This window comes from Streptomyces gottesmaniae (genome assembly GCF_031845845.1).
Classification (GTDB): Bacteria; Actinomycetota; Actinomycetes; order Streptomycetales; family Streptomycetaceae; genus Streptomyces; species Streptomyces akebiae.
The window spans coordinates 1-47,187 of the sequence record NZ_JAVRFJ010000059.1; the positions used below are offsets into that span (position 1 = coordinate 1).

The 47,187-nt window shown below is 71.1% G+C and carries 45 protein-coding genes; 25 read left to right on the forward strand and 20 right to left on the reverse strand.

Going from position 1 to position 47,187, the window contains the following annotated elements:
* Both RM704_RS41495 and leuE read left to right on the forward strand, forming a co-directional pair.
* Positions 1–140 (forward strand): methylmalonyl-CoA mutase family protein (locus RM704_RS41495; protein WP_311593056.1); only part of this gene is annotated, 140 nt, incomplete at its 5' end.
* A 181-nt stretch (positions 141–321) separates the two neighbouring features.
* The gene (leuE, locus tag RM704_RS41500) at positions 322–975 is read left to right on the forward strand and encodes a leucine efflux protein LeuE (protein WP_033527072.1); all 654 of its coding nucleotides are present in this window, start codon (positions 322–324) and stop codon (positions 973–975) included.
* A gap of 112 nt (positions 976–1,087) precedes the next feature.
* Here leuE and RM704_RS41505 read toward each other — a convergent pair whose 3' ends face one another.
* From RM704_RS41505 to RM704_RS41515, 3 genes are read right to left on the reverse strand one after another with little or no spacing between them, the layout of a single operon-like run.
* Positions 1,088–2,296, reverse strand: a complete 1,209-nt coding sequence (locus tag RM704_RS41505; RefSeq protein WP_078937096.1) for an acyltransferase family protein — start codon at positions 2,294–2,296, stop codon at positions 1,088–1,090.
* Positions 2,297–2,300: 4 nt separating this feature from the next.
* Positions 2,301–3,635, reverse strand: a complete 1,335-nt coding sequence (locus RM704_RS41510; RefSeq protein ID WP_033527071.1) for an alpha-2,8-polysialyltransferase family protein — start codon at positions 3,633–3,635, stop codon at positions 2,301–2,303.
* Positions 3,632–4,609, reverse strand: a complete 978-nt coding sequence (locus tag RM704_RS41515; RefSeq protein WP_033527070.1) for a glycosyltransferase family 2 protein — start codon at positions 4,607–4,609, stop codon at positions 3,632–3,634. The genes RM704_RS41510 and RM704_RS41515 overlap by 4 nt, the downstream gene beginning before the upstream one ends.
* Before the next feature lie 198 nt (positions 4,610–4,807).
* Here RM704_RS41515 and RM704_RS41520 point away from each other — a divergent pair, with 198 nt between their 5' ends.
* From RM704_RS41520 to RM704_RS41585, 14 genes are all read left to right on the forward strand, one after another.
* Positions 4,808–6,172 (forward strand): DUF6716 putative glycosyltransferase, encoded by a 1,365-nt coding sequence (locus tag RM704_RS41520; RefSeq protein ID WP_033527069.1) that lies wholly within the window; start codon positions 4,808–4,810, stop codon positions 6,170–6,172.
* 44 nt (positions 6,173–6,216) lie between these two features.
* On the forward strand, positions 6,217–7,557 hold the full coding sequence (locus tag RM704_RS41525; protein ID WP_033527068.1) for an N-acylneuraminate cytidylyltransferase: 1,341 nt from the start codon (positions 6,217–6,219) through the stop codon (positions 7,555–7,557).
* Between the two features lie 15 nt (positions 7,558–7,572).
* Positions 7,573–8,511 (forward strand): N-acetylneuraminate synthase family protein, encoded by a 939-nt coding sequence (locus tag RM704_RS41530; protein ID WP_033527067.1) that lies wholly within the window; start codon positions 7,573–7,575, stop codon positions 8,509–8,511.
* Positions 8,512–8,561: 50 nt separating this feature from the next.
* A complete protein-coding gene (locus tag RM704_RS41535; RefSeq protein WP_033527066.1) occupies positions 8,562–9,668 on the forward strand; it encodes a hypothetical protein in 1,107 nt (368 codons plus the stop codon).
* Between the two features lie 468 nt (positions 9,669–10,136).
* Positions 10,137–11,390, forward strand: coding sequence for an amidohydrolase (locus RM704_RS41540; RefSeq protein WP_033527065.1), 1,254 nt, complete (start codon positions 10,137–10,139; stop codon positions 11,388–11,390).
* A 310-nt stretch (positions 11,391–11,700) separates the two neighbouring features.
* Entirely contained in the window at positions 11,701–12,759 is a 1,059-nt protein-coding gene (locus tag RM704_RS41545; protein ID WP_157856683.1) for a BMP family lipoprotein, read from the forward strand.
* Between the two features lie 345 nt (positions 12,760–13,104).
* Positions 13,105–14,157, forward strand: a complete 1,053-nt coding sequence (locus RM704_RS41550) for a BMP family lipoprotein (RefSeq protein ID WP_033527064.1) — start codon at positions 13,105–13,107, stop codon at positions 14,155–14,157.
* A gap of 285 nt (positions 14,158–14,442) precedes the next feature.
* Positions 14,443–16,053, forward strand: a complete 1,611-nt coding sequence (locus RM704_RS41555; RefSeq protein WP_033527063.1) for an ABC transporter ATP-binding protein — start codon at positions 14,443–14,445, stop codon at positions 16,051–16,053.
* A complete protein-coding gene (locus RM704_RS41560) occupies positions 16,053–17,177 on the forward strand; it encodes an ABC transporter permease (protein ID WP_033527062.1) in 1,125 nt (374 codons plus the stop codon). The genes RM704_RS41555 and RM704_RS41560 overlap by 1 nt, the downstream gene beginning before the upstream one ends.
* Positions 17,174–18,448, forward strand: a complete 1,275-nt coding sequence (locus tag RM704_RS41565; protein ID WP_033527061.1) for an ABC transporter permease — start codon at positions 17,174–17,176, stop codon at positions 18,446–18,448. The genes RM704_RS41560 and RM704_RS41565 overlap by 4 nt, the downstream gene beginning before the upstream one ends.
* Positions 18,445–18,846 (forward strand): cytidine deaminase, encoded by a 402-nt coding sequence (locus tag RM704_RS41570; RefSeq protein ID WP_033527060.1) that lies wholly within the window; start codon positions 18,445–18,447, stop codon positions 18,844–18,846. Before RM704_RS41565 ends, RM704_RS41570 begins: the two co-directional genes overlap by 4 nt.
* A 102-nt stretch (positions 18,847–18,948) precedes the next feature.
* Entirely contained in the window at positions 18,949–20,241 is a 1,293-nt protein-coding gene (locus tag RM704_RS41575) for a thymidine phosphorylase (protein WP_033527059.1), read from the forward strand.
* A 96-nt stretch (positions 20,242–20,337) separates the two neighbouring features.
* Positions 20,338–20,922 (forward strand): Uma2 family endonuclease, encoded by a 585-nt coding sequence (locus RM704_RS41580; RefSeq protein WP_033527058.1) that lies wholly within the window; start codon positions 20,338–20,340, stop codon positions 20,920–20,922.
* A 42-nt stretch (positions 20,923–20,964) separates the two neighbouring features.
* On the forward strand, positions 20,965–21,351 hold the full coding sequence (locus RM704_RS41585; RefSeq protein WP_078937095.1) for an STAS domain-containing protein: 387 nt from the start codon (positions 20,965–20,967) through the stop codon (positions 21,349–21,351).
* Here RM704_RS41585 and RM704_RS41590 read toward each other — a convergent pair.
* Together RM704_RS41590 and RM704_RS41595 are read right to left on the reverse strand one after the other, a co-directional pair.
* Entirely contained in the window at positions 21,244–22,248 is a 1,005-nt protein-coding gene (locus tag RM704_RS41590) for a sigma-70 family RNA polymerase sigma factor (protein WP_033527057.1), read from the reverse strand. The genes RM704_RS41585 and RM704_RS41590 overlap by 108 nt on opposite strands.
* A gap of 163 nt (positions 22,249–22,411) precedes the next feature.
* Positions 22,412–23,707 (reverse strand): MFS transporter, encoded by a 1,296-nt coding sequence (locus RM704_RS41595; protein ID WP_033527056.1) that lies wholly within the window; start codon positions 23,705–23,707, stop codon positions 22,412–22,414.
* A 63-nt stretch (positions 23,708–23,770) separates the two neighbouring features.
* Between RM704_RS41595 and RM704_RS41600 the strand changes: the two genes are divergently transcribed.
* On the forward strand, positions 23,771–24,742 hold the full coding sequence (locus RM704_RS41600) for a LysR family transcriptional regulator (RefSeq protein WP_438828987.1): 972 nt from the start codon (positions 23,771–23,773) through the stop codon (positions 24,740–24,742).
* Positions 24,743–24,825: 83 nt separating this feature from the next.
* On the opposite strand, the gene RM704_RS41605 is transcribed toward RM704_RS41600, so the two are convergent.
* Positions 24,826–25,596 (reverse strand): prolyl oligopeptidase family serine peptidase, encoded by a 771-nt coding sequence (locus tag RM704_RS41605; RefSeq protein WP_033527054.1) that lies wholly within the window; start codon positions 25,594–25,596, stop codon positions 24,826–24,828.
* Positions 25,597–25,709: 113 nt separating this feature from the next.
* On the opposite strand from RM704_RS41605, the gene RM704_RS41610 reads away from it, so the two are divergent.
* Positions 25,710–26,873: an adenosine deaminase gene (locus RM704_RS41610; RefSeq protein ID WP_033527053.1), complete on the forward strand. Its 1,164-nt coding sequence runs from the start codon at positions 25,710–25,712 to the stop codon at positions 26,871–26,873.
* 133 nt (positions 26,874–27,006) lie between these two features.
* Entirely contained in the window at positions 27,007–27,378 is a 372-nt protein-coding gene (locus tag RM704_RS41615; protein ID WP_033527052.1) for a hypothetical protein, read from the forward strand.
* A 61-nt stretch (positions 27,379–27,439) separates the two neighbouring features.
* Here RM704_RS41615 and RM704_RS41620 read toward each other — a convergent pair whose 3' ends face one another.
* The 5 genes from RM704_RS41620 to afsQ1 all read right to left on the reverse strand — a co-directional run bounded on the left by RM704_RS41620 (position 27,440) and on the right by afsQ1 (position 31,420).
* A complete protein-coding gene (locus RM704_RS41620; RefSeq protein WP_033527051.1) occupies positions 27,440–27,640 on the reverse strand; it encodes a PspC domain-containing protein in 201 nt (66 codons plus the stop codon).
* A gap of 124 nt (positions 27,641–27,764) precedes the next feature.
* Positions 27,765–28,319: a VanZ family protein gene (locus RM704_RS41625; protein ID WP_033527050.1), complete on the reverse strand. Its 555-nt coding sequence runs from the start codon at positions 28,317–28,319 to the stop codon at positions 27,765–27,767.
* A 148-nt stretch (positions 28,320–28,467) separates the two neighbouring features.
* A complete protein-coding gene (locus tag RM704_RS41630) occupies positions 28,468–29,106 on the reverse strand; it encodes a hypothetical protein (protein ID WP_078937093.1) in 639 nt (212 codons plus the stop codon).
* A gap of 50 nt (positions 29,107–29,156) precedes the next feature.
* On the reverse strand, positions 29,157–30,695 hold the full coding sequence (locus RM704_RS41635) for an ATP-binding protein (protein WP_033527049.1): 1,539 nt from the start codon (positions 30,693–30,695) through the stop codon (positions 29,157–29,159).
* Positions 30,696–30,742: 47 nt separating this feature from the next.
* Positions 30,743–31,420, reverse strand: a complete 678-nt coding sequence (gene afsQ1, locus RM704_RS41640; RefSeq protein WP_013001223.1) for a two-component system response regulator AfsQ1 — start codon at positions 31,418–31,420, stop codon at positions 30,743–30,745.
* 265 nt (positions 31,421–31,685) lie between these two features.
* Between afsQ1 and RM704_RS41645 the strand changes: the two genes are divergently transcribed.
* Entirely contained in the window at positions 31,686–32,453 is a 768-nt protein-coding gene (locus tag RM704_RS41645) for a SigE family RNA polymerase sigma factor (RefSeq protein WP_078937092.1), read from the forward strand.
* Between the two features lie 240 nt (positions 32,454–32,693).
* Here RM704_RS41645 and RM704_RS41650 read toward each other — a convergent pair whose 3' ends face one another.
* The gene (locus RM704_RS41650) at positions 32,694–33,323 is read right to left on the reverse strand and encodes a uridine kinase family protein (protein WP_033527048.1); all 630 of its coding nucleotides are present in this window, start codon (positions 33,321–33,323) and stop codon (positions 32,694–32,696) included.
* A gap of 147 nt (positions 33,324–33,470) precedes the next feature.
* On the opposite strand from RM704_RS41650, the gene RM704_RS41655 reads away from it, so the two are divergent.
* Positions 33,471–33,878 carry a hypothetical protein gene (locus RM704_RS41655; protein WP_033527047.1) on the forward strand — a complete coding sequence of 136 codons (408 nt, stop codon included), beginning with the start codon at positions 33,471–33,473 and terminating at the stop codon, positions 33,876–33,878.
* Positions 33,879–33,965: 87 nt separating this feature from the next.
* On the opposite strand, the gene RM704_RS41660 is transcribed toward RM704_RS41655, so the two are convergent.
* The 3 genes from RM704_RS41660 to deoC are packed head-to-tail and all read right to left on the reverse strand — an operon-like array spanning position 33,966 to position 37,241.
* Entirely contained in the window at positions 33,966–34,853 is an 888-nt protein-coding gene (locus tag RM704_RS41660) for an aldehyde dehydrogenase family protein (RefSeq protein ID WP_033527046.1), read from the reverse strand.
* Positions 34,846–36,282, reverse strand: coding sequence for an aldehyde dehydrogenase family protein (locus RM704_RS41665; RefSeq protein ID WP_033527045.1), 1,437 nt, complete (start codon positions 36,280–36,282; stop codon positions 34,846–34,848). The genes RM704_RS41660 and RM704_RS41665 overlap by 8 nt, the downstream gene beginning before the upstream one ends.
* A 5-nt stretch (positions 36,283–36,287) precedes the next feature.
* Positions 36,288–37,241, reverse strand: coding sequence for a deoxyribose-phosphate aldolase (deoC, locus tag RM704_RS41670; protein WP_033527074.1), 954 nt, complete (start codon positions 37,239–37,241; stop codon positions 36,288–36,290).
* A gap of 188 nt (positions 37,242–37,429) precedes the next feature.
* Between deoC and RM704_RS41675 the strand changes: the two genes are divergently transcribed.
* The gene (locus RM704_RS41675; protein WP_078937091.1) at positions 37,430–38,161 is read left to right on the forward strand and encodes a PH domain-containing protein; all 732 of its coding nucleotides are present in this window, start codon (positions 37,430–37,432) and stop codon (positions 38,159–38,161) included.
* Between the two features lie 178 nt (positions 38,162–38,339).
* Positions 38,340–40,139 (forward strand): amino acid adenylation domain-containing protein, encoded by a 1,800-nt coding sequence (locus tag RM704_RS41680; protein WP_033527044.1) that lies wholly within the window; start codon positions 38,340–38,342, stop codon positions 40,137–40,139.
* 90 nt (positions 40,140–40,229) lie between these two features.
* Here RM704_RS41680 and RM704_RS41685 read toward each other — a convergent pair whose 3' ends face one another.
* The 3 genes from RM704_RS41685 to RM704_RS41695 form a co-directional block, all read right to left on the reverse strand.
* A complete protein-coding gene (locus tag RM704_RS41685) occupies positions 40,230–41,861 on the reverse strand; it encodes a phospho-sugar mutase (RefSeq protein WP_033527043.1) in 1,632 nt (543 codons plus the stop codon).
* A 236-nt stretch (positions 41,862–42,097) separates the two neighbouring features.
* Positions 42,098–42,922: a purine-nucleoside phosphorylase gene (locus tag RM704_RS41690; protein ID WP_033527042.1), complete on the reverse strand. Its 825-nt coding sequence runs from the start codon at positions 42,920–42,922 to the stop codon at positions 42,098–42,100.
* A 130-nt stretch (positions 42,923–43,052) separates the two neighbouring features.
* Positions 43,053–43,490 (reverse strand): gamma-glutamylcyclotransferase family protein, encoded by a 438-nt coding sequence (locus tag RM704_RS41695; RefSeq protein WP_033527041.1) that lies wholly within the window; start codon positions 43,488–43,490, stop codon positions 43,053–43,055.
* Between the two features lie 194 nt (positions 43,491–43,684).
* On the opposite strand from RM704_RS41695, the gene RM704_RS41700 reads away from it, so the two are divergent.
* Positions 43,685–45,133, forward strand: a complete 1,449-nt coding sequence (locus RM704_RS41700) for an NAD(P)H-quinone dehydrogenase (protein ID WP_033527040.1) — start codon at positions 43,685–43,687, stop codon at positions 45,131–45,133.
* A gap of 106 nt (positions 45,134–45,239) precedes the next feature.
* Positions 45,240–46,247: a DeoR/GlpR family DNA-binding transcription regulator gene (locus tag RM704_RS41705; RefSeq protein WP_078937090.1), complete on the forward strand. Its 1,008-nt coding sequence runs from the start codon at positions 45,240–45,242 to the stop codon at positions 46,245–46,247.
* A 37-nt stretch (positions 46,248–46,284) separates the two neighbouring features.
* On the opposite strand, the gene RM704_RS41710 is transcribed toward RM704_RS41705, so the two are convergent.
* Together RM704_RS41710 and RM704_RS41715 are read right to left on the reverse strand one after the other, a co-directional pair.
* Positions 46,285–46,851 carry a TetR/AcrR family transcriptional regulator gene (locus tag RM704_RS41710; protein ID WP_033527038.1) on the reverse strand — a complete coding sequence of 189 codons (567 nt, stop codon included), beginning with the start codon at positions 46,849–46,851 and terminating at the stop codon, positions 46,285–46,287.
* A gap of 196 nt (positions 46,852–47,047) precedes the next feature.
* Positions 47,048–47,187: acyl-CoA carboxylase biotin carboxyl carrier protein subunit (locus tag RM704_RS41715; protein WP_311593061.1), on the reverse strand; the 140-nt coding region annotated here is incomplete at its 5' end.

Below are 47,187 nucleotides of genomic sequence, written 5' to 3' on the forward strand. Positions count from 1 at the left end.
CCCTGAAGAAGGCCGCCGAGGGCACGGACAACGTCCTCTACCCGATGCGCGAGGCGCTGAAGGCCCGCGCGACGGTCGGCGAGGTGTGCAACGCGCTGCGGGAGGTCTGGGGGACGTACATCCCCAGTGACGCCTTCTGACCGCTCGCGTTCGGCCCGCGACCGGCTTCCGCTCGACCTGTAGCCGCTTGCGCTCGGCCCGCAGCCGCGCTCGGCCGATCACGGTCGTCAGCGGGCCGCGCTCGTCCGTTTCCGGATGCCCTTTCGTCGCACTTCCGACAGGCATGTCGTGATGTCGGACCCCCGTGCGACACTCCTTTCCATGTTCGGTGTCATCGACCTCCCCACCTACCTGGCCGGCCTCGTCCTGATCGTGCTCCTGCCCGGGCCCAACTCCCTCTACGTACTGTCCGTGGCCGCCCGGCGCGGGATACGGACCGGGTATCGGGCCGCCGCCGGAGTGTGGGTCGGGGACACCGTGCTGATGACGTTGTCGGCGGCGGGGGTGGCCTCGCTGTTGCAGGCCAACGCCGTGCTGTTCGGGATCGTGAAGTACGCGGGCGCCGGCTATCTGTCATGGCTGGCCATCGGGATGCTGCGGGCCGCGTGGGGGATGTGGCGGAGCCGGCGCGAGCGGGTCGTGGAAGGGCCGGGCGAGGAGGCGGCGGAGGGGGAGCGGCCGTTCCGGCGGGCCTTGGTGATCAGTCTGCTGAACCCGAAGGCGATCCTGTTCTTCGTCGCCTTCTTCGTGCAGTTCGTGGACCCGGGGTACGCCTACCCGGCGCTCTCCTTCGTGGTCCTCGGCGCCTTCGCCCAGCTCGCCAGCTTCCTCTACCTGAGCGCGCTGATATTCAGCGGCACCAGACTGGCCGCCACCTTCCGCCGTCGCAGGCGGTTGTCGGCGGGGGCCACCTCGGCGGCGGGCGCGTTGTTCCTGGGGTTCGCGGTCAAGCTGTCGCTGGCGAGCGGCGCCTGAACGGCGTCTGACATCCGACGCCCCGAAGGCAAACGTGGCCCCGGTCGTCGTGACCCCGCGGCGAGACCGACCCCTGGCGGTGACGCCGCCTGCCCCGGCGCAGGCGGCGTCATCATGACCGCGATCGGTCGAGCACTCGGCGCAGCCGTGGCGTCAACGGCTTCTCCACGTACCGGTAGAGCAGCCAGGCCAGCAGCAGCATCGTCAGGATCGTCAGGGCGAAGGTCGCCGCCGACGGCAGACCGGTGCCACGGTGCAGGGCCTGGACCGCCACCCATCCCAGGTGCTCGTGGACCAGGTAGAACGGGTACGTGAGGGCGCCCGCCACCGTCAGCCAGGGCCAGTTGATCCGGTTGAGCCAGCCGAGGGCGATCGCCCCCACCATCACGAAACCCAGGGTGACGACGAGGATGATGCCGAACGAGGTGCGGTAGGAGAAGAACTCCGGGTTCGGGGCGTGCCACAGTCCTCGGACCGCGTAGTGCTGGCCGAGCAGCCAGCTCACCGCCACGATCCCCCACGCGTACGCGTCACGCCGGTCGCGGTGGACCAGGTAGAGACCGATCCCGCCGATGAAGAACGGCGCGTACTCCGGCATCAGCACGACGTCCAGCAGGGGCTCGTTCGCCGACTGCGCGATCACCGCCGCCAGGGTCCAGCACGCGCAGAACATGATCACGCGCTGGCGGGTCGCCCCGGGCAGGACGACACAGAGGGCGAACAGCGCGTAGAAGCGGACCTCCGCCCACAGCGTCCAGCAGACGCCCAGCACACGGTCCACCCCCAGCGGCTGCTGCATCATCGTCAGGTTCACGAGCACGTCGCTCGGTGACACCGCCTCGTACGCGACCGCGGGCAGTGCGAAGACCGCCGTCACCAGGATCACCGCCGCCCAGTACGCGGGCAGCAGCCGGGTGGCGCGGGAGACGAAGAAGGACCGCAAGGGGCGGCCCCAGCCGCTCATGCAGATCACGAAGCCGCTGATCACGAAGAAGACCTGCACGCCCAGGCAGCCGTAGGCGAACCATTCGTGCAGCGTGGGGAACTGCTGCCGGGGCGAGGTGCCCCACGCCTCGGCGATCTCGCCGTCCCGGCCGCCGTAGTGGTAGGCGGCGACCATCAGCGCGGCGAGCAGCCGCAGCCCGTCGAGCGCGCGCAGGCGTGGGGCGGGGGCCCGGGGGACGGGGCGGGGTGGGACGAGGACGGTCTCCGGCCCCGCTCCCTGTGGGGGATCTCCCGGCCGGATGCCCGGCAGGGCGACCCCCACGGGGGTCGCCTGTGCGGACGTGGTCGTGGGTGCTGTCTTCGCGGGTGAGTTCATCGGATCAGCCGAGTGTCGCCCTCTTGAGTGACCGTGCCCGCCGCGCGACTCTTCGCACGGTCGCGTTACGCGGAATGAACGCGAGCTGCACCGGGATACCTCCGGGCAACCCCAGTGAGGTCAACCGCCGCCGCTTGAAGTACCGCAGCGTGTGCGTGCTCAGGTGCCGCGTCAGATACGCCTCGGTCTCCGCCCGCAGTGACGGATAGATCTTCGACTGCATCGCGAACCCCACCGCCCGGACCAGGCCGTTGAGGTCGGACACCGCCGCGCCCGGCCGCTGCGAGGCGACCGCCGCCGCGTCGCCCAGCTCCGGCAGCAGCGCGTCCACGATCGTGACGGGCACCCGGTTGCTGTTCTCGTACGGCGCGAGCCGGTCCAGCAGCGTTCCCGTGCCGACGCGGGCGACGGGGAGGCCGTACAGCGAGGAGGCGGTGAGCAGGGCCGTCGAGAAGCAGCCGACGACCAGGGCCGGACGCATCCGCTGGTAGAGCACCTCGGCGAGGACCGGCGTGTCCAGCACGGTCAGGTCGGCGCCGAGCCGCTCCGCCTCCTTCTCCAGACCGCGCGACCAGCGGGCGGGGGCGCTGGGGTGCGGCTTGAACACGACGGTGGTGTGGCCGAGCGCGACCGCGCCCCTCAGCATCCGTACGTGGAGGTCTTCCTCCTCCTCGGCCGTGAGAATGCCGAGCGCGGAGAGGTACTGGCCGAGCAGCAGCGCCGGCTCCTCGGTCGCGGGCAACTCGTCGCCCGTGTCCACGAGTTCGGCCAGCACCTTCACAAAGGCGTCCGTCGGCACGATCTCCGCCTCGACCCCGAACTCGGTGAGCAGCAGGGGCTTGAGGTCCGGTACGAGGTCCAGGTGCAGCAGACGGTCGATACGGGTGCCGACCAGCGGATCGATCTTGTTGCGGGTGGGGCCGTAGCTCATCAGGCCGTCGGCGTACACGGTCACGGGCGCGCCGGTGAAGATCTGGGCGAAGCCGAGCGCCGGGTGGACCTGGATGGACTCCACGGCCAGCTCGACGTCGTCGTCGCCCAGGTTCCACAGCAGCCGCAGATGCCGCTCCCACAGCGGAACGTCGTCCAGGCGGGGGGACCAACCGCCGGGGTGGAAGGGGGAGATGGTCTCGTTCCAGGAGATCACCTCGTCGAAGCGGGAGCGCAGCCGCTCGAAGCCGGGCATCTCGTCCGGGCCGGGGGCCGTCTCCGGCGTCGCCGCGTTGTTGGAGACCAGCAGGATGCGCCGGGAGGCGGGGCGGAAGCACTCGGTGTCCAGGGCGGCGGCCAGTGTGGCCACGCCGTACAGCGTGGACGCCATGAAGATCTGCGTGGTCATGCGGCGACCCCCGTGGCGGCGGGACGGCGGCGCAGCCGACGCAGCCGGGTGGCGCGCTGGACGTCCATGGAATCGAGGGCATCGTCGAGGACGTCCTGCGGCATTCGGCGCAGCGCGACCGCGCTCATCGACTTGAGTTTCCGTGCCACCGCCGGCTCGAACCTTTCGATGGATCCCAAATGGTGGGAGATGATCGCGCAATAGGTGCGCACGGCCTTGGGGAGAAGTCTGTCCGCGTCCCGGTCCTGCGCGGTCTCCGCGATGACCTGGTCGAATGCGCGAATGAAATCGAGCTGCCGTACGTCACCGATCTGGGTCAGCGAAGAAGCCACACCACGCCGGTAGAAGACGCCCAGCAGCCCCACCGTGGCGAACGAATCGGCCTCCCGGTGGAGCTTCCAGATCCACGGCCGGTCCTCGGCCGTGCGCAGCCCGTGGGTGAAGTGCAGCACGCCCTTGTCGACCAGCCGGCGGTGGTAGATGCCCGCCCAGGCGTACGCGTAGTCGACGGAGGTCGAGCGGTCGGCGGGCAGGATCGCGTCGCGCGGGTTCATCACCACGCCCCGCCGCCCGTTGGGCACCCGGTGGATCGAGCGGGCCCGCGCCGTGCACTGGACATGGTCCGTGCGGACGAAGTCGCAGCCCAAGTCCTCGATGGCGCCGAGCAGTTGGTGGTAGTAGCCGGGGGCGAGCCAGTCGTCCCCGTCGAGGAACGTCAGGTACTCGCCACGGGCCTTGTCGATGCCCGTGTTGCGCGCGGTCGCCAGTCCTCCGTTCTTCTCGTGTCTGACGTACACCGCCCCCGGCAGCTCGCGCTCCGCGCGCGCGAGAATGTCCGGTGTCTCGTCGCGAGAACAGTCGTCGACGAGAATGAATTCGAAGTCCTCACGAGCGTTGGCTCCGAGGCTCTTCAGGGTGTCGGGCGCGTATTGCTGCACGTTGTAGAACGGCACGATGACGGAGAGCTTGACCACCCCCGTGACGTTAGGCGGCCCTCCGGCATTCGTCTTGACCACCTGCTTGATGTCAGGTGAACGACGCGTGGCGGTACCGTGAACCAGGCACTTTCCCCTGCTTTTCGCGCCCCGATTCGCCGTTCGGCGATGTGCTGTTAACCCTTTGTTGCATTCAGGTTGGGCCGTTCAACGGAATCGCTTCCTAGCGTCTTCGATGTGCCAGCAAGTGCTACGAACAGCCTGCGAGTCGCCGTACTCGCGGATTCCGACACCCGGTGGAAATGGGGCGCGCTCACCGCGAAGCGCCTCGCTCCGGAGGATGCGGACATCCGCCTGGACGGCTTCCTCCTGCGCGGCCGTGCCACCCCCACCGCCCGCCAGCTCCAGGAGGTCGGCGTCCGCGCCGACTCCCTGCGCGAGGTGACCGGCCTCGAATTCCTGCGCGCCATGAAGGAGGCCACGGAGAAGGACACCGGCGAGGACGCGTACGACGTCATCGTGCTCTCCCTCGTCGGCGGGGGCGTCCAGGCGATGCTGCACGGCCTGCGCCGGGCCTGGACCGGGCGCGGGAAACGGCCCGTGGTCGTCACCGGCTACGTCGGTGTCGTCTACGAGAAGCTCGCCGACGGTCTGCTGCTGCGGCACGGCGCGGACCTCGTCCTCGCCAACTCCCGCCAGGACGCGGACCGTTTCCGGGCCGTGTACGAGGGCGTGGGCGCCGACGCCTCCTCGGTCACCGAGGTCGCCCTGCCCTTCCTGGGCGGCAGGCCGTACGCCGGCAACGAGGACCCCTCTGCGGAGCAAGGGCGCAGGCCCTACACGGTCGTCTTCGCCGTACAGCCGTCCGTCCCGGACAACCGCAGGGACCGCACGTATCTGCTGAACCGTCTCGTCCAGCACGCGAGGCTGCACCCCGACCGCGAGGTGCTGCTGAAGCTGCGCTCCAAGCCGGGCGAGCACACCACGCACATCGAGGAACTGCCGTACCAGAAGCTGGTGCAGCGGCTCCCCGGCGGCGCGCCCGCCAACTTCCGGCTGGTGTACGGGAACATGGGCGAGGTCCTCGACACCACCGACCTGCTGGTCACCATCAGCTCCACGGCCGCCCTGGAGTCGCTGCACCGCCGGATCCCCACCGTCGTCCTCACCGACCTCGGGATCCGCGAGACCCTCGGCAACCACCACTTCGTGGGCTCCGGCTGCCTCGCCTCCTGGGACCAGCTGGACGCCGGGTACGAGCCGGCGCCGGACCCGGAGTGGGTGGCCCGCCAGGGCGTGGTCGCGGACGGCTCGTACGCCACCGCCTTCGACGCGGCCCGCACCCGCATCGCGAAGCTGGTCGCGGCGCCCGAACTGCCGCCTCTCGCGCCGTACTACACACCCGTCACCGCGCCCGGCTACCTCCCCGGCATCCTCGCCCGCCACCACCTCGGCCCCGACGGCGCACCGCTGCCCGGAGCCCCCGGCGCCGACCGGCAGGCCGGGCCCGTACGGCAGATCGTGCGCCGGGCCGCGCGCGGCGCCTACCGCCACGGAGTGCAGCGCGTGGCGCCCGTCATCCGCCGGATGGGGGAGCTGTGAGCCGCCGCCCGACGCCTTCGCACGCACCGCAAGGAGTTCACCCCATGTCCAACCCGGAAGCGGGAACGGCGACCTCCGCCCGCCGCGTCCTCGCCGTGATCCCCGCGCGGGGCGGCTCCAAGGGCGTCCCCGCGAAGAACCTCGCCCCCGTCGGCGGCGTTCCGCTGGTGGCCCGCGCGGTCCGCGAGTGCCTCGCCGCCCGGCTGGTGACGGACGTCGTCGTCTCCACCGACGACCACGCCATCGCCGCCGCCGCCCGTGAGTCCGGTGCCGAGGTCGTCCTGCGTCCCGCCGCCATCGCCGGCGACACCGCCACCTCCGAGGCCGCCGTCCTGCACGCCCTGGACGTCCACGAGTCCCGGCACGGCGCCCCGGTCGACGTCGTCCTCCTCGTCCAGTGCACCAGCCCGTTCATCCTCCGCGAGGACATCGACGGCGTGGCCCGGGCCGTCGTCGAACACGGCGCCGACACCTCCCTCACGGTCGCCCCGTTCCACGGCTTCATCTGGCGGGACACCGCGGACGAGTTCACCGACGGCGAGGCCCGCACCGCCACCGGGCCGGAAGCCCTCTCTCCGGGCACCGCCGCCGAGGCCGGCCAGGACTTCGCCCCGGTCGGCGACGCCCCCACCGCCGGCGGCTACGGCGTCAACCACGACAAGGCGTTCCGCCCCCGCCGCCAGGACCGCCCCCAGGACCTGCTGGAGACCGGCGCCGCCTACGCCATGGACGCGGCCGGCCTGCGCAAGCACCAGCACCGCTTCTTCGGCCGTACGGAACTCGTCCGCACCGACCCCGCCCGGGTCCTGGAGATCGACGACCCGCACGACCTCGCCCGCGCCCAGGCCCTCGCGCCGCTCTTCGACGCGAACCGGCCGGGCGCCCTCCCCACCTACGACGACATCGACGCCGTAGTCCTCGACTTCGACGGCACCCAGACCGACGACCGGGTGCTGATCGACTCCGACGGACGGGAGTTCGTCTCCGTGCACCGCGGCGACGGACTCGGCATCGCGGCCCTCCGCAGGAGCGGCCTGAAGATGCTCATCCTGTCCACGGAACAGAACCCGGTCGTCGCCGCACGGGCCCGGAAGCTGCAGATCCCGGTCCTCCACGGCATCGACCGGAAAGACCTCGCACTGAAGCAGTGGTGCGAGGAGCAGGGCATCGCGCCGGAGCGCGTGCTCTACGTCGGCAACGACGTCAACGACCTCCCGTGCTTCGCCCTCGTGGGCTGGCCCGTGGCGGTCGGCAGCGCCCACGACGTCGTACGCGGCGCCGCACGCGCGGTCACCACCGTCCCCGGCGGTGAAGGCGCGATCCGGGAGATCGCCGGCTGGATCCTCGGTCCCTCTCTCGACTCTCTCGACCCCCTCGACAAGTAAGGAACTGGTCCCACCATGAGCACCAACTCCCGTCTGCGCACGTTCGGTTCGAAGACCGCCGGCCCGGGTCACCCCGTGTACGTCGTCGGCGAGATCGGCATCAACCACAACGGTGAGCTGGAGAACGCCTTCAAGCTGATCGACGCCGCGGCCGAGGCCGGCTGCGACGCCGTCAAGTTCCAGAAGCGCACCCCCGAGATCTGCACCCCCCGCGACCAGTGGGACATCGAGCGCGACACCCCCTGGGGCCGCATGACCTACATCGACTACCGCCACCGCGTGGAGTTCGGTGAGGACGAGTACCGCCAGATCGACGAGTACTCCAAGGAGAAGGGCATCGACTGGTTCGCCTCCCCGTGGGACACCGAGGCCGTCGCCTTCCTGGAGAAGTTCGACGTCCCCGCCCACAAGGTGGCCTCCGCCTCCCTGACCGACGACGAGCTGCTGCGCGCCCTGCGCGCCACCGGCCGCACGGTCATCCTCTCCACCGGTATGTCGACCCCGAAGCAGATCCGCCACGCGGTCGAGGTCCTCGGCTCCGACAACATCCTGCTCTGCCACGCCACCTCGACGTACCCGGCCAAGGCCGAGGAGCTCAACCTCCGCGTCATCAACACCCTCCAGGCCGAGTACCCGAACGTCCCGATCGGCTACTCCGGCCACGAGACGGGCCTGCAGACCACGCTCGCCGCCGTCGCCCTCGGCGCCACCTTCGTCGAGCGCCACATCACCCTCGACCGCGCCATGTGGGGCTCCGACCAGGCCGCCTCCGTCGAGCCCCAGGGCCTCACGCGCCTGGTCCGCGACATCCGCACCATCGAGGCCTCCCTCGGCGACGGCGTCAAGAAGGTCTACGACTCCGAGCTCGGCCCCATGAAGAAGCTGCGCCGTGTCACCGGCGTCGTCGCCGAGGCGGAGATCGCGGTGGCGGCGGGCGAGCCGGTCGGCGTCTGACACCCGACCCCAGTAGATCCGTAACTCACGGAAGCGACGGACATACGTCGATGAGCCCCCGCGCCGGAACCGCAGGTCCCCACACTCTCGCCTTCGTCGAGAGCCCGGTACAGCTCCTGAACGTGCTGGAGTGGGCGCACACCCACTCCCTCGGCACCCCCGAGGACCCCGGTGCGGGGCCCTTCCGTTCCGGCGGCGCGGGGCTCACCCTGGTCGTCCTGTCGCCCAACGACCCCATGACCCGCGGCCAGTTGCGCCGGATGGCGGAGCTGGCCCGGGACGAGGGCCACGACGTGCGCTGGGAGGAGGCGCGCGGCGGCACCGCCGCCCCCTTCCGCACCGTCGCCGGCCTCGCCCCGCTGCTGCGCGCCGCGAGCCGCATCGTGCTGGGCGACCCCTTCTCCCGTTACGTCCAGCTGCTGCTGACCATCACCCGGGCGGCGGACGTGGTCGTCGTCGACGACGGCACCGCGACCATGGAGTTCGTCTCCCAGCTGGCCCGGGGCGAACGCCTCGTGCGCTGGCACCGCAAGGGCGGCCGCCCCGGCCCCCGCGACCTGATCTTCGCCCCGGTCTCCTCCAAGGCCCGCAAACGCCTCACCCCGACCGCCGGCCGACGCGTCGAGGTCTTCTCCTCCATGCCGATCGACGAGACCCCCGAGGGCGTCTTCGTCACCGCCAACGACTTCGCCTGGACCCGTTCCCGCTTCGGCCCGCCCCGCATCACCAAGGGCGCGGACCTCGTGGGCACCTCCCTCGTGGAGACCGGAGTGGTGGACGGCGACCGCTACCTCGAAGCCGTCCGCTCCCTCGCGAAGGTCCACGGCGCCACCCGCTACTTCGCCCACCGCCGCGAGAGCGCCGAGAAACTCCACACCCTCGGCGCGGAGACCGGCCTGGAGATCGTCCGCCCCGACCTCCCCCTGGAACTCATCGCCCGCCGCGGCCCCATCGGCCGGACGATCCTGAGCTTCCCGTCGACGGTCGTCCACACCCTGCCCCTGGCCCTGGCCGGGACGGACGTACGTGTCGCCGTCTGCGACATCGACCCCAGCTGGCTCACCGAGAACGCCTCCCCCCGCGCCCAGGGCTTCCTGTCCGGCGTCACGGGCACGGCCCGGGACGTCCACCGGCTGTCATCGGTGGCCTCGGCCTAGGGCGGCGCGGTCCCGCCGCGCCCGTGATCCCCGTCACCCTCGGCCCGCGTACACCACCCGGTCGATCCTCTCGTCGCCCGCACCCCCGCGTGCCCCCACAACCGCAGGCCAGCGCCCTCGTCCCGCCTCCTCGCAGCGGTGCTCCGGCGGAACCCTCGAACACATGGCGTAGCGGACCTGTCGCACACTGGTGACGGTCCCGGCGCCGTAGGACGGCGGATACGTGGTAAGGGTGGAGTGAGGGAATCGTCCGGGCACCCCCGGACGTTTGGACGATGGGATTCGCGGGCAAACCCGGCGCTCCTGTCTCCGAGGGTCACCCGCACCGAAAGACGGGCGGGTATACCCATCTCTGCCAATACGTATGCGGTGTGCGGCCGGAAAACTTCCCCTTACAGGCTGATTTTTTGTTGATCGAGGGTGAGAAGGTCGCCCGATCGCCCTACCCTTCAGAGGGTGAACCAACTGATGTCCCGAGAGTCCGAGGCCGATCTGCCAGGGGAAGCCGAAGCGTCGCTCCCCGGCACCTTGCCGGAAGCCCTGCGTGCCGAACTCGTCGCGTTCCGACGTGACTTGCACATGCACCCGGAGCTCGGCAACCAGGAGTTCCGTACGACCGCCGCGATCAAGGCCCGCCTGGAGAAGGCAGGGCTCAGGCCGCGCGTGCTCGAGAGCGGAACCGGACTCATCTGTGACATCGGCGACTGGAGCGGCGCCGACCACTCCGCTCTCGCCCTGCGCGCCGACATCGACGCCCTCCCCATCCCGGACACCAAGGTGGACTGCGACTACCGCTCCACCGTCCCGGACCGCGCCCACGCCTGCGGCCACGACGTGCACACGACCGTCGTCCTCGGCGCCGGCCTCGTCCTCGCCGACCTGCACCGCAGGGGGGAGCTGCCCCGCCCCGTCCGGCTGATCTTCCAGCCCGCCGAGGAGGTGCTGCCGGGCGGCGCCGCGGACGTGATCAGGACCGGCTCGCTCGAAGGCGTCGGCCGGATCATCGCCGTCCACTGCGACCCTCGTGTCGACGCGGGCCGCATCGGGCTGCGCCACGGCCCCATCACCTCGGCCTGCGACCGGCTGGAGCTCTCCCTGGACGGTCCGGGCGGCCACACCGCGCGCCCGCACCTCACCACCGACCTCGTCACCGCCGCCGCCCGGGTCGTCACCGACGTGCCGGCGCTGGTCGCCCGCCGGTTCGACGCCCGCGCCGGGCTCGTCGTGACCTGGGGCCGCATCGAGTCGGGCCACGCGCCGAACGTCATCCCGCAGCACGCCGAGCTCTCCGGCACCGTCCGCTGCCTGGACATCAACGCCTGGCGGCAGGCACCCGACCTGATCCACGAGGCGGTCCAGGAGGTCGCGGTCATGCACCGGGCCAAGCCCGAGATCAACTACATCCGGGGCGTCCCGCCGGTCGTCAACGACCCCGTCGTCACCGAACTGCTCCACGACTCGATGGTGGCCCGCCGCGGCGTCAAGTCCGTCGAGGACACCGAGCAGAGCCTCGGCGGCGAGGACTTCTCCTGGTACCTGGAGCACGTCCCCGGCGCCATGGCCCGCCTCGGCGTCCGCCGTCCGGGCGACCTCACCGTCCGCGACCTCCACCAGGGCGACTTCGACGCCGACGAACACGCCATCACCGTGGGCGTCGAGCTCTTCACCGCCGCCGCCCTCCTCGACGCCCGCATGCGCGTCCTCGACGCGGCCGGCCGGTAACCCTCCCGGACGCCTCGGCTTGCGCCCCGCACACCCTCGCGGCAGCCTGGTGCGCGTGTCCGTACGACCCCCGTACGGGCCGCGCACCTTCACGCTGGAGTCACCCCCCGTACACGGATCGCGAGGGCCGGGGCGAGCGCCGTGCCCGACACGTCCCTTTCGATCCCCTGGTTCACGAGGGCGTAACGGCCACCGGCACGAATGGATAACGGCCTGTCGAAACCCCGTTCCCAGGAGGGTCTACGCGCGTTAATGTGCGCCGAACTGAGCACCCGGCTGCGGGGCTTTGGAGAAGATGGGGAACTTCAAGATGCGTCGGATTTCCAAACTGACCCGCGTCGCGGTGGGGGTCGCGTCGCTGGCGCTGGCCGCCACGGCCTGTGGTGGCACGAGCAGCGAGAGCGGCAACGGCGACAGCGAGACCACGAAGGGCGAAAAGGGCCTCGCGATCGCGTACGACATCGGCGGCAAGGGCGACCAGTCCTTCAACGACGCCGCGTACGCGGGCCTGGAGAAGGCTCAGAAGGAGTTCGGTTACCAGACCGAGGACATCGAGCCCACCGAGGGCGAGACGGACGCCGACAAGCAGCAGCGTCTGGAGTCCCTGGCCAAGCAGGGCTACAACCCGGTCATCGGTGTCGGCTTCGCCTACGGCCCCGCGATGGAGGCCGCGTCCAAGCAGTACCCGGACACCACCTTCGGCATCGTCGACTCGGTCGTCGAGGGCGACAACGTCGCGTCCCTCGTCTTCGCCGAGCAGGAGGCCTCCTACCTCGCCGGTGTCGCGGCCGCCAAGGCCACCAAGACGAACACCGTGGGCTTCGTGGGTGGCGTCGACATCCCGCTCATCCACAAGTTCGAGGCCGGCTACAAGCAGGGCGTCGAGGACACCAGCGGCGGCAAGGTCAAGGTCATCTCGCAGTACCTGACCCAGACGGCCGAAGAGGGCGGCTTCTCCAGCCCCGACAAGGGCAAGGCCGCCGCCGAGGGCCAGATCGAGAAGAACGCCGACGTCGTCTACCAGGCCGCCGGCCTCTCCGGCCAGGGCGTCATCGAGGCCGCCGCCAAGGCCAAGGTCTGGGCGATCGGTGTCGACTCCGACCAGTACGAGCAGGAGGCCCTGGCCCCCTACAAGGACTACATCCTCACCTCCGCCCTCAAGGACGTCGGCGGCGCGGTCTACGCCCTCGCCAAGTCCGTCGAGGACGACAAGCCCCTCACCGGCGTCCAGACCTTCGACCTGAAGGTCGACGGCGTGGGCCTGGCCGACTCCAACCCGAAGATGGCCGAGATCGCCGGCCTCACGGACGCGGTCGCCAAGGCCAAGGAGGAGATCATCGACGGCACCATCAAGGTGAAGACCGAGTAACGGTCCCCCTGGTGCGAGCGTGCTGAGGCGGGGCGGGTGTACACGTACACCCGCCCCGCCTCATTCGTGGTCGCCGGCGAACGGCGGCGGACCCCAAGGGGCGCGAGGAACCGCGCGACCAGCCACGACGCACCCGCGGCCGCGACTCGGCCGGAACCACCCCCACCACGCGCCCCCTCAACCCCCGGGCCCCCTTGCAACACGGCCCCATAACAACGTGGTCCACCGGTCTTCACCCGGAGGGTCTACGCGCGTTACTCTGCGGCGAAAGCCATATGAGGCGCCGACGCTGTGCAGCACTACTGACCAGTACCCTCCGGCGCTGTACGACAGGAGCACCACAACATGCGCCGGGTTTCCCGCCTCGCGGTCGCAGGCGCAGCGACCGCCTCCCTCGCCCTCACCCTCTCCGCCTGCGGCGGTACGTCGACGGACGCCTCGTCCTCCGCCGACTCCAAGGGCGACCTGGGCCTCGCGATCGCGTACGACGTCGGCGGCAAGGGCGACCAGTCCTTCAACGACGCGGCCTACGCGGGCCTGGAGCAGGCGAAGAAGGAGTTCGGCTACAAGACGCAGGACATCGAGCCCACCGAGGGCGAGACGGACGCCGACAAGGAGCAGCGCCTGGTCTCCCTGGCGAAGCAGGGCTACAACCCCGTCGTCGGTGTCGGTTACGCCTACGCGACGGCCGTCAAGGCCGCAGCCGAGCAGTACCCGGACACCACCTTCGGCATCGTGGACGACTCCACGGTCCAGCTGGACAACGTCGCGGACCTGGTCTTCTCCGAGGAGCAGGCCTCGTACCTCGCCGGTGTCGCGGCCGCGAAGGTCACCGAGACCGACACGGTCGGCTTCGTCGGCGGCGTGGACATCCCGCTGATCCACAAGTTCCAGGCGGGCTTCGAGCAGGGCGTCAAGGACACCAACCCCAAGGCCAAGGTGCTCACCCAGTACCTGACCCAGACGGCCGAGGAGGGCGGCTTCTCCAGCCCGGACAAGGGCAAGACCGCCGCCGAGGGCCAGATCGAGAAGAAGGCCGACGTCGTCTACGCGGCGGCCGGTCTGTCCGGCCAGGGCGTGATCGAGGCCGCCGCCGCGAACAAGATCTGGGCGATCGGCGTCGACTCCGACCAGTACAGGCAGGAAGCCCTCGCGAAGTACAAGGACTCCATCCTGACCTCGGCGACGAAGGACGTCGCCAAGGCGGTGTACAACCTGGCGAAGTCGGTCGAGGACGGCAAGCCCGCGACCGGTATCGTCAGGGGCGATCTGAAGACCGGCGAGGTCGGCCTCGCCGACTCCAACCCGAAGTTCAAGAGCGACACCGAGCTCCAGGAGGCCATCGCCACGGCCAAGGAGAAGATCATCAGCGGCGAGATCAAGGTCAGGACCAGCTGAGCGAGGTCGACACCGACCGACCCCAGCCACACCACGAGCAGCCGGGCGACTCGGGGGAGTCTCGGACACCACCGAGGCCCTCCCGGAGCCTCCAGTAACCGCGGGGTTACGTCCGCTCAACGGGGTACGGGGAGTATCGCTCCCTGTATCCCGTTGTCCCGGTGCGTCGCCGCCCATTTTCGATGCCGTAGGGGCGCTACGCGCGTAGACGACCCCCCTTTCCCAGGAGAGTGCGCCATCAACGCGTCCAGCAGCCCTCCGGCCGACGCGGCGGTCAACGACTCGGTGACCGCCGTCGAACTTGCCGGGATCACCAAGCGATTCCCCGGCGTCGTGGCCAACCACGACATCCACCTCACCGTCCGCAAGGGCACCGTCCACGCCCTCGTCGGGGAGAACGGCGCCGGCAAGTCCACCCTGATGAAGATCCTCTATGGCATGCAGAAGCCGGACGAGGGCACCATCGCGGTCGACGGCGAGCAGGTCTCGTTCTCCTCCCCGGCCGACGCCATCGCGCGCGGCATCGGCATGGTGCACCAGCACTTCATGCTCGCCGACAACCTCACGGTCCTGGAGAACGTGGTCCTCGGCAGCGAGAAGCTCCACGGCATCGGCGCCAAGGCCCGCCGCAAGATCAAGGAGATCTCCGAGCGGTACGGCTTCGGGGTCCGCCCCGACGTCCTGGTCGAGGAACTGGGCGTCGCCGAGCGTCAGCGCGTGGAGATCCTCAAGGTCCTCTACCGGGGCGCCCGCACCCTGATCCTCGACGAGCCGACCGCCGTCCTGGTGCCCCAGGAGGTCGACTCCCTCTTCGCCAACCTGCGCGAACTCAAGGCGCAGGGCCTCGCGGTCATCTTCATCTCCCACAAGCTGGGCGAGGTGCTGTCCGTCGCCGACGAGATCACCGTCATCCGGCGCGGCACGACCGTCGGCACGGCCGTGCCCGCCGAGACCACCCCGCGCCAGCTCGCCGAGCTGATGGTCGGCAGCGAACTGCCCACCCCCGAGACGGCCGAGTCCACGGTCACCGACCGCCCCGTCCTCACCGTCAAGGACCTCCGCCTGGAGGCCGTCGGCGGCAAGGCCCTGCTCGACGACATCAGCTTCACCATCCACGCGGGCGAGGTCCTCGGCCTGGCCGGCGTCGAGGGCAACGGCCAGACCGAACTGGTCGACGCCCTGATCGGCCTGAAGTCCGCCGACTCCGGCACGATCTCGCTCGCCGACGAGGAGATCACCACCTGGGCCACCCGCAGGCGCCGCGAGCAGGGCGTCGGCTACATCCCCGAGGACCGCCACCGGCACGGTCTGCTCCTGGAGGCCCCCCTCTGGGAGAACCGTATCCTCGGCCATGTGACCGAGCGGCCCAACGCCAAGGGCGTCTGGCTCGACCCGAAGGCCGCCCAGGAGGACACCCGCCGGATCGTCGCCGAGTACGACGTCCGCACCCCCGGCATCGACGTCACCGCCGCCTCCCTCTCCGGCGGCAACCAGCAGAAGCTGATCGTCGGCCGCGAGATGAGCCACAAGCCGCGCTTCCTGATCGCCGCCCACCCCACCCGTGGTGTGGACGTCGGCGCGCAGGCCCAGATCTGGGACCAGATCCGCGAGGCCCGCCGCGAGGGCCTGGCCGTGCTGCTGATCTCCGCCGACCTCGACGAGCTGATCGGCCTGTCCGACACCCTGCGGGTGATCTACAACGGCAAGCTGGTCGCCGACGCGGACCCGGCCACCATCACCCCCGAGGAGCTGGGCTCGGCCATGACCGGCGCCGTCACCGGCCACCTCGAACACGAAGAGACCCCCAAGACCTCGGGCAAGGCCCCCGAGTCCCCGCAGACCCCGGCCGACGGTCCGTCGAAGACCCAGGACGCCCCGGAAGACGAGGCCCGCTGATGAAGAAGTTCGACAAGGAGCGCGTGCTCCTCGCGGTGGCCGGACCGGTCCTCGCGCTCGCCGTGGCCTTCGCGCTGACCGCGATCGTGCTGCTGGCCTCCGGCAAGAACCCGGTCGAGCCGTTCACGATCATGTTCGAACAGGCCTCGTTCTCCGACATCCAGGTCCGGATCATCAACCAGGCCTCGCTGTACTACATCGCGGCCCTCGCGGTGGCCATCGGCTTCCGGATGAACCTGTTCAACATCGGCGTCGACGGCCAGTACCTCCTCGGTGCCATGATCACCGCGATCGTCGGCGCCCACGTCGACCTGCCCGCGTTCCTCCAGATCCCGCTGCTGATGCTCACCGCGATCTGCACCGGCGCGTTCTGGGCCTCCATCGTCGGTGTCCTCAAGGTCACCCGCGGCGTCAGCGAGGTCGTCTCCTCGATCATGCTGAACGCGATCGCGACCTCCGTCATCGGGTACCTCTGGCTGCCGAACGTCTTCGGCGTCAAGGTCGGCAACAACAACACCACCGGCGAGATGGCCGAGTCGGGCTGGGTGCCCGGCATCGACATGGGCAAGGCCGGCGAGATCTACGGCCTGGTGCTCCTCGCCGTCCTCCTCGGCGTCGGCTACTGGATCGTCATCAACCGCACCCGCTTCGGCTTCGACCTGCGGGCCTCCGGCGCCTCGGAGTCGGCCGCCGCGGCCAGCGGTGTCGACCCCAAGCGCATGATCCTCACCGCCATGCTGATCTCCGGCGGTGTCGCGGGCCTCGCGGGCCTGCCGATCCTGCTCGGCGACACCCACACCTACAGCCTCAACTTCCCCACCGGTATCGGCTTCCTCGGTATCGGCATCGCCCTCCTCGGCCGTAACAGCCCCGTCGGCATCGCCTTCGCCGCCCTGCTGTGGGCCTGGCTCGACAAGGCCTCCCCCGAGCTGGACTTCCACGGCTACGACAAGGAGATCGCGGTCATCATGCAGGGCCTGATCGTGCTCTCGGTCGTCGTCTCCTACGAGACCGTCCGCGAGTGGGGCCTGCGCCGCCAGCAGCGCCGCGTCGGCGCCGAGCTCGCCGCCGGGAACGTCCTCGGCGCCGACAACAACACCACGAAGGAGGTGGCTGGCCGATGACCACGAGCACCACCGCGACCGACCTCAACCAGCCCTCACTGGAGCCGACCGCCCCCACCGGGCGCAGGATGTCGCTGCCCGTGCTGCTGCTGGTCATCGCCGGCGTCCTGGCACTCACCTCGATCGTCCGCATCATCACCGGCGCGGACGGCATCACCAACGTCAGCCAGATGTCCACCGCGCTGGAGCTGGCCGTCCCGATCGGCCTCGCCGGTCTCGGCGGTCTGTGGGCCGAGCGCGCGGGCGTCGTCAACATCGGCCTCGAAGGCATGATGATCCTCGGCACCTGGTTCGGTGCCTGGGCCGGCTTCCAGTACGGCCCCTGGACCGGTGTCCTGGTCGGCATCGCCGGCGGCGCGATCGGCGGTCTGCTGCACGCCTTCGTCACCGTCACCTTCAACGTCAACCACATCGTCTCCGGTGTGGCCATCAACATCCTCGCCCTCGGCGCCACCCGCTACCTGGCCCCCCTCGCCTTCGAGGGCCACCAGGGCGGCTCGGCCAAGCAGTCCCCGCCGGTCGAGTCCATCGGTGACTTCACCATCCCGGGCCTGTCGGACGCGCTGACCGAACTCAACTCCAAGGGCTGGTTCTTCGTCTCCGACCTCGCCGGCCTGCTCGGCGGCCTGGTCACCAACGTCTCGTGGCTGACCCTCGTCGCCGTCGCACTGATCCCCGCCACCTGGTGGATCCTGTGGCGCAGCGCCTTCGGTCTGCGGCTGCGCTCCTGCGGTGAGAACCCGGTCGCCGCCGAGTCCCTCGGCGTCAACGTCTACAAGTACAAGTACCTCGCCGTGATCATCTCCGGCGGTCTGGCCGGTCTCGGCGGAGCCTTCCTCTCCATCGTCGCCAACCCCTTCTACCTGGAGGGCCAGACCAGCGGCCGCGGCTTCATCGGTCTCGCCGCGATGATCTTCGGCAACTGGATGCCGGGCGGCCTCGCCCTCGGCGCCGGCCTCTTCGGCTACACCGACAGCCTCAACCTGCGCGGCGGCTCCGAGAACGTCCACGCCCTGCTGCTCCTCGGTGCCCTCCTGCTGGTCATCGGCGCGATCTGGCAGGCCGTGCGCAAGAAGTACGTCCCGGCCGTGATCACCTTCGTCGTCGGCGCCCTGGTCTTCACCTGGTACGCGACCACCAACGAGGTCCCGAACCAGGTCGTCGCCGCCACGCCGTACGTCATCACCCTGGTCGTCCTCGCGCTCTCCGCCCAACGGCTGCGGATGCCGAAGGCCGACGGGCTGCCCTACCGGAAGGGGCAGGGCAAGTGACCGCCCCGACCGCCGTCGACTGGGAGCAGCTGCGCACGGTGGCCCGGGACGCCATGTCCCGGGCGTACGCCCCGTACTCCGGCTACCCGGTCGGCGTGGCCGCCCTCGTCGACGACGGCCGGATCGTCTCCGGCTGCAACGTCGAGAACGCCTCGTACGGCCTCGGCCTGTGCGCGGAGTGCGGTCTCGTCTCAGAGCTGCAGAACAGCGGCGGCGGCCGTCTCACCCACTTCACCTGCGTGGACGGCAACGGCGCGATCCTCGTCCCGTGCGGCCGCTGCCGACAGCTGCTGTACGAGTTCGGCGGCCCGGATCTCCTGCTGGAGACCCCGGCGGGAATCCTGCCCCTCTCGGAGATGCTGCCCCAGGCCTTCGGCCCGGACCATCTCACCAAGTGACTCCCGTGCGGCCCCTCCTGACGAACGGTCGGAGGGGCCGCACACTTTTCCGATCCGCGGCGCCGCACCGGATCGCTTTCGGAAACCCTCGAAAGGAACGCCATGACGTCCGTCTCCATGGATGCCGTCTCCGTCATCCGCACCAAGCGGGACCGCGGCGAACTCAGCGACGAACAGATCGACTGGGTCATCGACGCGTACACCCGCGGCGAGGTCGCCGACTACCAGATGGCCGCCCTCAACATGGCGATCCTCCTCAACGGCATGGACCGCCGCGAGATCGCCCGCTGGACGGCCGCGATGATCGCCTCCGGCGAGCGCATGGACTTCTCGTCCCTGTCCCGTCCCACCGCCGACAAGCACTCCACGGGCGGCGTCGGCGACAAGATCACGCTGCCCCTGGCGCCGCTGGTGGCGGCCTGCGGCGCCGCGGTGCCGCAACTCTCCGGCCGGGGCCTCGGCCACACCGGCGGCACCCTGGACAAGCTGGAGTCCATCCCCGGCTGGCGCGCCCTCCTCTCCAACGAGGAGATGCTGCACGTCCTCGACGAGGTCGGCGCGGTCATCTGCGCGGCGGGCGACGGCCTGGCCCCGGCGGACAAGAAGCTCTACGCGCTCCGCGACGTCACCGGCACGGTCGAGGCGATCCCCCTGATCGCCTCCTCCATCATGTCCAAGAAGATCGCCGAGGGGACCGGCTCGCTGGTCCTGGACGTGAAGGTGGGCACGGGCGCCTTCATGAAGACGCTGGAGGACGCCCGCGAGCTGGCCTCCACGATGGTGGGCCTCGGCACCGACCACGGCGTGAAGACGGTCGCCCTCCTGACGGACATGTCCACCCCCCTCGGCCTGACCGCCGGCAACGCCCTCGAAGTCCGCGAGTCGGTCGAGGTCCTGGCGGGCGGCGGCCCGGCGGACGTCGTGGAACTGACCCTCGCCCTGGCCCGCGAGATGCTCGACGCGGCCGGAGTGAAGGACGCCGACCCGGCGAAGGCGCTGGCCGACGGCTCGGCGATGGACGCCTGGCGCCGCATGATCGCCGCTCAGGGCGGCGACCCGGACGCCCCGCTGCCGACCTCGCGCGAGCAGCACGTGGTGAAGGCGACCGCCTCCGGCGTCCTGACCCGCCTCGACGCCTACGACATCGGCATCGCCGCCTGGCGCCTCGGCGCCGGACGCGCCCGCAAGGAGGACCCGGTCCAGGCCGCCGCGGGCGTCGAACTGCACGCCAAGCCCGGCGACACGGTGACCGAGGGCCAGCCCCTCCTCACCCTGCACACGGACACCCCGGAGCGCTTCGCATACGCCCTGCAGGCCGTGCAGGGCTCCTACGACATCGGGGCGCCGGGCACCGGGTTCACGGCGTCGCCGGTGGTGCTGGAACGTATCGCCTGACCTGCGCTTCTCCCGATCGGGTGAACGGGATCGGTGGACCGGCGCCGGTCCCGTTCGGCATGCTGTAGTCGGTGACGCACCGATTGGAGAACCGCCATGAGGGCACTCACTGTCGACCACGACCCCGAGCAGAGCTGGGACGACCTCGTCCGGTTCTGGGAGGAGATGGAGTGGCCCGAGGGCAGCAAGGTGGAGATCATCGAGGGGATCATCACCGTGTCACCTGCTCCCGCGTACCGCCACAACGTGATCGCGGAACGAATCCAGCGTCGCCTCTACTCCGTGATCCCCGAGGACTGGGGGATCTTCCAGACACTGGCCATCGCCGTACCCTCGCGCTTGGGCATGCTCATGCCTGACCTCGTTGTGGTCCCGGCGTGGGAGGACACGGACACCGACACCCATATCCCGGCCGCCCTTGCTGAACTCGGCGTGGAGGTGACTTCACGGTCCAACGCCCGCCACGACCGGGTCAGCAAGCTCGCCGCCTATGCCACCGCCGGCATCCCGCTGTACCTCCTCGTCGACCGCTGGGGCCCCGACGGCCCCACGGCAACGCTCTACGGCGAACCGAAAGGCAGCGTCTACCGGCCACTGAGCACCGTCAAGTTCGGCGAGGCCATCGAGATCCCTGCCCCCTTTGACGTCACCATCGACACCAGCGTCTTCCCCGACAAGTAGGGGCAGGACAGCTCATCCGCCCGCGCGGCGGCACGCTCGCCGATGAATTCGGCGGCTCCTCGCGGTCTACAGATCGTGGACGCGACGACACCCGCCGTACTCGTGCTGCCAGGCCCCGTCACCCGGGACGAGACGCCTCGGCTCTGTGCCGAGGTACGAGCGCGACTGGAGGGGACCGGGGGCGGGATCGTGGTGTGCGATGTCGCCGGTATCGGCCCACCGGGCCTGGCCGCCGTAGACGTACTGGCCCGCATGCAGCTCACCGCCCGCCGGGCCGGGGGCCGGATACGGCTGCGGGACCCCGACCCGGCGCTGCGCGCGCTACTGGGCCTGGTCGGGCTTGCCTTCGAGGTGGAGGGGCAGGCCGAAGAGGGGGAACCACCGGGCGGTGTCGAGGAAGCAGTGGAATCCGGCGATCCGGCCCTCTGAGATCTCCAGCGCCTGCACGGCCCACGCGCTGAAGCCGCCCTTCTCGGGGTCCGGCTTGTACTGCGCGAAGCCCGGCAGCCCGTTGACCGCGACCGGTACGAGGTGTGATCCGGCGCAGGGCGCGCCGAGTGTGGTCATGAACCCGGTGATGTCGCCGGTGCCGGTCAGCCACAGGTCGAACGGCGGCATCGTCATGACCGCGTCCTCGTGCAGCAGGGCCGTCAGCGCCGCCATGTCGTACCCCTCGAAGGCGGCCACATAGCGCTCCAGCAGCTTCTGCTGGTCGTCGTCGAGCGGGTCGGAGACATCGGCCGCCGCGATCTTCCCGTCGCCCTCGGCGAGGGTCGCCCGGGCCCGCTGGAGGGCGCTGTTCACCGAGGCGACGGACGTGTCGAGCAGCTCGGCGACCTCGCTGGCCTTCCACGCGAGGACCTCACGCAGGATGAGCACCGCCCGCTGCTTGGACGGCAGCTTCTGCAGCGCCGCCACGAACGCCAGCCGCACGGACTCCTTGGCCACGGCGGCCTCCGCCGGATCGTCGGTGGTCGGCAGCACCCGGGCGTCCGGCACCGGCTCCAGCCAGGTGTTGTCGGGGCGGGGGGAGAGGGCGGCCTGCGCGAGGGGCGTCGAGTCGGTGAGATCCATGGGTCGCGCCCGCTTGTTCCCCGCGTTCAGCATGTCGAGACAGACGTTCGTGGCGATGCGGTAGAGCCACGAGCGCAGAGAGGATCGACCCTCGAACCTCTCGTAACTCCGCCAGGCCCTGATCATCGTGTCCTGAACGGCGTCCTCGGCCTCGAAGGACGACCCCAGCATCCGATAGCAGTACCCGGTCAGCTCGACCCGGTGTTTCTCCAGCCGGACGTCCAGTTCCGCCGTCGCCGTACCGTCACTCATGGCCAACCCACCCCTGTGGCTCACTCCGTCGCACGCACCCTTGCGCATCACCTCGGAAGCTACCGCAGCCCACTGACAATGGCCTGGCGAAGAGAAGAAGGGGCAGGTCAGAGAGGTCGCGAGCGCCCCGCGTCGCCTTTCGGGGCGAGCGGCGAGACGGAGCTCAGCGCACCGGCAACGGCGTCCGCCGAGCCGCACGGGATCCCACCACGGTGATTGCCACCACGCCCAGCACCGCCAGCAGCCCCAGCGCGACCGTGCCGCCCCAGCCGCCGGCGTGGAAGGCCACCGCCCCCAGCGTGCTGCCCGCGCTGGAACCCGCGTAGTACGCCGACTGGTACAGCGCCGACGCCTGCGCCCGGCCCTCCTTCGCCGTGTGGCTCACCGACGACGACGCGGCGGCGTGGCCCGCGAAGAAGCCGGCGGTGATGAGGACGAGGCCGAGCAGGACCAGCGGGAGTGAGTCGGAGAGCGAGACCAGCAGACCGGCGGTCGTGGTGCCGCCCGCCAGGTACAACGTGCCCCGGCGTCCCAGCCGCCCCACCAGCGTCCCGGCGGTGGACGCCGACACCGTACCCACCAGATACACGAGGAAGATCGACCCGATGACCCCCTGCGGCAGGGAGAAGGGCGCGTCGGCGAGCCGGTAACCGATCACCGTGTACACGGCGCCGAAGACCGTCATGAACAGCGCGCCGATCGCGTACAGCCGACGCAGCAGCGGATCGGCGAGGTGCGCCCGGACCGTACGGCCCAGCACCCGGGGTCGCAGCGACCCGGCCACGAAGTGCTTCGGCGCGGGGAGCAGCATCCGGAAGGCCACCGCGCACCCGACCGCGATCACCCCGAGCACGCCCAGCGCGACGCGCCAGCCCCACTCCTGGGCGATCCACCCCGTGAGGACCCGACCGCTCATGCCACCGACGCTGTTGCCGGCGACGAAGAGACCGATCGCGGTGATGAGCGCCTCGGGCCGCACCTCCTCGGCGAGGTAGGCGGTCGCCGAGGCCGGCACCCCGGCCAGCGCGGCACCCTGCACGGCTCGCAGCACCACCAGTGCACCCAGCGAGGGCGCGAAGGGGATCAGCAGTCCGACCGTCACCGCGACGGCCAGCGACGCGGTCATCACCGTACGCCGCCCGAACCGCTCCGAGAGCGCGCTCATCGGCAGCACGAACAGCGCCAGCGCGCCCGTCGCCGCCGACACCGTCCAACTGGCCGCGCTCGCCGTCGTTCCGAAACCGTCCGAGATCAACGGCAGCAGCGCCTGTGTGGAGTACAGGAGAGCGAAGGTCGCGACACCCGCGAGGAACAGCGCGAGGCTCATCCGCCGGTAGCCGGGCCCGCCCGGGGCCACACGGGAATCGACGGTGCGGGCGGCGGGGTCCGAGGGCTCGGCGGAGATGACGGCTGATCCGGCGCCCACCCTGGTGGACGCCTCGGTACTCGCGGAAGGCATGCCTCGAAACTACGTACGGCGTCATTCATCCGTCCAATGCATGGAACCCCCATAATCGTTCCTGTGATGCATCAGCAGAGGTCAGAGACCCGGCTGTCACCGTCCGGTGACACAGAAGACATCGAGCACATCGAAGACATCGTGCTGCGCCTGGCCCCCCGCCTCGCCTACTTCGCCGGGGTCGCCCGCACCGAGCACGTCACCCGTGCCGCACAGGAGATGCAGGTCCCGCAGTCGACGCTGTCGCGGGCGATGGTCCGGCTGGAGCAGGATCTGGGCGTCGACCTGTTCGCCCGCCGGGGGCGCACGGTCTCCCTCACCCACGCCGGCCGCACCTTCCACGCCTCCGTCGAGCGCGCCCTCACCGAGATCGAACGCGCCGCCGACGAGGTCCGCGCCGACGCCGACCCCGCCACCGGCAAGGTCGCCTTCGGCTTCCTGCACACCATGGGCGCCGAGACCGTCCCCGGCCTCCTCCAGGCCTTCCGCGCCGAGCACCCCCGTGTCCGCTTCAGCCTGGTCCAGAACTACGGCGAGGCCATGCTCGAACGACTCCGTGCCGGTGAACTCGACCTCTGCCTCACCTCCCCCGTCCCGGACGCCCCCGACCTGGTGGCCCGCCGCCTCGACGAACAGAAGCTCCGCCTCGTCGTCCCCGCCGACCACCGCCTCGCCGCCCGCAAACGCGTCCGCCTCGCCGAGGCCGCCGACGAAACCTTCGTCACCCTCGAACCCGGCTACGGCATGCGCCGCATCACCGACGACCTCTGCAAGGAGGCCGGCTTCAAACCCCGTATCGCCTTCGAGGGAGAGGAGGCGGAGACGCTACGGGGCCTGGTGGCGGCGGGACTCGGCGTGGCCCTCCTCCCGCCCCCGGCAGTCCCCCGGCCGGGAGTGGTGGAACTGACGGTCACGGCCCCGAGAGCGGCCAGGGAGATCGGCGTCGCCTGGCTCGACGGCCACCCGGACACACCCCCGGTGGCGGCCTTCAAGAAGTTCCTGCTCTCCAGAAGAGGCCGCCTCCTCCACGACTGACCCGAGCCGCGGCCGGCCCCGAGGACAGGGGCGCGGGGAAGCGGGCGAGAGATCCCACCGGATCGGCGGCCGCTGTACGGCCCTCAACCAGCCCGCTGGGAGCGAGCGATCCCGAAGCCGGAGGCGAGCGGCATCCGCAGTCCCAACGGCGGCGGAGCGGCCAACGCATCCTCGACGGGCCGCGCGAACGCCCTCCCGAACAGCACCCCCATCACGAAGTCCGAGGCCAACGCGTGCACCTCGTCCCGGTACTGCGTCAACCCGTGCCGGTCCGCGTGCACCTCGAACCGGCAGATGTCGGGGTTGGTCTTCTTCGCCCGCGCCGCGAACCGGAACGACAACTCGGGATCCACCCGCTCGTCGTTGGTCCCGTGCACGATCAGCACTCGCCGCCCGGCCAGCTGTTTCACCGGTTCGGGCGGCGCCGCCACATCCTCCTCGGGCAACCAGGGAGCGATGGCCAGCACGGAGTTGACGGCCTCGTGCCCACCCGCGTGCAGCGCGGCCCGCGCCCCCATGTGGAGCCCGGCCAGACACACCGGGACGTCCCCGTAACGCCGGACGACCTCGTCCGCGGCCCATTCGGCGTCCCGCGCCAGCCGTGCCTCCGAGCCGTTCCAGCCCCGGTAGCGGTAGTGCACGACATGCGCGGCCAGCCCCTCCGTACGGCCCGCGCGGGCGAGCCGGCGGCCGAGGGAGCGCACGGATGCCGTGGCCATCACGGGGGAGGGTCTGCGGGTGGATGCCTCGTCGCCGGCCGGGAGCAGGAGGACGACCCCGCTGACCGTGCTCGGCTCCGGGCCGATCGTCCGCCCAAGTCGGGGCGTACGTACCGGCATTGCTTGCTGCGCCATGACAGAACAGTGTCAGAAGACATGGTGTACGCCACCCGTCCTGTGGGTCACCGTTGGGTATCGACAGGACCGCCCAACAGGCGCTCTACGCGCGTAGGCGTTATCGTGCGAAAATGACGAACCAGACCGACCCGACCGGTAACACCCCGGACTCGGACCAGATCCGCCGGGCGCCCAAGGTTCTGCTGCACGACCACCTCGACGGCGGCCTGCGCCCCGGAACCATCGTCGAACTCGCCCGCGACACCGGGTACTCCCACCTCCCCGAGACCGACGCCGACCGACTCGGCGCCTGGTTCCGCGAGGCCGCCGACTCCGGCTCGCTGGAGCGGTACCTGGAGACCTTCTCCCACACCGTCGCCGTCATGCAGACCCGCGACGCGCTCTTCCGTGTCGCCGCCGAGTGCGCCGAGGACCTCGCCGCCGACGGCGTCGTCTACGCCGAGGTCCGCTACGCCCCCGAACAGCACCTCGAGGGCGGGCTCACCCTCGAACAGGTCGTCGAGGCCGTCAACGAGGGCTTCCGCGAAGGCGAGCGGCGGGCGAAGGCCGGCGGTCACCGCATCCGCGTCGGCGCGCTGCTCACCGCCATGCGGCACGCGGCCCGCGCCCTGGAGATCGCCGAACTCGCCAACCGCTACCGCGACCTGGGCGTCGCCGGCTTCGACATCGCGGGTGCCGAGGCCGGTTACCCGCCCACCCGCCACCTCGACGCCTTCGAGTACCTCAAGCGCGAGAACAACCACTTCACCATCCACGCCGGTGAGGCCTTCGGACTCCCCTCCATCTGGCAGGCCCTGCAGTGGTGCGGCGCCGACCGGCTCGGTCACGGCGTCCGCATCATCGACGACATCCAGGTGCACGCGGACGGCTCCGTGAAGCTCGGCCGCCTCGCCTCCTACGTCCGCGACAAGCGCATCCCGCTGGAACTGTGCCCCAGCTCCAACCTCCAGACAGGCGCCGCCCGTTCGTACGCCGAGCACCCCATCGGGCTGCTGCGACGACTGCACTTCCGGGCCACCGTGAACACCGACAACCGGCTGATGTCCCACACCAGCATGAGCCGCGAATTCGAGCACCTTGTCGACGCTTTCGGCTACACGCTCGACGACATGCAGTGGTTCTCGGTCAATGCTATGAAGTCAGCATTCATTCCTTTCGATGAACGACTGGCCATGATCAATGACGTGATCAAGCCCGGATATGCCGAGTTGAAATCCGAATGGCTGTTCCGCCAGACGGCCTCCACCAGCGGTTCTGTCGACGAACAGGGCTGAACAGCGGCCTCGGGAAGCGGTCACGCCGACGGCGACGCGGCCGCTTTTCGATGTTTGCCTCCGGCGGGACTTTGGTGTTTACGTTTCGGCACCGCTCACCACCCGTCAAACGCATTCCAAGGACGCATTCAACATGAAGCAGTCTGCTGCCAAGACCCTCGGTGTCGCCGTCGTCGGTGCCGCCATCGCCGCTGCGGGCGCGGGCGCCGCGAACGCCGCGCCGGCTGCCCCCGACGCTTCCCAGGCCCTGGGCACCGTCACCCAGGCACTGCCCGTGGAGAACGTCTCGAAGGTGCTGCCGACCGCCTCCGGCGCCCTCGCCCAGGGTCAGAGCGCGCTCGGTGCCGGCCTCGAAGCCGCCCAGCCCGCCGTCACCAACGTCCTTGCCGAGGGCCCCACCGCCCCCGTCGCCGGGCTGCTCGGCGGTCTCGCCGTCGGCAAGACCCTCCCCGCCAAGGGCCTCGGCGTCAACGGCCTGCCCCTCGGCGGCGGCCCCGCCGCCTGAGGCGCATCGTGACAGCCGTACGGGGCGCACCCACGAAGGGTGCGCCCCGCCGGTGTGCGTGTCACCAGGCCGCGCGGGCCTTGCCCTCGGTGGGGAACAGGATCCACAAGGCTATGTACAGCAGGAACTGCGGGCCCGGAAGCAGACACGACACCAGGAAGATCACGCGCATCGTGGTCGCGGAGGTGCCGAAGCGCCGTGCCAGCGCGGCACACACTCCGCCGATCATCCGGCCTTCGGTGGGGCGGGCAAGGCGGCTCATGGGGGCTCCTTCGTCAGCGTAGGACGTCGACCGCGGGCCGACGGTGGGACGGGGCCTCGAACCGGCCACCGCTCTCTTTTCCACACCTTCGACGCTACGGTGACGAAGCGGACGAAGCCTCCCTCTACGGAGCCATCCCGACCCTGGGAATCGTCGGGGTCCGACCCTGAGACAACTCCTCAGGTCGCTGCCTGGCCGTCCGCACCCGGGTCTCGGCCCTCCGCCGCAACGCCGACCTGATCGCCGGTACGACCGCGAGGTGGGCCAGGCCCACACCGACCGCGTTCAGCAGGATCGAGTCGATGTCGACGACCTGCCCCGGCACCCCGGTCTGCAGCAGCTCGATGGCCAGCGACAACAGCGCCCCGGCCGCGACCGACCGGGCCAGCGAGGCGAGCGGCGACCCGGCGATCCTGCCGTGCAGCATCGGCAGCAGGACGCCCAGCGGAGCGAGCAGCGCCAGCCCCTCACCGATCCGGTGGGCCGCCTGCGGCCACCCGAGCGCCAGATCCGCTCTGATCCCCGCGAACGGCCGCAGATTCGCGGGACTCATCCAGGTGACGTCCAGCGGGCGCAGCGTGATCCAGGCAACGACCGCGAGATGCGCGGCGAGGAGGACACCCCCCGCCACGCGGACACGGACCCCGGCGCTACCGCCGTTCGTACCTTGAGGCTGCACGCCCCCCAAGACGCGGCCCCCGGCACGATCGGTTGCACCGTCTTTTTTGTGGCTCGGTTCGCCTCCGGGGCGCAGAAGCCCGTTTCGAGCGGGGCGACCCTGTCGCAGTTGCCCTGGCAGGGGCCTCGGCGTGCCTCGCTGGGCGGGGTCAGGAAGTCCCGACCTCCGTCGACGGGGGGTTTCCCTTGCCCGGGGCCGACTGGATCTCCGGGGTGCACTCGTAGCGCCTCAGCGAGTCGGCGCTGGTGCTGCCCAGGACGACCGAGCCGTTGTCGCCGGCGGCCGCCGAGTCGGCGAAGGTGCAGACGATCTGGGCCAGGGCGTACCGGGGGAGGGCGTCGGGGGCGGTGGACAGACGCAGGGCGTCCTCGGGGTCGCCGGGGGCGGGGCCCGTCACGCCGAGGCCGGGAGGGACGGCGGTGCTGTAGCCGGCCTCGTTCTCCACGTCGCTGGGGTCGCCGGCCAGGGCGTCCAGCAGGCCCTGCGCGACGACGACGCGCCGCTGGGCCTCGTCGGCGCTCTCGGCCACCTGCACCGAGCGGTTGACCCTGACGAGCGCCCCGGAGCAGAGCAGGAACACCTCGACCGGCATACCGGAGGGGGTCGCCTGGGTCGCGAGGTCCGTCGCCGACAACTCGCACGGGACCATCGACGGTGCCGGACCGAAGTCCGTCGGCACCTGGGTGGCGCGGATGCCGCAGCCCGCGAGGAGGCCGGCGAGTGCCCCGGTCGCGGCCAGGACCCGTACGCGTCGCGCGCGTGGGCCCCGTACGCGTATGTCCGGCACGCGCACGCTTTGGGGCGCGGCGTCCTCTCGTCCTCGTGTGCTTCGTATCGTCACTGCCCGTCTCCCTCGGTGCCCTGCGTGCCGCCGTCGCCCTCGGCGTCCCCTTCCTCCGCGAGCAGGGAGGACGCGTCGCGGGGCAGGCGGAGGGTGAAGATCGCGCCGCCCTTGGGGGAGTTGGCGGCGGTGATCTCGCCGCCGTGGATGTGGGCGTTCTCCAGGGCGATGGACAGGCCGAGGCCACTGCCCTCGGAGCGCGGGCGGGAGGCGCTCGCCTTGTAGAAGCGGTCGAAGACGTGCGGGAGGACGTCCTCGGGGATGCCGGGGCCGTGGTCCTGCACCTCGATCAGCAGGTTCTCGCCCTCCGTGCGCACCGAGACGCGCACCGGGGAGCCGCCGTGCTTGAGCGCGTTGCCGATCAGGTTCGCCAGGATCACGTCCAGGCGGCGCGGGTCCAGGTTGGTGATGATGCCGCGCTCGGCGTCCAGTTCCACCGCGTCCAGCCAGGCGCGGGCGTCGATGCAGGCGGTGATCTGGTCGGCGATGTCCACGTCGTCGAGGACGAGCCGGGCCGTCCCCGCGTCGAAGCGGGTGACCTCCATCAGGTTCTCGACCAGGTCGTTGAGACGGCGGGTCTCGCTGACGACGAGCCGCACCGCCGGTTCGATCATGGGGTCGAGGCTGCCCGTGTCGGCGTCCAGCTCCTCCTCCAGCACCTCCGTGACGGCGGTGATCGCCGTCAGCGGCGTCCGGAGCTCGTGGGACATGTCGGCGACGAAGCGGCGGGACGCCTCCTCCCGGGCGCTCATGTCGTCGACCTTCTTCTCCAGGGACTCCGCCGCGAGGTTGAACGTGCGGGAGAGGTCGGCCAGTTCGTCCGTGCCGGAGACGCGCAGCCGGGTGTCGAGCTTGCCCTCGCCGAGACGCCGGGCGGCCACACCGAGGCGCTGCACCGGCTTCAGCACGGTCGTCGCGGCGGCCTGCGCGAGCAGCGCCGAGCCGATCAGCGACAGGCCCGTGGCGATGCCGAGCGACCAGGCGAGGGAGTTGAGGTCCTTCGCCTCCTCCGCGAGGGACTTGCGCATATAGCCGGTCGGGCCGCCGCCGATCATCTTCGCGCCGCCCACCAGATACGGGGTGTCGCCGTCGATGACCCGCTGCCAGTACACGTGGTACGCGTGCTTGTTGCCCGAGGTGAGCTTCTGCCGCTTGTTGACGGCCTTCTGCAGGGACGCGGGCACGTCCTCCAGCGAGAAGCCGGTGAGCGCGTTGTCGGTCGAGGATCCGGAGACGGTCCCGCCGTCGGCGCCCTCGGCGATCAGCAGCACGCTGGAGCGCTCGCCGCCGTCCGCCATCTTCCGCGCCGCGACGCGCAGTTGGTCCTGCGTCGGATTCGGGCGCAGGGTGCTCACATGGCTCTGCATCTCGCGCTCGAAGTCGTTGAGCGCGGCGTCCTGCGCACGCGTCTGCACGGCCTCGCGGTTGAGCCAGTAGGCGATACCGGACGCCGACACGGCGGCCGTGAGCGCCACCAGGCCGAAGACGACCACCAGACGCAGCCGCAGACTGGTGAAACGGATCCGGGACTGCACTTTCCTGCGAGCCGCGGCCCAGCCGCGGATCCCCCCTCGGGCCTTCGTCACTGAGGCGTGTCCAACCGGTAGCCCACGCCGCGCACGGTACGGATCAGGGTCGGCGACGACGGTACGTCCTCGACCTTGGCGCGCAGCCGCTGCACACACGCGTCCACCAGGCGGGAGTCGCCCAGGTAGTCGTGCTCCCACACCAGACGCAGCAACTGCTGCCGGGACAGGGCCTGTCCCGGGCGGCGGCTCAGCTCCAGGAGCAGCCGCAGCTCGGTGGGGGTCAGCTGGAGGTCCTCGCCGTTCTTCGTCACGGTCATCGCCGCGCGGTCGATCACGAGGGAGCCGAAGGTCGCCGCGTCGTTGGCCTCGCGCTCACCGCGTCGCAGCACGGCGCGGATCCGGGCGTCCAGCACCCGGCCCTGCACGGGCTTGACCACGTAGTCGTCCGCACCCGACTCCAGGCCCACCACGACGTCGATGTCGTCGCTGCGCGCGGTGAGCAGGATGATCGGCAGCTGGTCGGTGCGCCGGATCCGCCGGCACACCTCGAAGCCGTCGATGCCGGGCAGCATCACGTCCAAAACGATCAGATCCGGCCGCTGTTCGCGCAGCAGCTTGAGACCATCCTCGCCGGTGGCGGCGGTGGCGACACGGTGCCCCTGGCGCGTCAGTGAGAGCTCCAGGGCCGTGCGGATGGCGTCGTCGTCCTCGATCAGCAACAGGGAAGGCACGGGCTCATTCTGGCCCATGGCATGGCGCCGAATCGACCGTTGGAGCGCTCCCACCCGACACCCGCACACGATCGTGCCGTTCGCGTAGTCGTACGACTCTTCTCTGTGAGCGACCTGTGCCCCGTCTGGGCCGCGCCCATGGGTCCGACCCCTGTGACAGGTCTGTGACAGTCGGCGGACAGAGCCATGAAGGTGAACCGGCAATCTTCTCGGCACAGGCAAGAAAGCAAGCCGAAGACCGGAACTCCACGACGGGGGGCGCGAGATGAACACGCTGCACAGCACCAGCACTAGCGCAGTTGTCACGCGGCTCCACGACGTCGTCCGGAACGCGGAGAAGTCCGGTGCCGTGAGCGGGCGGGGGTGCGCTCGCGGCACCGGGCGTCAACACACCACGTACATGTCGGTGGTTGACGCGCATGTGGGGGGAAGCACCACGGGGGCGACGGGGGTCGCCCACGGGGGAACGGGGACCGCGTACGGGGAGGGCACGGGGGAACGCCGGTCTGTGTCGGAGGCGGAGTTCACCGCCTACGTCCAGGAGCGTCGTGCCTCCCTGTACGCAACCGCCTACCACCTGACCGGAGACCGCTTCGAGGCCGAGGACCTGCTGCAGAGCGCGCTGTTCTCGACCTACCGGGCGTGGGACCGGATCAGTGACAAGGCCGCGGTCGGGGGCTACCTCCGCCGCACCATGACCAATCTGCACATCAGCGCGTGGCGCCGCCGCAAGCTGAACGAGTACCCGACCGAGGAACTGCCGGAGACCGCCGGCGACACGGACGCGATGCGCGGCACCGAACTGCGCGCCGTCCTGTGGCAGGCGCTCGCCCGGCTGCCCGAACTCCAGCGGACGATGCTGGTCCTCCGTTACTACGAGGGCCGTACCGACCCGGAGATCGCGGAGATCCTCGACATCAGTGTCGGCACGGTGAAGTCCAGCATCTGGCGGTCCCTCCGCCGGCTGCGTGAGGACGAGGTCCTCAGCTTCGGCCGTGACGAGGAGGAGTCCTTCGGGGAGCTTGTCGCCTGAGGGTCTGTGGGGGGGGGTAAGTAACGGGGGAAAAGCGGGGGGAGTACGGGGGAGCACGGGGGAACGGGGAACGTCACGGTGGCGCGGGGGAGCGCCGGTGTGACGAGTGGGGGGCACGGGGGAAGCGGGACTGGAGGGCCGGGGGGTCCGTCCAGTCCCGTTTTCATGTCCGCCTCACGTCCACCGTCGGGTCCGACGCCGGGTCCGACGCCGGGGCCGGGTCCGTGTGCAGGTGCGGGCTCAGGCCGGCGCCTTCGCGACCCGGCCCGCGGCGGCCGCCGCCAGACGGCCCAGAGCCTCGTCGCGGTCGCACGGGTGGGCGCCCAACTGCGTCTGGCGAGCCACGATCGAACGCTCCAGCCGCATCAACCGCCAGCCGCGGCGCAGCAGGAACGGCACCGACTTGCGGCCCTCCCTGAGGTCGCGCAGGAAGCGGCGGCGGAAGGTCTTCACCGGACCACGGGTCAGGCACAGCGCGTCCGCCAGCAGGCCGAGTTCGCGGCAGCGCCCGACGATCTCGGCGGCGAAGATCCCTTCGGCGATGAACACGGGCGACCGCCCGATGTGCAGGGCCTCCGCGCCGGTCCGGGCGCTGAGGGAGATGTCGTACGTCGGGACGGTCGTCCGGGCCGTGCGGCACAGTTCCTCGATCGCCGCGACGGCGGTGTCCGCGTCCCACGACAGCGGGTGGTCCCAGTCGATGTCCGTGCTGCCCTGCACCTGCGGCAGCGTCGGGTCGTCGCCCTCCTTGTAGAAGTCGTCGAGCCGCAGCACGGGCAGGCCGGAGCGGGCGGCGAGGAGAGACTTGCCCGAGCCGGACGGACCGGACAGCAGGACGACTCGGGTCGGTATCGGGGGATGCGAACTCACGAGAGTCCAGTGTGAGGCATCACGCGGCTCCCGCCGAGACGGCGGGTCGCCCTTGGAGCGCACATCACACCTCAACTACCTTACGTGTTGCCATGATTACTTTCCGGAGCGGGAAGTGGTCGTAGAACAGAGAAGGTGACAACGCTGATGGCTCGACACTCGGCTCCCCTGAACTCCACCGCCCGACGCGCGTTGCTGGCCGCCGCCACAGCCGGGGTCGCGCTCGGCGCGGGCGCGGGTACGGCCGCCGCGGCGGACGACGCGGCCCCGGTCGTCGACGTACTGCGCACCCGGCCCACCTCGCTGGGGAAGATCGACCCGCAGGCGGGCCTGCAGGCCCTGACCGGCACGATCGGTTATGTCACCGGCCCGGTCGCGGGGCTCAAGCCCAACCCGCTGGCCGGGACGGGCGTCGATCCCCTCGACAACGGGGTGGGCACCCAGCTCGCCGACTTCAAGCCGCTGCAGTCGACGGCTCTGACCGGCCCGCTGGCGCAGGCGCCGTCGATCGGGAGCATTCCGCTGGTGGGTCAGCTGGTGAGCGGGTTGCGATGACCGCCCCGTGAGAGGCGAGGGGGACCGCCCCACCGGCCGCGGACGGTGCGCGCCGTCCCGGCGGGGGGCGGTTCCCCGGCGCTCGTCTCAGTACGCCGAACCCGACGCGCCCAGCGACCCCGTCGGGTGCCAGACCGTCTTCGTCTCCAGGAACGCCGTCATGCGGTCGATGCCGGGCGTGGCCGACCAGTCGTCCACAGGCTGTGGACGCAGGACGCGCTTGAGGTTGTCGGCCGCGGCGATCTCCAGCTCCTTCGCCAGGACGTCGTCGGCGCCGGCCAGGTCGATCGCGTTGACGTCCTGGTGGGCGGCCAGGGGCGTCGCGATCTCCGACGTACGGCCCGAGAGGACGTTGACCACGCCGCCGGGGACGTCGGAGGTGGCCAGGACCTCGCCGAGGGAGAGGGCCGGGAGAGGGGACTTCTCGCTCGCCACCACGACCGCGGTGTTGCCGGTCGCGATCACGGGGGCCAGCACCGAGACCAGGCCCAGGAACGACGACTCCTGGGGGGCCAGGACCGCGACCACGCCGGTCGGTTCGGGGGAGGAGAGGTTGAAGTACGGCCCCGCGACCGGGTTTCCGCCGCCGACCACCTGGGCGATCTTGTCGGTCCAGCCCGCGTACCAGACCCAGCGGTCGATCGTGGCCTCCACCTGGGCGGCAGCCTTCGACTTCGACAGGCCCTCGGCATCGGCCACCTCGTGCACGAACTGGCTCCTGCGGCCCTCCAGCATCTCGGCGACGCGGTAGAGGACCTGGCCGCGGTTGTACGCCGTCGCGCCGGACCAGGCCCCGAACGCCTTGCGGGCCGCGACGACCGCGTCACGGGCGTCCTTGCGGGAGGAGAGCGGCGCGTTGGCCAGCCACTTGTCCTTCGAGTCCGTCACCTCGTACACCCGGCCGCTCTCGGAACGCGGGAACTTCCCGCCGACGTACAGCTTGTAGGTCTTGAAGACAGTCAAGCGGTCAGACATCGAGGTACGCCTCCAGGCCGTGACGACCGCCCTCGCGGCCGAAGCCCGACTCCTTGTAGCCGCCGAACGGCGACGTCGGGTCGAACTTGTTGAACGTGTTGGACCAGACGACGCCCGCGCGCAGCTTGTTCGCGACGGCCAGGATCCGGGAGCCCTTCTCGGTCCAGATGCCCGCCGAGAGGCCGTACTGGGTGTTGTTGGCCTTGGCGACCGCCTCGTCCGGGGTGCGGAAGGTGAGGACGGAGAGGACCGGGCCGAAGATCTCGTCACGGGCGATGGTGTGCGCCTGCGTGACGTTCGTGAAGAGCGTCGGGGCGAACCAGTAGCCGGAGGTGGGCAGTTCGCAGGCCGGGGACCAGCGTTCGGCGCCCTCCGACTCGCCGCGCTCGACGAGCGAGGTGATCCGGGTGAGCTGCTCCTCGGAGTTGATCGCGCCGATGTCCGTGTTCTTGTCCAGCGGGTCGCCGAGGCGGAGCGTCGACAGACGGCGCTTCAGGGAGTCGAGCAGCTCGTCCTGGATCGACTCCTGGACCAGGAGCCGGGAGCCCGCGCAGCAGACCTGGCCCTGGTTGAAGAAGATGCCGTTCACGATGCCCTCGACGGCCTGGTCGATGGGGGCGTCGTCGAAGACGATGTTCGCGCCCTTGCCGCCCAGCTCCAGGGTCAGCTTCTTGCGGGTGCCGGCGACCGTCTTCGCGATCTGCTTGCCGACCGCCGTGGAGCCCGTGAACGCGACCTTGTTCACGTCTGGGTGCGCGACCAGGGCCGCGCCCGCGTCGCCGTATCCGGGGAGGATGTTCACGACGCCCTTCGGGAGGCCGGCCTGGCGGCAGACGTCCGCGAAGAAGAGGGCAGAGAGGGGAGTCGTCTCGGCGGGCTTGAGGACCACCGTGTTGCCCGTCGCCAGGGCCGGGGCGATCTTCCACGCCAGCATCAGGAGCGGGAAGTTCCAGGGGATGACCTGGCCCGCCACGCCGAGGGGCCGGGGGTTCGCGCCGTAGCCGGCGTGGTCGAGCTTGTCGGCCCAGCCCGCGTAGTAGAAGAAGTGCGCGGCGACCAGGGGGAGGTCGGCGTCGCGGGTCTCCTTGATCGGCTTGCCGTTGTCGAGGGTCTCGAGGACGGCGAGCTCGCGGGAGCGTTCCTGGACGATGCGGGCGATGCGGAAGAGGTACTTCGCGCGCTCCGTGCCGGGCAGGGCCGACCACTTCTCGAACGCCCTGCGGGCGGCCTGTACGGCGCGGTCCACGTCCGCCTCGCCCGCCTGGGCGACCTCGGAGAGAACCTCCTCGGAGGCGGGGCTGACCGTCTTGAAGACCTTGCCGTCGGCGGCCTCGGTGAACTCGCCGTCGATGAACAGGCCGTAGGAGGGGGCGATGTCGACGATCGCCCGGGACTCGGGGGCCGGTGCGTATTCGAATGCGGAAGCCATGGGGATCAGTCCACCGTCACGTAGTCGGGGCCGGAGTAGCGGCCGGTGGCCAGCTTCTGGCGCTGCATCAGCAGGTCGTTGAGGAGCGAGGACGCGCCGAAGCGGAACCAGTGGTTGTCCAGCCAGTCCTCGCCGACGGTCTCGTTGACCAGGACCAGGAACTTGATCGCGTCCTTGGTGGTGCGGATGCCGCCGGCGGGCTTCACACCGATCTGGACACCGGTCTGGGCGCGGAAGTCGCGGACGGCCTCCAGCATGAGGAGGGTGTTGGCGGGGGTGGCGTTCACCGCGACCTTGCCGGTGGAGGTCTTGATGAAGTCCGCGCCCGCGAGCATGCCGAGCCAGCTGGCCCGGCGGATGTTGTCGTAGGTCGAGAGTTCGCCCGTCTCGAAGATGACCTTCAGGCGGGCCGACGCTCCGCAGGCCTCCTTCACCGCGGTGATCTCCTCGTGGACCTTGAGGTAGTCGCCCGCCAGGAACGCGCCGCGGTCGATGACCATGTCGATCTCGTCGGCGCCGGCGGAGACGGCCTCGCGGACGTCCGCCAGCTTCACGGCGAGCGCGGCGCGGCCGGCCGGGAAGGCGGTGGCCACGGAGGCGACCTTGACGGTGGAGCCGGCGACGGCGGCCTTGGCGGCCGGCACCATGTCGGGGTAGACGCAGACCGCGGCCGTGGCGGGCGTGGTGCGGTCGGTCGGGTCGGGGAGGACCGCCTTGGCGCCGAGGGACCGGACCTTGCCGGGGGTGTCCGCGCCTTCCAGGGTCGTCAGGTCGACCATGGAGATGGCCAGGTCGATGGCGTACGCCTTGGCGGTCGTCTTGATGGAACGGGTGCCGAGCGAGGCGGCGCGCGCCTCCAGGCCGACCGGGTCGACGCCGGGCAGCCCGTGGAGGAAGCGGCGCAGCGTGCTGTCGGACGCGGTGACGTCGGCGAGAGCGTGGGGTGCAGCTGTGGACATGGTCACCAGACGAGCATATCTACGCGCGTAGCGGGTGTACAGCCCTCGGATCGGAAGCAGCGGGTTCCGCGGGCGTTCGTTCACGGCCCTCCTCGGCGGTGTGCTCGGGCCCGCGCGCGTCCGCGCGGACTCCCGCTCGTGGTCGGCCCGGCGTCGGGGCGGGCGGGGCGTCGGGCAGAATCGGACGTATGAGCACCTCGGATCAATCGTCACCCGAGTCGGAACCGGTTCGGAAGCGTGCGGAGGCTGTGGCGGCTTCGGAGAACCCGAAGGCCGGGCAGGCTCCGGTGGCCGCGGCCCCCGCGTCGAAGCCCGACAAGCCCGTGTACAAGGACCGGGTGTACCGGTCGCCCGCCGGGCTGGTCGGCGGGGTGTCGCTGCTCGGGCTGTTCGCCTGGCTCGGCGGGGACGCGGTGGTGTCGGGGGAGGGGCGCACGCCCTGGCTGGCGCTGGCCTCGTTGCTGGTGGCCGTGCCGGTCGTGGTCGCGTTCTCGGTTCGGCCGGCGGTGTTCGCCAACGACGACCGGCTGCGGGTGCGGAACCCGTTCCGGGTGATCGAGCTGCCCTGGGCGAGCGTGGTCTCGCTGCGGTCCGGTTACACCAACGAGGTGATCGACGAGAGCGGCGCCAAGTACCAGCTCTGGGCGATTCCCGTCTCGCTGCGGGGGCGCAAGAAGGCCCATCGCCAGCAGGCCCGGGAGGCCCATCGGGCGGCCAAGGGGGGCGGTGGTTCCGCGCAGGCCGCGCGGACCGTGCGGGCGGAGACCGATCAGGTCATGGCCGATCTGCGGGACCTGTGCGAGGCGCGGGCGAAGGCGGCCGGGTCGCAGGGCGAGCCGAGTGTGCGGTGGGCCTGGGAGATCGTGGCGCCGGCGGCGGCCGGGGCCGTGCTGCTGGCGGTCCTGATCGCCGTGGGGTGACCTCGGTCCGGCGCGGTGAGTGTGACATAGGGCTCCGGGTGCCGGTTCGGCGGAGGAACTCCGGACGTCTGTTCTAAGGTGGCGCTGCTCGTGTGTCCCGCCTTCACAGCCTGGTCCGCTCGGATCGTGTCGGACCGCGCGGCGCAACCACGACGGCGGCCGGAGTGTCCACAGAACGATGAGTACCGAGCTTGAGTCCCAGTCCCCGCCCAGGGTCCTCCCACCGCCGCGTCCGCTGCCCGCGTCCGCCGTGCCCGAGGGCTGCGTCGCCTGGAGCGGGGAGAGGACGGACGTCTGGGCGCGGACCCGGCCGCCCCTGTGGGTGCCGGCGCGGACGCGGCCCCTGCACCTGCTCGCCGTGGTCCCGGGCGGCCTGATCGTCGGCTTCTGGCTGGCGAACTTCGTGGAGCTGCCCGCCGCCCTCGCCGCACTGGTCCCGCTGCAGCTGGTGTGGACCCTGGTCAGGCCCGAGGTCGTACGGTTCTCGGCGCCGCTTCTGCTGCTCCTGCTGGCCTGGTTCGGGGGCTCGCACGACGTACCGACCCTGGTGGGGCTCCTCGCCGCGACCTTGACCTGGGCCATGGCCGAGATCCGGCTGGGCAAGCGCCGGCTGCAGCGGCAGTGGGCCCTGGTGGCCACCGAGGGGGCCACCGCCACGGTGCCGGACGAGGTCGGGCCGCTGCGGCGCGGCCGGTTCCTCATGGGGTTCGGGTGCGTGCTGACCCTGGTCGGAGCGGGGGCGCTCTCCGCCGTCTCCGGCTGGGACGTCGCCACCGACCGGCACGAGGTCACGCTCGTCGGCTGGTTCGTGGTCGGCTGGGGACTCACCTCGTCGCTCTCCGGGGTGCTGGGACGCCGCCGGTCCGCCGCGCTGCGGGGCGCTCCCGTGCCGGTGCTGCGGGTGCTCGTCCGCGACGGTGCCGACGGGGACGCCGAGGTCTTCGCCGCCGACGACGTGGACGCGCTGCGGCCGTTGTTCACCGTCGCCACCGAGGAGTGGTACGGCGACGCCGAAGAGGACGACGAGGACGACGAGGACGAGGAGGCAGAGGAGCGGGACGGCCGGGACGAGCGCGACGCGCTCCTCGACGCCGTCGAGAGCGTCGACGATGACGACGACCAGCCCGGTCCCCTGCGCGAGGCCGTCCTGTACGGCCTGCCCCACGACGGCGCCGAGATCGTGCTCGTCAGCGCGGCGGAGGCGCCGGAGGCAGCGCAGGGGACCGCGGAACCGGTGGACCCGCGGAAGCCGACGGAGCGGGCAGGCACGGAGGCCGCCGAGGGCGGTGCGCCCGCGGAACTGGTCGTCGAGTCGTCCAGCGGTCCGGTGCGGCCCCTGTCCGACCGGACCGCACGGCACCGAGCCGCCGGGCAGCGGGCCAGGGCGAAGCGGCACACGGTCCACGAGGAACTGCGGGCCACGGCCGTCACGGAGAGCCGGGCGCGGCTGGGCGACGAGCCGGTGTCCGTACGGCGCTGGCGGGCGGGCTGGCCGGACTGGGCCGCCGCCCTGTTCCTGATCGTCGCGATCGCCGCCGTCGGGCTGTACCCGAACGGGCTGAAGCAGTACGTCCTCGGTGCTGTCGTCGGTGTCTTCGGCGTCCTGACGCTGCCCCAGATGCTCACCTGGCGGATCACGGCCGACCGTTCGGGGCTGTGGCTCAGCGGCTGGGGCCGGCCCCGGCACGTCGAGTGGGACGACCTCACGACCGTCCGGTGCGCCGGTGCCGTGCTGACGGTCGACAGCCGCCGGGCGTCGTTCCCGCTCTGGAGCGTCCGCGCGGAGCGCTGGCGCTGGCTGGAGCGGAAGCTGCGGCTCGTGCACCCCTACGAGAGGACCGCCGCCGAGATCACCGCCATGTGGCGGGATCCCTCGCTGCGGCCCGTAGGGGAGTACCGGGGCCGGAGGCTGCCCCTGTGGCCGCTGAGTGTGGTGCTCGCCGTGGTGTGGGTGGCGGTGTTGGTCCTGGTGCCGTAGGGCTGTGCCCCGGCTCGTGCCGGCCTGGATGTGGCGGGGGCCCGGCCGGTGATCCGGCCGGGCCCCCGTGCGCGTGGGGAGCGGGGCGTGTCAGATGCCCGCTGCCGCCGAGAGGTCCCGCTTGATGCCGGCCAGCAGGTCCGTCGCCTTCGCGCGGGCCGCCGGGAGGGCCGTCAGGTCGGCGACAGGCACCACGACCTCCAGGTAGCACTTGAGCTTGGGCTCCGTGCCGCTGGGGCGGACGATGACACGGGCGCCGTCGAGCGTGTAGCGCAGACCGTCCGTGGGCGGGAGCCTGTCGGTGCCCCGGGTCAGGTCCTCGGCCCTGGTGATGGGCAGGCCGGCGAGAGCGGTCGGCGGCTGCTCGCGGAGCCGCTCCATCGCGTCGGCGATGAGCGAGAGGTCCTGGACGCGGACCGAGAGCTGGTCGGTGGCGTGCAGGCCGTGCTCGACGGCGATGTCGTCCAGCAGGTCGAGGAGGGTGCGGCCCTCCTCCTTCAGCCGCGAGGCGAGTTCCGTGATGAGCAGGGCCGCGGTGATGCCGTCCTTGTCGCGGACGCCCTCGGGGTCGACGCAGTAGCCGAGAGCCTCCTCGTAGCCGTAGCGCAGGCCCTCGACGCGGGCGATCCACTTGAAGCCGGTGAGGGTCTCCTCGTAGGGCAGGCCCGCCTTCTCGGCGATACGGCCGAGGAGGGAGGAGGAGACGATCGACTCGGCGAAGGTGCCCTGGACGCCGCGCGCGACCAGGTGGGTGGCGAGGAGCGCGCCGACCTCGTCGCCGCGCAGCATGCGCCAGTCGGTCCCGTCCTTGACCGCGACGGCACAGCGGTCGGCGTCGGGGTCGTTCGCGACGATCAGGTCGGGGTCCGTGTCGCGGGCCACGGCGAAGGCGAGGTCCATCGCGCCGGGCTCTTCCGGGTTGGGGAAGGCGACCGTCGGGAAGTCCGGGTCCGGCTCCGCCTGCTCGGCCACGAGGACGGGCTCCGGGAAGCCGGCCCGGGCGAAGGCCGCGAGCAGGGTGTCCTTGCCGACGCCGTGCATGGCCGTGTAGACCGTGCGGGCGGTCCGGGGGGAGCCGGGCGCCAGGACCGCGTCCGTACGGGCCAGATAGGCGTCCAGGACGCTGTCGTCGAGAGTGTCCCAGCCGGTGTCGGGGCGGGGCACGTCGTCGAGGGACCGCACGGCGTCGATCTCGGCCGCGATCCGGGCGTCGGCCGGGGGCACGATCTGGGAGCCGTCGCCCAGGTAGACCTTGTAGCCGTTGTCGCGCGGCGGGTTGTGGCTGGCCGTGACCTCCACGCCGGCGACCGCGCCCAGGTGCCTTATGGCGAAGGCCAGGACGGGCGTGGGGAGCGGGCGGGGGAGGACGGCCGCGCGCAGGCCCGCGCCGGTCATCACGGCGGCCGTGTCGCGGGCGAAGTCGGCGGACTTGTGGCGGGCGTCGTAGCCGATGACGACGAGGCCGCCGCCGGCGCCCTGCTTGTTCAGGTACGCGGCGAGACCGGCGGCCGCGCGGATGACGACCGAGCGGTTCATACGCATGGGGCCGGCGCCGAGTTCGCCCCGGAGGCCGGCTGTGCCGAACTGGAGGGTGCCGGAGAAGCGGGTGGTCAGTTCCGCCGTGTCCGCCGCGTCGATCAGCCTGCCGAGCTCGTCCCGGGTCTCCGGGTCGGGGTCCTCGGCCAGCCACGCCTTGGCGCGGGCGATCAGGTCGTCGTGCACGGGGGTCAACCTCTCGTTCTTTGTTTGTGTGTCGCTTCGATTGTGCTCGCCCCCGCCGCCCCTGCCCGTCTCGTCCGCCACGGGCTGCCGCCCCTTCCACCCCGCGTTCGGCGGTTCCTCGGGTGCGGGTGGACGGGGCCGCTCGCGCGGGTCCCCGGCTTCAGGGGCGCGGGGAACGGCGCGAGAGGCCCACCGAGCCGCGGGCCGCGAACGCGCCTGCCCGCCGGAGCCCCGGGCTACAGCCGGTTCAGGACCTGCGTCAGCAGCGCGCCCATGCGGGTCGCCGAGTCGCGGCCCGCCTGGAGGACCTCTTCGTGGTTGAGGGGCTCGCCCGTCATACCGGCCGCCAGGTTGGTCACGAGGGAGATGCCCAGGATCTCGGCACCCGCCTCGCGCGCGGCGATGGCCTCCAGGACCGTGGACATGCCGACCAGGTCCGCACCGATCACGCGGGCCATCCGGATCTCCGCCGGCGTCTCGTAGTGGGGGCCCGTGAACTGCGCGTAGACGCCCTCCTCCAGCGAAGGGTCGATCTCCTTGCACAGGGCGCGCAGGCGCGGGGAGTACAGGTCCGTCAGGTCGACGAAGTTCGCGCCGACGATCGGCGAGGTCGCCGTGAGGTTGAGATGGTCGCTGATCAGCACCGGCTGGCCGGGGCGCATGCCCGCGCGGAGACCGCCACAGCCGTTGGTGAGGACGATCGTCTTCACACCGGCGGCGACGGCCGTACGGACGCCGTGCGCGACGGCGGCCACACCGCGGCCCTCGTAGTAGTGGGTGCGGCCCAGGAAGACGAGCGCGCGCTTGTTCCCGATCCTGTACGAGCGGACCTTGCCGCCGTGGCCCTCGACCGCCGGCGGCGGGAAGCCGGGCAGCTCGGTGACCCGGAACTCGGACTCGGGGGCGCCCAGCGCGTCCACGGCCGGGGCCCAGCCGGAGCCCATCACAAGCGCGACGTCGTGGGTCTCGGCGCCCGTCAGCTCGCGCAGGCGCGCGGCGGCGGCGTCGGCGGCGGCGTACGGGTCGCCCTGGATGTCGTCCGGAAGAAGAGATGCGTTCACGCGACGAGGGTATCCGGTTCGAGCCTACGCGCGTAGATGAGGAGGCTCACCGGATCGGGATCGTTGTCTTGTCGTTTCCAACCACAGAGTGCGGGCGTGGGTCGTGCTCGCCGCCCCCTCGGCCGGCCCCTCAGCAGGGGCGTTTGCGCAGTTCCATCACATAGTCGTGGGGCGCGCCCGCCGACTCCGCCGCGTCCGCCACTTCGCCCAGGTAGCGGGCCGACGGCAGACCGCCCTCGTAGCCGTTGAGGACGTAGACCCAGGCCGGTTCCTCACCGTCCAGCGTGTGGACGCGGACCCGCATCCGGCGGTATATGTCCAGGCCGACGCCGACCCAGCGGTCCATGGCGTCCTCGTCCTTGGGGGCGATGTCGTACAGGGCCACGAAGACCTGGGAGCGGGGCGCCTCCACGACCGTGGCCAGGGCGCCCTCCCAGCCCATGTGCTCGCCGCCGAAGGTCAGCCGCCAGTCGTTCAGCCAGCCGGTTGCGCGCAGCGGGGAGTGGGGGGCTCGGCGGGACATCAGGCGCGAGTCCAGGTTGCCGGCGTAGGCGGCGTAGAGCGACATGGGGAGAGGGTACGGGAGCGCTCCGCGAGGGGGGTGCCGGGCGCCCGCGTAGGCGGTGGGGACCGTCGTGCGGCGGGTGCCGGTGCGTCGTGGCAGGTCGCGCCGGGTCCGCGCCGCCCCCGGTGACGGCGCCGCGGGCCGGTCGCCCCCTCCCCGTACCCCCGACTCGTTGCCACCCGTGCGCGTACGGGACAATGGGGCATGTGACTCGGATCGTGATCATCGGTGGCGGACCCGGCGGATATGAAGCGGCGCTGGTGGCCGCGCAGCTCGGCGCGGAGGTGACCGTCGTCGACTGCGACGGTCTGGGCGGGGCGTCGGTGCTGACCGACTGCGTGCCGTCGAAGACCCTCATCGCGACGGCCGAGGTGATGACGACCTTCGACTCCTCCTACGAGGAGCTGGGGATCATCGTCGCCGACGACACCCCGCACATCGACACGCCCGCGCGTGTCGTCGGCGTGGACCTCGGCAAGGTCAACCGGCGTGTGAAGCGGCTCGCGCTGGCGCAGTCGCACGACATCACCGCCTCCGTGACGCGCGCCGGCGCGCGGGTCATGCGCGGGCGCGGGCGGCTGGCGGGTCAGCAGGATCTCGACGGGTCGCGCAAGGTCGTGGTGCGGGCGGCGGACGGGTCCGAGGAGACCCTGACCGCCGACGCCGTGCTCATCGCCACCGGCGGACATCCGCGTGAGCTGCCCGACGCGCAGCCGGACGGCGAGCGCATCCTCAACTGGACGCAGGTCTACGACCTGGACGAGCTGCCGGAAGAGCTGATCGTCGTCGGGTCGGGTGTCACCGGTGCCGAGTTCGCCGGCGCCTATCAGGCGCTCGGGTCGCGCGTCACGCTCGTGTCCAGCCGTGACCGCGTGCTGCCGGGTGAGGACCCGGACGCCGCCGCCGTCCTGGAGGACGTGTTCCGGCGGCGCGGGATGAACGTCATGGCGCGGTCCCGGGCCCAGTCCGCCAAACGGGTCGGTGACCGGGTCGAGGTGACGCTCGCGGACGGTCGGGTCATCACCGGCTCGCACTGTCTGATGGCCGTCGGCGCCGTCCCCAACAGTGCCGGGATGGGTTTGGAGGAGGCCGGGGTCAAGGTCAAGGAGTCCGGGCACATCTGGACGGACAAGGTGTCGCGAACCACCGCTCCCGGCGTGTACGCGGCCGGCGACGTCACCGGGGTCTTCGCCCTGGCGTCCGTCGCCGCCATGCAGGGCCGTATCGCCATGTACCACTTCCTCGGCGACGCCGTGGCCCCGCTCAACCTGAAGACCGTGTCGTCCAACGTCTTCACCGACCCCGAGATCGCCACCGTCGGCTACACCCAGGCCGACCTGGACGCCGGGGTCATCGACGCCGTCGGGGTGAAGCTGCCGCTGCTGCGCAACCCGCGCGCCAAGATGCAGGGCATCCGGGACGGCTTCGTCAAGATCTTCTGCCGGCCGGGCACCGGCATCGTCGTGGGCGGCGTCGTGGTCTCCCCGCGTGCCTCCGAGCTGATCCACCCGATCTCGATCGCGGTCGACAACAATCTGACCGTCGAGCAGATCGCGAACGCCTTCACCGTGTACCCGTCGCTGTCCGGCTCGATCGCCGAGGTCGCGCGCCAGCTGCACACGCGCAAGTCGGGCGGCGGGGTCTGAGGTTCTGACCGATATGTGACGGGTTCCGTCCGGGATAGTCCCTATATCACTTCTCGCCCCACCCTGCGAACAACTTCTGCTATTCGGCGCAAACTGCTGAAAGCAGATGGTCGTTGGCGTTACTGTCAGTTTCGTGTTCGCTGCAGAACGTCGTCAATTGATCCTCGAAATGGTGCGGGCCAATGGAGCCGTGTCGCTCCGTGAGCTCGCCCGCGTCGTCCAGACCTCCGAAGTGACCGTACGGCGGGACGTGCGCGCTCTGGAGGCAGAAGGACTCCTCGACCGCCGACACGGCGGTGCGGTATTGCCGGGCGGGTTCACGCGGGAGTCCGGCTTTCCGCAGAAGTCTCATCTCGCGACCGCCGAGAAGACGGCCATCGCCGACCTCGCCGCGAGCCTCGTCGAAGAGGGCGAGGCCATCGTGGTCGGGGCGGGGACCACCACGCAGGAGCTGGCACGCCGGCTCGCGCGGGTCCCCGGGCTGACCGTCGTCACCAACTCCCTGTTGGTGGCCCAGGCGTTGGCCCACGCCAACCGTGTGGAGGTCGTGATGACCGGCGGCACCCTGCGCGGTTCCAACTACGCCCTGGTCGGCTCCGGAGCCGAGCAGTCCCTCCAAGGGCTGCGCGTCTCCAAGGCCTTCCTCTCCGGGAGCGGACTGACCGCCGAGCGCGGCCTGTCCACGTCCAACATGCTGTCGGCGTCCGTCGACCGCGCGCTGGTCCAGGCCGCCGCCGAGGTCGTCGTGCTCGCCGACCACACCAAGCTCGGCACCGACACGATGTTCCAGACGGTGCCGACGGATGTGATAACCCGGCTGGTCACCGACGATCCGCCCGGGCACGACGACCGCGCGGTCCCCGAGTTGCAGGCGCTGGCCGATCAGGGTGTGCAGATCTCCGTGGCCGGGGCGTCGGGCGGCGGTGGTACGGGAGGCGATCCCGTCCCGGCGCGCCCCTCGCGCCGGGACATGCCCCTTCCGGGGCCCCGTCGCAACCAGGTCCACGGCACCGCGCCCCAGTTGCGCACCGCCACGGTCCTCGGGGACCAGCCGCCCGCCGGTGAACGGGAGCGGGAGCGCGCCGCCCGGGTCGCGGATCTGCGGCGTAGGTAGGGCGCGCGGGCCGAGCCACGTGGGCTCGGTCCGGCGGTCACGGCTTCAGGCCGCGCAAGGTCAGCGTCAGCAGGCGGTCGGCCAACTCCGGATCGTCCGGGGTTTCCTCGGCCGCCAGCGCGATCGCGTGGGTGAGCTGGAGCAGATCGCCGATGGACACGTCGTCACGTACGGCGCGCGCGTGTTGCGCCCGCCGGAGAAGGGCGGTGCCCGCCTCCCGGATGGGGGCGCAGCACCGGGCCAGGTCCGAGGGGTTCTCGGCCATCGCGCGGGAGTCCGCGTACGAGACCGTCATCAGGGCCTGCGCCAGACCTCGGTACTCACCCGCGTGGGTGATGATGTCGCGCAGCCAGGCGACGAGCGCCGTGCACGGTCGGTCCGCGTGCAGATGTGCCTGGGCGCGGGCCAGCAGGTCGGAGACCGCTTCCTCGAAGACCGCGCTCAGGAGGGCCTGGCGGTTGGGGAAGTGGCGGTACAGGGTGCCGATGCCCACGTCCGCTCGGCGGGCGATGTCTTCGAGCGAGGCGGTCGTGCCGTGGGCCGCGAAGGCGAGGCGGGCCTCGGTGAGCAGGCGGTCGTGGTTGCGGCGGGCGTCGGCCCGCATGGGACGCCCTGCCGGCCGCTGGGCCGGGGTGAGGCTCACTGAGGTGTTCACCTGCTCTCTGCCGCTGGGGGTGCCCAGCCTAAGAGCTCGGGTGAGGGGGGTCGTTGCGCGGGTGCCGGTGAGTGCCGGTTTCTCGTGCGTGTCCCCGCGCCCCTGAAGCGTGGGGCGCGGGGATGCGGTTGTCCGGTTGTGCGGGTCAGTCCTTGATTTCGCAGATGACGGCGCCGGAGGTGAGGGCGGCGCCGACTTCGGCGGTGAGGCCCTTGATGGTGCCGGAGCGGTGGGCGTTGAGGGGCTGTTCCATCTTCATGGCTTCCAGGACGACGACGAGGTCGC

Bases quoted from the DNA above. Each gene is read 5' to 3' on its own strand.
- RM704_RS41565 (WP_033527061.1), top strand. From the start codon at position 17,174: ATGACCACGAGCACCACCGCGACCGACCTCAACCAGCCCTCACTGGAG.
- RM704_RS41695 (WP_033527041.1), bottom strand. From the start codon at position 43,490: ATGTCGCTCTACGCCGCCTACGCCGGCAACCTGGACTCGCGCCTGATG.
- RM704_RS41660 (WP_033527046.1), bottom strand. From the start codon at position 34,853: ATGTCTGACCGCTTGACTGTCTTCAAGACCTACAAGCTGTACGTCGGC.
- RM704_RS41545 (WP_157856683.1), top strand. From the start codon at position 11,701: ATGCGTCGGATTTCCAAACTGACCCGCGTCGCGGTGGGGGTCGCGTCG.
- RM704_RS41710 (WP_033527038.1), bottom strand. From the start codon at position 46,851: ATGCGGGCCGACGCCCGCCGCAACCACGACCGCCTGCTCACCGAGGCC.
- RM704_RS41510 (WP_033527071.1), bottom strand. From the start codon at position 3,635: ATGACCACGCAGATCTTCATGGCGTCCACGCTGTACGGCGTGGCCACA.
- RM704_RS41575 (WP_033527059.1), top strand. From the start codon at position 18,949: ATGACGTCCGTCTCCATGGATGCCGTCTCCGTCATCCGCACCAAGCGG.
- RM704_RS41610 (WP_033527053.1), top strand. From the start codon at position 25,710: ATGACGAACCAGACCGACCCGACCGGTAACACCCCGGACTCGGACCAG.
- RM704_RS41615 (WP_033527052.1), top strand. From the start codon at position 27,007: ATGAAGCAGTCTGCTGCCAAGACCCTCGGTGTCGCCGTCGTCGGTGCC.
- RM704_RS41665 (WP_033527045.1), bottom strand. From the start codon at position 36,282: ATGGCTTCCGCATTCGAATACGCACCGGCCCCCGAGTCCCGGGCGATC.
- RM704_RS41675 (WP_078937091.1), top strand. From the start codon at position 37,430: ATGAGCACCTCGGATCAATCGTCACCCGAGTCGGAACCGGTTCGGAAG.
- RM704_RS41550 (WP_033527064.1), top strand. From the start codon at position 13,105: ATGCGCCGGGTTTCCCGCCTCGCGGTCGCAGGCGCAGCGACCGCCTCC.
- RM704_RS41700 (WP_033527040.1), top strand. From the start codon at position 43,685: ATGGGGCATGTGACTCGGATCGTGATCATCGGTGGCGGACCCGGCGGA.
- RM704_RS41560 (WP_033527062.1), top strand. From the start codon at position 16,053: ATGAAGAAGTTCGACAAGGAGCGCGTGCTCCTCGCGGTGGCCGGACCG.
- RM704_RS41525 (WP_033527068.1), top strand. From the start codon at position 6,217: ATGTCCAACCCGGAAGCGGGAACGGCGACCTCCGCCCGCCGCGTCCTC.
- RM704_RS41645 (WP_078937092.1), top strand. From the start codon at position 31,686: ATGAACACGCTGCACAGCACCAGCACTAGCGCAGTTGTCACGCGGCTC.
- RM704_RS41580 (WP_033527058.1), top strand. From the start codon at position 20,338: ATGAGGGCACTCACTGTCGACCACGACCCCGAGCAGAGCTGGGACGAC.
- RM704_RS41590 (WP_033527057.1), bottom strand. From the start codon at position 22,248: ATGAGTGACGGTACGGCGACGGCGGAACTGGACGTCCGGCTGGAGAAA.
- RM704_RS41620 (WP_033527051.1), bottom strand. From the start codon at position 27,640: ATGAGCCGCCTTGCCCGCCCCACCGAAGGCCGGATGATCGGCGGAGTG.
- RM704_RS41535 (WP_033527066.1), top strand. From the start codon at position 8,562: ATGAGCCCCCGCGCCGGAACCGCAGGTCCCCACACTCTCGCCTTCGTC.
- RM704_RS41505 (WP_078937096.1), bottom strand. From the start codon at position 2,296: ATGAACTCACCCGCGAAGACAGCACCCACGACCACGTCCGCACAGGCG.
- RM704_RS41605 (WP_033527054.1), bottom strand. From the start codon at position 25,596: ATGGCGCAGCAAGCAATGCCGGTACGTACGCCCCGACTTGGGCGGACG.
- RM704_RS41595 (WP_033527056.1), bottom strand. From the start codon at position 23,707: ATGCCTTCCGCGAGTACCGAGGCGTCCACCAGGGTGGGCGCCGGATCA.
- RM704_RS41530 (WP_033527067.1), top strand. From the start codon at position 7,573: ATGAGCACCAACTCCCGTCTGCGCACGTTCGGTTCGAAGACCGCCGGC.
- RM704_RS41585 (WP_078937095.1), top strand. From the start codon at position 20,965: ATGAATTCGGCGGCTCCTCGCGGTCTACAGATCGTGGACGCGACGACA.
- RM704_RS41655 (WP_033527047.1), top strand. From the start codon at position 33,471: ATGGCTCGACACTCGGCTCCCCTGAACTCCACCGCCCGACGCGCGTTG.
- RM704_RS41680 (WP_033527044.1), top strand. From the start codon at position 38,340: ATGAGTACCGAGCTTGAGTCCCAGTCCCCGCCCAGGGTCCTCCCACCG.
- RM704_RS41705 (WP_078937090.1), top strand. From the start codon at position 45,240: ATGGTCGTTGGCGTTACTGTCAGTTTCGTGTTCGCTGCAGAACGTCGT.
- leuE (WP_033527072.1), top strand. From the start codon at position 322: ATGTTCGGTGTCATCGACCTCCCCACCTACCTGGCCGGCCTCGTCCTG.
- RM704_RS41540 (WP_033527065.1), top strand. From the start codon at position 10,137: ATGTCCCGAGAGTCCGAGGCCGATCTGCCAGGGGAAGCCGAAGCGTCG.
- deoC (WP_033527074.1), bottom strand. From the start codon at position 37,241: ATGTCCACAGCTGCACCCCACGCTCTCGCCGACGTCACCGCGTCCGAC.